The sequence below is a fragment of the Salinivibrio sp. KP-1 genome, from assembly GCF_000968645.1.
Classification (GTDB): domain Bacteria; phylum Pseudomonadota; class Gammaproteobacteria; order Enterobacterales; family Vibrionaceae; genus Salinivibrio; species Salinivibrio siamensis.
Genome location: NZ_LAQR01000003.1, coordinates 57,672 through 115,342 on the forward strand (window position 1 = coordinate 57,672; position 57,671 = coordinate 115,342).

Here is a 57,671-nt window from a genome sequence, read left to right on the forward strand (position 1 = left end):
CACAAGCCTTTGATGGTCTGCGGGAAAAAGGGCGTCCGGTGCGCCAAGTGAGTAAAACCTTCGCCACCATGGATCACAATGTCTCCACCGAAACCAAAGACATTAACGCGTCAGGGGAAATGGCGCGTATCCAAATGGAAACACTGGCCAAAAACTGCGAAGAGTTCGGTGTCACTCTGTATGACTTGAATCACCCTTACCAAGGCATTGTGCACGTGATGGGCCCCGAACTTGGTATTACCCTGCCCGGCACCACCATCGTCTGTGGTGACTCCCACACCGCAACCCACGGCGCTTTTGGTGCACTGGCCTTTGGCATTGGTACCTCTGAAGTCGAGCACGTGCTGGCCACCCAAACGCTCAAGCAATCCCGCGCCCGCACGATGAAAATTGAAGTCACGGGCAAAACCGCCCCCGGGATCACTGCCAAAGATATTGTCCTAGCCATTATTGGCAAGGTCGGTCATGCCGGCGGCACCGGGCATGTGGTGGAGTTTTGCGGGGACGCTATCACCGACTTGTCGATGGAAGGGCGAATGACGGTGTGCAACATGGCAATCGAATTAGGCGCCAAAGCTGGCCTGATCGCGCCGGATGACACCACCTTTGCCTATTTAAAAGACAAGAAATTTGCCCCTAAAGGCGAGCAATGGCAGCAAGCCGTTGCGTATTGGCAAACCTTGCACTCGGATGCCGATGCGCAGTTTGATCGCGTGGTCACCCTCGATGGCAGTCAAATTCACCATCAAGTGACCTGGGGCACCAACCCCGGCCAAGTGGTCAGTGTGCATGATACCGTGCCTGCCCCAGAGACAATGAACGATCCGATTGAACGTCACTCGGCAGAACGCGCATTAAAATATATGGGGCTGACACCCGGTCAAGCCATCAACCAAATCCGTATCGATAAAGTCTTTATTGGCTCTTGCACCAACTCACGGATTGAAGACATGCGTGCGGCCGCTGCGGTTGCCAAAGGGCGACGTGTGGCAGAGGGCGTGCATGCCATGGTGGTGCCAGGCTCCGAGCAAGTGCGGGCACAGGCGGAGCAAGAAGGACTGGATGTCATTTTCCGTGACGCTGGCTTTGAATGGCGCTTGCCCGGCTGCTCAATGTGTTTGGCGATGAATAATGATCGCTTAGGCCCCAAAGAGCGCTGCGCCTCCACCAGCAACCGTAACTTTGAAGGCCGCCAAGGCCGTGAAGGCCGCACCCACTTGGTCAGCCCAGCCATGGCCGCAGCGGCGGCGATTGCGGGTCATTTTGTTGACGTTAACCAATTATAAGGAGGCCTTATGTCAGGCATACACACTCATACCGGCATTGTTGCCCCATTAGATGCGGCGAACGTCGATACCGATGCGATCATTCCTAAGCAGTTTTTGCAAAAGGTCACCCGCACCGGCTTTGGTCAGCATCTATTTCACGATTGGCGCTTTTTAGACGATGCGGGCAAGCAACCGAACCCCGAGTTTGTGCTCAATCAAGCGCGTTACCAAGGCGCTAGCGTCTTGCTCACGCGCGAGAATTTTGGCTGTGGCTCATCCCGCGAGCATGCGCCTTGGGCGCTGGATGATTACGGGTTTAAAGTGATTATCGCCCCCAGTTTTGCCGATATTTTCTATGGCAACTGCATCAATAACCAAATGGTGCCGGTGACCCTTGAAGAAGCCCAAATCGATGCTTTATTTGCGTATGTAGCCGAAAATGAAGGCGCGACGGTAACCCTGGATTTGCCCGCCCAAACCATTCGAGCCGGTGAACACTGCTTTGCCTTCCAGATGGATGATTTTCGCCGTCATTGCCTGTTGGAAGGGTTAGATAGCATCGGTCTGACGTTGCAGCACGAAGCCGATATCTCACGCTTTGAAAAACAAATACCAGACTTTTTGGTGTAATACGCCCTCCAAGAACGCCAATAAGCGCGGTATTACCCGTACTTATTGGCGCTTCAACCCATTTTTTCCATCCTCAATGAAACCAACCGCTGACTCGCTTGGTCTAGTCTCAAAGAAGGTTTGATCGCATTAAGGACTGGCAATGCAAAAACATTTGGTAATTCTGCTCTGGTTAGTGTTTCCGATCATCAGCCAAGCCGCGCCCAAAGCGGATTACTGGGCAATGTGGGATGCCCATAACCCTGACAGCCAAGCCACGTTTACCCATCACAGCTGGCAAGTGTTACTCGATAAGTATTTGCAATCTCAGGGGCAGCACACCTTATTTAACTATGCCGCGGTCACGGATAACGACAAAGCAACCCTCGACCATTACATTGACATGCTCACCGCGCGCGACCCACGTACCCTGACCAAAGACGAGCAATACGCGTATTGGGTTAACCTCTATAATGCGGTCACGGTAAAACTGATTATCGCCGACTACCCGGTCCGTTCCATCACCAAACTCGGTGGGCTATTTAGCTTTGGCCCTTGGGATGATGAAGTGGTTACCGTCGCTGGCGAGCCGCTCACTTTAAACGATATCGAACACCGGATTTTACGCCCGCTTTGGCAAGATCCGCGTACCCACTATGCGGTCAACTGTGCCAGCCTTGGCTGCCCTAATCTTCAGCCACAAGCCTTTCAAGCAAGTGCACTTGATGCACAGCTCGAGCACGCCGCCTATACCTTCATTAACAGTGATAAAGGCGTGAGTCAGCAAGGGGGAAAATGGCAACTTTCCTCAATTTATGAATGGTTTGAAGCTGACTTTGGTGGCGATAAGCAAGGCGTGATCGCTCACATAAACCAGTATCGCGATATTCCATTGCCACAAGAGGCAACATTGGAATACGACTACAACTGGGACCTTAACCAACTCGGCAACTAAAAGGCTTGGTTAACCCTAAGCCAATCAGTACAATACCACCGTACTCATTGGGGAGCCTCACGGCTGAGATTGCGCACTGCGCTAGACCCATCGAACCTGATCCAGCTAACACTGGCGTAGGGATTGAGACTTGATGTTGCCATCAACTTGCCTCAACACCCACGCCCAACTTAGGAGCGTGCTGTGAAAGTTTTTACCTCTGTTCTCACTCTGGTTTCTTTATCGCTATTATCACTCGGCGCCCGCGCCGCGGACCCGCTTACTGTCTATACCTATGACTCCTTTATTGCTGAATGGGGGCCGGGGCCTAAAATTAAAGCGAAATTTGAACAGCAATGCGATTGCCAACTTGAGTTTGTGTCTCTCGACGATGGGGCCGCCTTACTTAATCGCCTGCGCATTGAAGGAGAAACCACCCAAGCCGATATCGTACTCGGTATGGATACCAACTTAATGAAAGAAGCCGAGCGCAGTGGGATTGTTGCCGAGCACGCGGTCAATACCGAGCGCCTGCAAGTGCCTGGCGGGTGGGATAACAAATACTTTATCCCTTACGATTACGGCTATTTTGCCTTTGTGTATGACACTACTCGTTTGCTCGACCCACCCAAAAGCCTCAAAGCCTTGATTGAGGAGCGCGATGACATCAGTGTGATTTACCAAGATCCGCGCGTATCAACGGTCGGCCAGGGGCTAATGCTTTGGATCCAAAAAGTGTACGGCGATAATAATCAACAAGCATGGCGCGATCTTGCCGATAACACGATCACTGTGACCAAAGGCTGGACCGAGGCTTACAACATGTTCCTCAATAAAGAAGCGGACATGGTGCTCTCTTACACCACCTCGCCGGCTTACCACTTAGTGGCCGATGAAGACGATCGCTTTGCCGCCGCCATGTTTGAAGAGGGGCACTATATGCAAATCGAAGTCGCCGCTAAATCAGCCTATACCGATCAGCCGGAACGTGCGGATGCGTTTTTACAATTTATGCTCAGTGATGCGGCACAGTCGGTGATCCCAACCACTCAGTGGATGTATCCGGTCACCGATGTCAACTTGCCTGATGCCTTCTACACCTTGGACAAACCGCAAGAGAGCTTGCTGTATCAGCCTGATGAAGTGATGGGCAATCGCCAGCAATGGGTGCGTGACTGGCAAACCGCGCTGGTTGAATAGCCAAGATGCTCAACCCTTCTCGAACCTGGCCGGGCAGTATTGCGGCCAGCTTGGTCGTGGCTTTGATTGGCAGCGCACTCTGGGCGTTATTCTCTCACAGCCACGATTTGTCACTTGCCTCCTTATGGCAAGATACCTACTTGCGTCATGTCACCTACTTTAGTTTTAAACAGGCCGCGTTATCCGTTGTACTTAGCGTTGGGCTAGCAGTGCCAGTCGCTCATGCGCTGTCTCGCCGACAATTTCCAGCAAAGGCATGGCTGCTGAAGTTATTCGCCATGACCTTGGTGCTGCCGGTCTTGGTGGGAGTATTTGGACTGGTTGCTATCTATGGCCGTAGTGGCTGGATTGCACAAGCTTTCGCGCACTTCGATGCGGCTATGCCGTTTTCTATTTATGGCTTAAGTGGCATTTTACTCGCCCATGTGTTTTTTAATCTCCCTTTTTCCGCCCAATTAATGGTGCAAGCCTTAGAGGGGATCCCAGCCGATCAACGCCGTCTTGCTACCCAGCTAGGGCTCAAAGGCTGGCAACGTTTTAAGCACCTAGAATGGCCGTATCTACGCCAAAGCTTGCCTCATATCGTGGGGCTAGTATTTATGTTGTGCTTTACCAGCTTCGCGACTGTCATGGCACTGGGCGGCGGGCCGAAAGCGACGACCATCGAGCTGGCCATTTACCAAGCCATTCATTTTGATTTCGATTTACAAACGGGTGCTGTCCTCGCGCTGTGGCAAATGCTGCTATGCGGGGCCATCGCATTTACCGTGCAAACCTTGACGCGCCCGCTGCCGAGCACACCCAGTGAAGTGCTGCCGCTTCCTGCATCTTTGGATAGCCGTGCGGCCAAGTGTTGGGACGGCCTTTGGATTGGCCTCGTTTTGCTATTGGTGTTACCACCACTGGGCGTGGTGATTGCACGCGGGTTGAACCCCAGCGCATTAGCGGTGCTCGGCGATAGCGCATTGTGGCAAGCAACTCTGCACTCGCTGTTCATTGCCACGGGCGCTACCACCTTTGCTTTTGTGTTAGCCGTGGCGGTGATCTTAGCCAGTCGGCACTGGCGCTTACATGGACGAAAAAAACAGGCGGATGGGATAGAAACGCTCGGTGCCATCATCCTGGTAGTGCCAAGTATCGTGCTCAGTACCGGGCTTTTTTTGCTGTTTCGCCAGTTTAGTAACGTATTCAGCTTAGCGCTGTGGCTGGTAATGACAGTGAACGCCCTAATGGCGCTGCCTTATCTTATCAAGGTCTTGAGTGCCCCCGCCTTCCAGCTCGCTCAGTCATACCATAACTTGTGCGCCACCTTAGGCGTCAGAGGCATCACGCGTTTACGTCTGATTGAGTGGGACTGTTTACGTGCACCTATTGCGCGCGGTGTCGCGGTGAGTTTTGTGTTATCCATGGGCGATCTCAGTGCCATCTCCTTATTTGGTAGTCAAAACTTTCAAACCCTGCCCCTGTATTTGTTTCGCTTAATGGGCAGTTACCAAATGGAAGCGGGCGCCGCCGCGGCGATGCTATTACTGCTCACCAGCTTGGGGTGTTATGCCCTACTGACGCGCCTTATCCAATGGAGACACGCATGTTAACGCTTTCCGATGTTCAGTATAGTTACCAACAAGATTGGATGACCTTTGATGCCCATATCGCCCCTGGAGAGATTGTGGCCGTGCTCGGGCCTAGCGGGGCAGGCAAAAGCACCTTACTATCACTGATTGCCGGGTTGATTGCCCCTGATAGTGGCGAGATTGCTATTGATGGTAAGCCAGTGACAACAACCCCCGCCCACCAGCGGCCACTGTCTATCTTGTTCCAAGAGCATAATGTCTTTACCCATTTGTCGGTGTTCGACAATATGGCGATTGGCTTATCACCATCACTGAAACTCACCGCTACCCAACGGGAAAACATTGAACAGGCAGCGCAATCGGTCGGCTTAAGCGACTATCTCTCTCGCCTGCCCGGCCAATTGTCAGGCGGGCAACGACAACGTATCGCACTGGGTAGAAGCATCGCACGCAACCAACCTTTATTGCTGCTCGATGAGCCCTTCTCCGCACTCGATCCCGCGCTAAAAAAAGACATGCTGATGCTAGTTAAGCGTACCGCCCAAGCGCAAGGCACTACCGTGGTGATGGTCACCCACCACCCTGAAGATGCTCAAGCCATTGCCTCTCAGTTTCTTTATCTCGATGATGGAAAAGTCTGTCTTCACCGTCCGGTTGAGGTGCTCAATCATCCACCCGCGATGATGCAAGGTTACATGGGCACCGCTGACGATTCGTTCCGGGTGGCATCCCCCTGATAGGCTTCTATACTAAGGAAAACACGGAAGAATCCAAGGAGGCGCCTTGTGGCCGCCAGCAGCATCCAGATCCTCGACTCGATTGTCGACTTTACCGCTAAAACGGAAGTCGATGCGATTACTAAAAGCTTGCTGACCTCAATTACCGAGCTTACCCCAGTGAGTGAAGTGGTGCTGCTTGATTACTGCGCCGATATGCAGCCTGCCTTCACGGTATTAGGCACCAATGACAACAGCGCTTTTCAGCAAGAGAACATCCATCAAATTGACGCGCTGCTTGCAGAATGCCTAGCGACACAAGCGGTGACTCAACACCATACCAATGATCATGTATTGATTGCTGTCCCCATTTATTACGAAAAAGAAGAAGGTGTGAACGGTGTTTTATGCGGCCGCGCCACAGATCTCAGCCAGGAACAACGTGCTCTAGTGGCAGGATTGACGCGTATTTACGAGAACTATCAGCAGATTATCATGGCCAGCGAGCGTGACAGTTTCACCAGCTTATTTAATCGCAAAGTCCTCTCTAAAAAGCTGGATCTTATTTGTGATCGCCTAGCACAAAGCGAGGCGACATCAGATAGTGACTCCGACAGCTCGCTCTCACCTTGGGTGTGTATTTTCGATGTTGATCACTTTAAGCAAATCAATGATAACTTTGGTCATGTATTTGGTGACGAGGTCATCTTGTTACTGGCTTCATTGATGCGCCAGACCTTCTCGTCACAAGACACCTTGTTCCGGTATGGCGGCGATGAATTTGTGGTGCTGTTTCAGCCCTGCTCGCGGGCGATGGCAGAGCAAAAAGCCAACACCTTTATTGCTAATGTCAACGCTCGAGATTTTGGTGCCGCTCAGACCGTGACTATTTCCATGGGCGCGACACGGATTGAACGTGGACAACTCAGTACCAGCACCATCTTAGGCAATGCGGATCAAGCGCTCTATCACGCCAAACAAAACGGCCGTAACCAAGTCGCTTTTTATGATGACTTACTGCAATCTGGGGTGATAAAAACCTTTGTCGCCGAGGACGATGTTGAATTGTTTTAGCTCATGGAGAAAGGTGGCGGCTTGATGACCACCACCTGATATCCACTACAAATTCTCTTCGGCAAATTCAGCCAACCGACTACGCACCACGCCATTGAGGTATACGCACGCACTGCCCTCAAAGTTTTTAAACCGCTCGACAATGTAAGTTAGCCCTGATGTTACTGGGGTTAAATACGAAGAATCAATTTGCGCTAAGTTCCCCGAGCACACCAGCTTGGTTCCCTCCCCACATCGGGTGATAATGGTTTTAAGCTGAGAGGCAGTCAGGTTTTGGCACTCATCCAAAATGACAAACGCGTTTTGAATCGAACGACCACGCATAAAGTTAATCGATTTAAACTGTAGATTGGCTTTCTCCATGATGTACCGCATCGAGCCATCAGTGCACTCGTCATGCATGTGCAACGCTTCTAGCGTGTCGGTGACGGCCCCAAGCCAAGGCAACATTTTCTCTTCTTCAGTGCCCGGTAAAAAGCCGATCGACTCGCCAATATCTGGGGTATTGCGGGTCACGATAATCTTGTCATACATCCCTTTTTCGACCACTTGTTCAAGGGCCGCTGCCATCGCCAGAATGGTTTTACCACAGCCCGCCGGACCGGTGAGGATCGCCAAGTCAATGCTCGGATCCAGCAACGCATCCATTGCCATGCCTTGGTAGATATTTTTCGGTTTCACATCCCACGCGGCGCGATGCATCAATCGCTCTCGGCTCAGATCTTTAATCACCGCTTTATCGCCATCAATGGCTTGCACTCGCGCAGCAAAATCGTCACTGTCATCCAACAGGTATTGATTAACAAACGGGGTATCGAGGAGCTCTGACGGCAACGTATGTAGGGTCTCTGTGCCATAGGCTTGACTATTGCACTCCCCCACTTTATCCCAAAAGCTACCTTCAAATTGGTGGAAACCCTTGGTCAACAATCGTACATCATCAATCAACTGGTCGGTGCGATAATCCTCCACATGCATCACCCCCGCCCCTTTAGCGCGCAGACGCATATTGATGTCTTTGGTCACCAACACCACTTTACGTGGCGAGCGTTTGGTTTGTAGATATAACACCGCATTGAGTATTCGGTTATCACCCGCTTTATCCGCGAAGGCATGGACCGTTTCTTTGATCTCAAAATCAGCGAGAATCGATACCGTGCCAGTGGCATCCCCTTTGCCAACGGCAATACCCTCGCCAATTTCGTCAGGAGTAGCCTCTTTAAAAATATCTTCCAAGGCGCGGATCGCCACACGCGCATCCCGTGAGACATCACGCTTGCTGTCTTTGATGCGGTCAAGTTCTTCGAGGACAGTCATGGGGATCACGACATCGTGTTCTTGGAAAGAGTAAATCGAGAAAGGCTCGTGGAGGAGAATATTAGTATCAAGTACAAACAGCTTCCGGTCGGCGTCGCCCATAGGCACCTCCTGTGTCGGCAGTTCACTGTCGGTGACAGCGCTTAAAATAAGCGTAGACCTGGCCGTTGGGATGCGCCCAACTTGTTTTACTGCGCCAGCTCACGCTTTTATCTTTGCCGCCCATTAATGACGTTTGTATGTCAGCGTGACCTTTGATGCGATTCGTTGAGTTTCATCGTGACCCTCCTCACAAGTTCGAGTACTATTGGCGGCCAATTTTTTCAGTGCCACACTGAATAGCAGAGTATTTAAACGACGCTGTATTGAATGGCGTCGCGTCTTTCGACAATCGAGTTAATTCAGAGGTTTTCCCCTATGTCATTTGCGCTTGGACAACGTTGGATCAGTGATACGGAACATGATCTTGGACTCGGCACTGTGGTGTCCGTTGATGGCCGTACCGTGACCCTAATGTTTCCTGCTAGTGATGAAACACGGCTGTATGCCAGCCATGATGCGCCCGTGACTCGGGTGATGTTCAATCCCGGCGATGAGGTGGAAAGTCACGAAGGCTGGACCATGACCGTCTCACGCGTTGAGGAAAACGATGGGGTATTAACCTATTACGGCCAGCGTTCCGACACAGGGGAAGATGAGGTCGCACTGCGTGAGATCTTACTCAGCCACCAAATTCGCTTTAACAAGCCGCAAGACAAACTGTTTGCAGGCCAACTCGATCGTATGGACCGTTTTGCCCTGCGTTATCGCGCTCTGACCAACCAATATCAGCAATTGCGCAGCCCGCTACGCGGCTTAACTGGTATGCGTGCTGGCCTGATCCCCCATCAGCTTTATATTGCCCATGAAGTCGGTCGTCGTCATGCTCCACGCGTGCTGCTCGCCGACGAAGTGGGGTTGGGGAAAACCATTGAGGCAGGAATGATTATCCACCAGCAGGTGCTGGCTGGCCGTGCGGAACGTGTGCTGATTGTGGTACCCGAAACCCTGCAGCACCAGTGGCTGGTGGAGATGATGCGCCGCTTTAATCTGCATTTCTCCATTTTCGATGAAGAGCGCTGTGTCGAGGCTTTTGCCGACGCCCCCAACCCCTTTGATACCCAACAGTTGGTATTGTGCTCACTCGAGTTTCTGCGCAAAAACCGCCGCCGGGTGGAACAAGTCTGTGATACCCACTGGGATCTACTGGTGGTTGACGAAGCCCATCACTTAACTTGGACGCCGGAGGCACCGAGTCGAGAATATCAAATCGTTGAGAGCATTGCCGAACATACGCCGGGCGTGTTGCTACTTACCGCCACGCCAGAGCAACTGGGCCAACAAAGCCATTTTGCTCGCTTGCGCCTGCTCGACCCCGACCGTTTCTATGATTACGACGTCTTTGTCGAAGAAGCACAACAATACGCGCCCGTGGCTGAGGCCGTTGAGGCGCTGCTGAGTGATACCCCACTGACCGACGCGGCACAAGCTGGGATACGTCAGCTATTGCAACACGAAGATCTGTCAGCACGTTTAGCCCAAGTGCACAGTGATAACGCAGAAGAGAACGCTCAGGCGCGCCAACAATTGATTGATGATCTTATGGACCGTCACGGCACCGGGCGTGTGTTATTTCGCAATACCCGAGCGGCAATCAGTGGCTTCCCCAGCCGCCAACTGCGTATGCACCCACTCGCGCTACCCAGTCAATATCAAACTGCCATGCGAGTCGCTGGCATGATGGGTAGCACCGACTCAAGCGAACAAAAGGCCGTGCAAAACCTATACCCAGAAGATATCTATCAACAGTTTGAAGGGGATAGCGCGAGCTGGTGGGGCTTTGATCCACGTATTGACTGGCTGCTGGATTACTTAAAGGCCCATCGCAGCGAGAAGGTGCTGATTATTTGCTCGCGGGCGCAAACCGCACTGACTCTGGAGCAAGCACTGCGTGAGCGCGAAGGCATTCGCGGTACCGTATTCCATGAAGGCATGTCGATTGTCGAGCGTGACAAAGCCGCGGCTTACTTTGCCCAAGAGGACGGGGGCGCTCAGGTCTTGATCTGCTCGGAAATTGGCTCTGAGGGGCGCAACTTCCAGTTTGCTCATCAGCTGGTAATGTTCGACTTACCGATGAATCCCGACTTACTCGAGCAGCGTATTGGCCGCCTTGACCGTATTGGCCAGACGCAAGATATTGCCATTCATGTCCCGTACCTTGAAGGCACCGCGCAAACCATTTTGGCGCGCTGGTATCACGAAGGCTTGGACGCGTTTGAAGATACTTGCCCCACGGGCCGAGCGGTGTTTGAACAATACGGCGAGACCCTCCTGGCCTTGTTGGCCGCCAACCAACAAGATGATGCGCTGACGACCCTTATTCACGACAGTGCCACCATGAACCAACGGCTAAAAGCGGAAATGGAGCAAGGCCGCGATAAACTGCTAGAAATGCACTCTCACGGTGGGGAAGCCGCCAACCAACTGGCAAACACCATTGCTGAGCAGGATGGCGATACCAACTTAGTCACCTTTACCTTGGGGCTGTTTGATACTATCGGTGTCAATCAAGATGACAAAGGGGAAAATGCCTTGGTGGTCAAACCGTCTGAACACATGATGGTGCCCAGCTACCCAGGGCTGCCTGCCGACGGCTGTACCATCACCTTTGACCGCGATACCGCATTGAGTCGCGAAGATGTCCAGTTTGTGTCTTGGGAGCACCCCATTGTTCGCGGCGGCATTGATTTGCTGCTGAGCGAAAACATCGGCACCACCGCGGTATCACTGCTTAAAAACAAGTCACTGCCGGTCGGCACGCTGTTTGTCGAGCTTATCTACACCATTGACGCCCAAGCTCCGAAATCGAGCGGTATCCACCGCTTTTTACCGCAAACACCCGTGCGACTGTTGCTTGATGCCAATGGCAATGATCTGTCCGCCAACGTCGAGTTTGAAAGCTTCCATCGTCAACTGAGCCCTGTTAACCGTCATCTCGGCAGTAAAATGGTCAACTCAGTACAAAGCCAGATCCACAAACTGATTGAGAGCAGTGAGCCACTGGCAGAAAAAGCCCTCGGTGAGATCCAAACCCGGGCGCTCCAAGAAATGGAAACCGAGCTCCAACAAGCCTTAGCGCGTTTAGAGGCGCTGAAAACGGTCAATCCGAATATTCGTGATGATGAGCTAGACGCATTACGCGAGCAGATAAGCACCTTGTCGCACCATATTCAGCACGCACAAATTGAACTCGATGCGCTGCGCCTTGTTGTGGTTAGCCACCAATAAACCAAAGTGAGACGGGGCCCGGCGGCCCCGATAAACCCTATGGCAATGACTGAATACCATCCACCGACAGACCCTTGGTTAGACATCCTCTATCAAGATGCGGATCTGGTGGTGATCAACAAACCCAGTGGTCTACTGGCCAACCCTGGTCGCAATCCCGAGCATTACGACAGCGCATGGTCACGCGTGAAAGCCGCGTTTCCCTCCGCCGAGCTGGTTCACCGCTTAGACATGTCCACCTCAGGGGTGATGGCCTTTGCCGCCCATAAAGAAGCAGAGCGCAACCTTAAAGCGCAGTTTCGCGACCGCGTCCCTACCAAACTCTATTATGCGGAAGTGTGGGGACAACCCGACAGCCATGACGGCATCATTGACTTGCCGCTGATTTGTGACTGGCCCAACCGCCCGCGTCAGAAAGTGTGCTTTGAACATGGCAAGCCATCACAAACCCACTACCGTTGCTTGCAAGCCTCACCATCTACCTGTTTGATGGCTCTGTACCCGTTGACGGGACGCTCGCACCAACTGCGTGTGCATATGCAGTCTTTAGGGCACAGCATTGTCGGCGATGAATTTTATGCCTGCCCGGACGCGCTCGCCTATACCCATCGACTGCACCTCCATGCAGCCGAACTCAGCCTGCTGCATCCAGCCACCGGTGAAACGCTCCATTTTCAGGCTCCCTGTGATTTTTACCCCACGATGCCCGACAACCGCTTGGCCAATGAGTATCAATTGGCCGTACCACTTGCGAGCACAACAACGGATTCACAGGCCAGCTAGCTGAAACCATTGCACAACATCGCGATATCTCGCACCCTAGAGCCATGGATTGAGACTCGGAGATCAACATGGCTCAGCACGACCCCGTCAATATCGTCTTTCTCGACCGCAACACTATCCCAGCGCATATTGTCCTGCCCACGCCCCAGCATCCACATCACTGGCAAGCCTACGGTGAAACGCAACCCAGCGATGTGATCGCGCGCTTACAAGACGCTGATGTCGCTATTACCAACAAGGTGGTGATCGATGAGACGGTGCTTACCGCCTGCCCGAAACTCAAACTGATTGCGGTGGCCGCAACAGGGGTAAACAATGTCGACTTGGCGGCCTGCCAAGCGCATGGTGTACAAGTATGCAATGTGCAAGGCTATGCCACTCAGTCGGTGCCTGAGCATGTCATTGCCATGATTTTTGCCCTCAAGCGCCAGCTCCTCGGCTATCACCAAGATGTCCAAAATGGCGAATGGCAAAAGCAAGGACAGTTCTGCTTTTTCACCCACCCTATTGGCAGTGTGGCCGGCAGTACATTGGGGATCATTGGAAAAGGTGCATTGGGCGAGGCCGTCGCACAACTTGCGCGCGCAGTAGGAATGAAGGTGGTTTTCGCCGAGCACCGTGGTGCACAGGCATGCCGACCTGGTTATCTGCCTTTTGAACACGTGCTATGCCAAGCAGATGTGCTCTCCTTACATTGCCCACTCACCGATAACACCCATCATCTTATCGACCAAGACACGCTGGCGTTGATGCCAGAGAATGCCATATTGATCAACACCGGACGTGGCGGCTTAGTCAACGAGACCGCGCTGCTACACGCGCTAGAAACGGGTCAAATTGGCGGTGCTGGATTGGATGTACTGAGTGAAGAGCCGGCACCTAACACTCACCCGCTGATCGCCGCATCATTGCCTAACCTGCTGGTCACCCCTCATATCGCATGGGGCGCAGATGAAGCGGTTAACCGTCTCGCCAACCAACTGGTGGATAACATTGATGGCTTTTTAAGCGGATCGCCGCAACATACACTGGTTGACTAACGCACAAGCCCGCTACATATCGCGGGCTTTTTTCACCACATCGTAGGCTTTTTGGATCTCTTGCGCCTTTTCTTTGGCAAGCTCCATCATTTCTGGCGGCAAGCCTTTTGCCATCAATTTATCGGGATGATGCTCATTCATCAGCTTACGGTAGGCTTTTTTCACCTCCTGAGAGGAAGCCGACGCATCAACACCCAGCACATCATAGGCATCATCAATCTCACTTTGCCGTGGTGGTGCGCCCGGCCCATCGGTTTGATGCTGCCAGCCGCCTTGATAACCTTGGCTAAAGCGAAACGCGGCTTCTTGCATCCGTAACCGTTGCTCCAGTTGCTGCGGCGAAAAACCCAGTTTCTCAGCAATCACATAAAGTAGTTCGCGCTCTTTAGGATGTAGCTCGCCGTCAGCAAACGCCGCTTGTATTTGCATTTCCAGAAAGACACGCGACAAATCACGCTGCCCTTGGCTCAAAGCACGAATGCCGTTGAGGGTTTCATCCAGCGGAAAATCACTGTCTTTCCCCTCACGGAATGCCTGCTGAGCCAACTGCCTGGCTTCACCTTGCAGCTGCATTCTGTCCATAAATAAGCTGGCGAGACGAATTTCATCCTGTGTCACCTGCCCTTTGGCTTTGGCGATATGTCCCATCACGGCAAAGGTACCGTGAAAAAAAACACGTTGTGCTTGTGGGCCTTGGGCACCAAAACCGCCGAAACGCGCGCGCTGTTTCGCTTTATCAAACTGATGACCCAAGAAAAGGCCAAGAAGAAAACCGATTGGGCCTCCCAACAATGTGCCGAGAATTGCACCAATTACCTTGCCATTTAGTCGCATGCCATGGTCTCATTGCTAGTTTCACACCCTGAACATTTACAGGTGATGCCGGGCGTAAATTGATTTATGATAATCGCATTTTGCAGCCAAAGCATACTGATGCGTTGCCTTCGTGTACACCACGCAATCAGATAAAACAGGAATGTCTTCTTCAATGTCACCGACTGCACGTAGCTTTTTAGCCACCATGATTAGCCTGGCGCTTTATGGCCCAGCCCTTGTTTTTGCTAATGCGGAATCATCCAACGAACCTTGTCCTGATAGCGAGGCGCGCTGTATTCCAGCAAGTGAGCAAACCCAAGATGTGAACAATGCGCCTATTCGCGTGGTGGCCGATCGCGCGGAAGCGCAAACCAATGAAAAAGCCATCTACAACGGTAATGTCGAGGTGACCCAAGGTCATCGTAAAATGACGGCAGATACCGCGACCTTGCGCGATCCAGAACGGATCGTCACCGCTCAAGGTGATGTGGTGTTCAATGACGGCCAGATGATGGTGACATCGGACTATTTACAAGCCAATTTAGAAAACGAAGACACCACACTCAATAATGCGCAGTACAAGATGCTGTGTACGCCAGGGCGAGGGGAAGCCAAGCGGGTATTTAAAAACGGTACCACCTTCTATGAGCTGGAAGATGGCACCTATACCACCTGTCCGGACGAAGACAAAAGCTGGCGCTTTTCTGCCTCGAAAATAGAAAAAGAAGACAGTAGCTTATTTGCTGACCTTTATCACCCTCGGTTTGAGGTGATGAATGTGCCGATTTTTTATCTGCCATACCTGCGGGTGCCCGTTGAAGATGGCCGGCTAACGGGCTTTTTATACCCATCAGTCTCTTGGAGTGATCGCGATGGTATCGAGATGGAAACGCCATTTTATTGGAACATCCATCCGCAACTTGACGCCACGATCACGCCCAAATACATGTCGGAGCGGGGTGTGCAGCTCAATACTAAGGTGCGTTATTTAACCCCACTCGGCTCAGGCGCCTTGTACTCAGAATATCTGCCTGATGATCAGCGTAACCCAGATCTTGACGCACGCTGGGGCTTTAACTGGACACACAGCGGCGTACAGGGTCACTGGCGCTACCAAGCCGATTACAGCAAGGTCAGTGACATCACCTACTTCCAAAACATTGACTCGGACGTGGGTAAACGGGAAGACAATACCTTGCTGCAAACCGGTGAAATCAGCTACCGCGGCTTAGATTGGAACAGCACCGTGCGCGTGAGAGATTTCCAACCGCTCACAGAAAATACCAGCGTGTATCGTTTGATGCCGCAAGTCGATTTTAACTACTACGCGCCGCAAGTGGTGCCATGGTTGGATATCAGCGTACCGGCACAATTTAGTGTGTTTGCTAACGACGACCCGAATAAACCAGAAGCAACGCGCACACATCTCGCCCCGACCTTGACCATGCCCTTCACACGCCCTTGGTTTAATGCCACGGCCGAAGCCAGCATGCTCTACACCCATTACGATCAGCGCTTTGACAATCCCATGCCAGATGCCGAGTCGACGGCGACCTTGAGTAAGTCGGTGGAGCGTAAAATCCCAACCGTGCGCTTGCATTCCGGCGTGGTTCTAGAGCGTAACTTTTGGGCGATGGGGGGGCACTTTAGCCAAACGATCGAACCTCAAGTGCAATACTTGTACATCAAAGACGTAGAACAAGGGGATATTTATAACCCCGTCAACTTCAGTGGTGGTGGCTACGATACCGCACGCTTACAAACCGACTACTATGGTTTGTTCCGCGGCAATCAATTTAGCAGCATTGATTATGTTAACCCGGCTAACCAGCTGACTTACGGGGCGACCACTCGTTTTTACGACGGTGGCTATAAAGAGCGACTCAACCTGTCGTTCGGGCAAATTTATTACTTTGATCAGCCGTCAAACCAAGACGCAGAAACCTTTGACTATTCATCGTGGGCGCTCGAAGGGGAAGCGAATATTGATGACTACCTGTTTTTACGGGCATCAATGCAGTACGACAGCAACCTCAGTGAAATGCAATTTGGTAACGTGATTGCCGAGTATCGCCACCAACAATTCTACGCACAAACCAGTTATCGCTATGTGGCCCAAGAATACATTGAGTCTACCTTGCCTAACCGCGATATCAGCGCACTCACCGATGACGGCCTATCCCAAGCCGGTGTGGTCACAGGCTTCCCATTGTGGGGAGGCCTCAGTTTTAAAGGCCAATACTGGCGCGATCTGACTCAAGACGTGATGCTAGAAAATCAGTTTAGCCTGACCTATCGCTCGGATTGTTGGGTGGTCGGCCTGAGCTACAACGAGTACTTACTCTCGCGCTCCGATATTAATGCAGACCCAGAATACGACAACAACGTGACCCTCTCGTTTAGCCTATTGGGACTGGGAGCTGACAGTGGCTTTAACTTCAACACAGACTCAGGTAATGCGTTGGGTTATCGTAATCCTTTTGCCCTGAAGAACTAACCCGCCATATTGTGGTCTGGACTGTTGAACCTATGAAAAGAAGTGGACAAAGCATGAACAAATGGAGTCACGCCCTCATCACTGGCGTTTTAGTGTTGCTGACCCCTTTAACACAAGCCGCGCCGAAAGCACTCGATCGCGTGATTGCGGTCGTCAATGACGGCGTGGTGTTAAAAAGTGATATGACGGCGATGCGTCGTACCGTTACCCTTAATGCCGCCAACAGCGATCGCGAATTGCCGCCGCAAGAGGTGCTTGAAGAGCAGATGCGTGAGCGGCTGATTATTGAGGAGCTACAGCTGCAAGAGGCTAAACGTTTAGGGATCCAGATAGACGACAGCCAATTGCAACAAGCAATTGAAAACATTGCTAAGGAGCAATCGGTTAGCGTACAAGCCCTGCGTGAAAAAATGGCTGAGCAAGGTGTCGCGTGGGCACAATACCGTGAACAAGTGCGTCGTGAGCTCACCATTTCCGAAGCACGTAATGCGCAAGTACGTCGCCGTATTAGTATTTTACCGCAAGAAGTCGAGACGCTCGCTAGCCAACTAAACGAGCAAAAAATGCAAAAAGTGAAATACAAACTTTCGCATATTCAGCTCAAATTAGACGACGATGCTAGCAAGGCTGAGCGTGAAAGCGTGAAACAGCAAGCTCACCGTTTAGTCGATACCCTACGCCATGACGGGAATGTCGCTGAACTGGCGATGGAATATTCCAAAGGGCCCAAAGCGCTCGACGGCGGTGATTGGGGCTGGTTGCGACGAGAAGAAATGCCAACCATTTTCGCCGACCAGATCACCAACCAAGGTAAAGGGGCGATCATCGGCCCCTTTAGAAGCGGGGTTGGCTTCCATATTCTCAAAATTGACGATGTACAAGGGCTAGAAACGGTCGCGGTCACCGAAGTGAAAGCGCGTCATATCCTGATCAAACCATCGATCGTGCTGAGTGATAAAGGCGCGGAGAAAGAGCTCAACCAACTGACGAACCAAATCCGACGTGGTGAGCAAAGTTTTGCCGATCTCGCCAAGCAGTACAGCGACGATCCTGGCTCGGCAGTCAATGGGGGGGATCTAGGTTGGTCAACCACCGATGCCTATGTGCCTGCCTTCAAAGCCAAAGTCGATGCCCTGCCAGAAGGACAAGTCAGCGAGCCGTTTAAAACCGTACATGGCTGGCATATTGTCGAAGTCACTGATCGTCGTGAAGTGGATAAAACCGATGCGGCAGTGAAAAATCGCGCTTACCGCATGCTGTTCAATAGAAAATTCAACGAAGAAGCGCAGGCTTGGCTGCAAGAGCTACGCGCAGGGGCTTACGTCGAGGTGCTCACCGATGACAGCTGAGCGTATCGCGATTACGCCCGGAGAGCCTGCAGGCATCGGGCCTGATCTTGTCTTGGCCATGGCGCTTCATGCCTGGCCTCATCAGCTTGTCGCCGTCGCCAATAAGCAGATGCTGGCTGAGCGCGCCAAGCAGTTAGGGCTAGCCATCAGCTTACGCGACTACGATCCCCGCACTGAGCCGCAAGCACACAAGGCGGGCGAGCTCATTGTCGCAGAGACGCCGATTGGCGCGCCGGTGACGCCCGGGCAACTGGATGAGGCCAACGGCCGCTATGTACTTGATACCCTCACCCGCGCCGCGGAAGGAAACATGAGCGGCGAGTTTGCCGCGATTGTCACCGGTCCGGTTCATAAAGGGATCATCAACCGTGCTGGGGTCTCTTTTAGTGGCCACACCGAGTTTTTCGCCCAGCACGCCAATGTCAATCAAGTCGTGATGATGCTCGCCACTGAGGGGCTACGCGTCGCCTTGGTCACCACCCATATTCCATTGGCCTATGTCTCCAAGGCCATCACCCGTGAGCGCTTGCACGACGTTATCGGCATTTTGCATCAAGACTTACGCGAAAAGTTTGCCATCACACATCCTCGTATTTATGTGTGCGGCCTGAATCCGCATGCTGGTGAAGGGGGCTGTTTAGGAACAGAAGAAATCGACACCATTGAGCCGGCGCTGGATGATCTGCGCCAACAAGGGATGGATTTAGTCGGTCCTTTACCTGCAGACACGCTTTTCCAGGAAAAATACCTGCAAGATGCAGACGCCGTGCTGGCGATGTATCACGACCAGGGCTTACCTGTGTTAAAATTCAAAGGATTTGGCCGCTCAGTGAATATTACCCTGGGTCTGCCTTTTGTCAGAACATCAGTAGATCATGGTACTGCACTGGATTTAGCGGGTACCGGTACGGCGGATACAGGAAGCCTGCGGACGGCCATCTCCCACGCCATTGAATTAGTAGATAGCAAGCATGAGCGATAAAGTCCATCAAGGCCACCGTGCCAGAAAACGTTTCGGACAAAACTTCCTAAACGACCCATATGTCATCGATGGGATAGTGTCAGCCATTAATCCCCAATCCGGCGAGAATCTAGTTGAGATTGGTCCAGGCCTTGGCGCGCTCACTGAGCCCGTCACTGAGCAAGTTGATCACTTAAACGTGGTTGAGCTTGACCGTGATCTTGCCGCACGCCTACGCAGTCATCCATTTATGGGGCGCAAACTCACGGTCCATGAGGCCGATGCCATGGCGTTTGATTTTGCCGAGCTTGCCAAGCAAGGTCCACTGCGGATTTTTGGTAACCTGCCATACAATGTCTCTACACCGTTAATGTTCCATCTGTTCTCGTTTGCCGATCAAGTGCAAGATATGCACTTTATGTTGCAAAAAGAGGTGGTTAACCGTCTGGCTGCAGGCCCGGGCACCAAAGCATATGGGCGTCTCACTGTGATGGCACAATACTACTGCCAAGTCATCCCTGTATTGGAAGTGCCACCGAGTGCCTTTAAACCCGCACCGAAAGTGGACTCTGCCGTTGTCCGTCTGGTGCCACACAAAACCCTGCCACACCCAGTCACCAATTTGTCATGGCTGGAGCGCGTGTGTCGTGAAAGTTTTAATCAGCGTCGCAAAACCATACGTAACTGTTTTAAATCATTAGTCAGCACGGACACCTTGACCGAGCTCGGTATCGACCCTAGCTTACGTCCTGAGCACATGACTTTGGCGCAGTTCTCCCGCTTAGCTAACTGGTTGGACGCCAATCACTCATCATAAACAGGAGCCTTGATTTGCAAGCCACTGAACAATCGCAATTCGAGATTCACGTCGCGACCCAATACGTGGAAGACCAATCAGAGCCTGACAATGAGCGTTTTGTCTTCTCTTATACCGTCACCATTGAAAACCGCGGCGATGCCCCTGCGCAACTTATGCGCAGAAAATGGCTCATTACCGATGCCAATGGTAAAGAGCTAGAAATAGAAGGAGAAGGCGTTGTCGGCGAGCAACCCAAGATTGCCGCGGGGGAAAAATACACCTACACCAGTGGCACCATCATCGAGACCCCTGTGGGTGTGATGCAAGGTTTTTATACCATGCAAGGTCAAGACGATCAGTCATTTAAAGTCGACATCGCACCGTTTCGTCTCGCGCTGCCAAACATTCTCCACTAACCCCAGCAGGGAGGCATATGGCGACCTATCTTGTCGGGGATATCCATGGCTGTGAGCGCACATTAGATGCGCTTCTCACCCAAGTCGGGTTTTCCCCAGATAAAGACACTTTGTACTCAGTTGGGGATTTGGTCGCACGTGGGCCAGATTCCCTTGGCGTATTACGTTACTTTTATCAGCTCGGTGACGCAGCTCAGGTTGTCTTGGGTAACCATGACTTACATTTACTGGCCGTTGCCCATGGCATAAAACCGGTCAAAGCCAAAGACAACACCCAGCCCATTCTCGATGCGCCAGATAGGGAGCAACTCCTCGGCTGGCTTTCTCAGCAACCGCTTCTGATGGATGTCTCCGCGCCAGACGGTGGCTTTTTACTCACCCATGCCGGGGTTAGCCCGCAATGGGATAAAAAGACAGCGGTCGCCTGTGCACGCGAGGTAGAAGCGATATTGCGCAGTGATGATCAGCGCTGGTTGCTAGAAAACATGTATGCCGACAGCCCCGATCAGTGGGATCCAACACTCACCGGGCTTGACCGCTATCGCTATATCATCAATAGCTTTACCCGCATGCGTTTTTGTTTCCCAGATGGCCGCCTTGATATGCAATGCAAATTGCCGCCCAACCAGGCCGAAGACAGTGGTTTGTTACCTTGGTTTGAGGTGCCGGCGCGCCAGCCGCTTGATCAGTCGGTGGTGTTTGGCCATTGGGCGGCGTTAAATGGCACCATCCAGCCCAAGCTTTATGGGCTAGATACTGGGTGCGTATGGGGCGGTAAGCTCACGCTCCTTCGTTGGGAAGATAAAGCCTGCTTTACGTTAGCGGCAGAAAATAGCGCCACTTAGGCACGATCCCAGACAGTAAAAGTGACGGGGTAGGCGTTTTTTTCATCCACAGGATGGGCGCCAACCTCTGTTTTCACCCATCCTTCTCCCCACTGCGGGAAGCGGGTGTCGCCGTCGACGTCGAGATCGATAAAGGTCAGGTACAAACGGTCAGCACGGGGCAAAAATGCCTGATAAATGGTACCGCCACCAATCACCATGACCTCCTCATACTCGACCACGGTTTCAAGCGCTTGCTCTGGCGAGCTCACCACTGTGACGCCCTCTGGCTGAAAATCAGGGTCGCGGCTGATCACAATGTTCGGTCGTTTGGGCAGCGGACGACCAATCGACTCAAAGGTTTTACGCCCCATCACCACAGGGTGACCAAGGGTGGTGCGTTTAAACCACGCTAAATCCGCCGGCAAATGCCACGGCATTTGGTTATTCTTGCCAATCACTCGATCGTTTGCCATCGCAGCAACTAAACTGATGCGCATTCTAGGTGCCTTTTTCCTTAAATCACTGGTCGGCGACGATAAAACAATAACCCGGGCATCGCAAGACCAATGGCCAATGCCGAGAGAATAAAGCCAGCTGTGGTGAGGTTTTCGATAAGGCTCGCCCATAAAGCAGGGCTATAGCCTTGATTGTTGATGGTTACCAACGCAATCATCGCTTTAAACGCGTAAACGCCGGGGATCATCGGGATAATCGCTGCCACGGTAAACACCTTGGGATGCGCCAAAAAGCGCTGCGACCAGTACACACCTAAAAAGCCAATCGTGGTCGCCCCAGCCAGCGTGGCCCATTCAATCGCGACACCAGACTCCATCAGTAAAAAGCGTAAACCATGCCCCACGGCACCGCCATAAGCACAGTATTTGAGCGCCTTAACCGGTACATTGAACACTAATGCAAACCCCACCGCAGGGATCATGGCAAAAAACATATCTTCCAGTAAGGCGAGCAATAAACTCATAACCATCCCCACGCCCCCACGAGACTCATAGCACCGACAATGCCTAATGCTGTTGCCAAGGTGAGCAAGGATGCCATCGTCCAGCGTGCGATACCCATATCGACAAAGCCTTTGACCATATCTGATACCGCATTTATCAACGGGTAGCCAGGTACCAACATTAAGACTGATGAGGCCATGATGAGGAAGGGTTCATTGCCCCAATGCATTATGGTCCCCACACTGGATATCAAGGTGGTGACCATGGCGGTGACCGCGAAGGTGAGAAGCGGATTAAATTGACGGTGAGCTATCAACTGGCGTACCCGCATACCGGTGGCAGAGGCGATAAACGTGAGTGCAAACACCACCGCATCACCGCCCGCTAAACGACTAAAGGCCGCACACGATAACCCTATCATCCCCACCACGAGCCAAGGTGGGTAACGAAAGGGCTCAATCCGGCTCAAGCGCTTACGTACCGCCAAGGCGTCGAGGATCCCTTTCTCGGCCAAAATGACCGTGCGCTGGATATCGGTCACCACTTTCATATTAATCCCGCGATCGGGACAACGTCTGGCGGTGGTAATGCAGTGACCTTGACTGAGTGTGGTGACCACTAAGGAGCTCGCCGATAACGCCAGTTCAACGCTATCGAGCCCTAGCGCCCGCCCTAAACGGATGCTCACATCACTGACGAGTTTACTTTCCGCACCATGCTGTAATAGCCGCTGGCCGACTTCAATCACCAGACGCGATATGGCCCGTTGCTCTGGTTCGGTTAACCGCTTTCCCACCTCAAAAATCCCTCTTCGTTGCACTTATCTACTCGCAGTATTCACCACAGCGTCATCTCGGTCTTTGATGCAAATAAAGTTGTGCTCAGATTATCGCCACGTCGGAGATAAAAAAAGCCGCTACAACAGTAACGGCTTTATAAGATTAAGGCTTGTAGATGATCTCGACATCGTAGTCGTCTTCGTTCCAGTCGTCCCAATCATCATCGTCATCACTCTGATTGAGCTGCTGTTCGTGGTGATCATCCCACTTAAACGCCACTGTCTCATCTTCCGGCTCAACTTCAGGTTTCGGCGCGGGTAGCGCTTCAATCGACGCCATCAGATCATAAATAAGCGGTTGGACGTTCGCTTTATTAATCGCAGATATCGCATAGTATTTGTCATCCCACGCCAATGCCTCAAGCACGCGGTCAATCTGCGCCTGCGCCTCGTCTTCCGGCATCAAATCCACTTTATTAAACACCAACCAACGCGGTTTATCCGCCAGCTTTTCGCTGTATTGGTTCAGCTCATCAATAATGGTGAACGCGTTATCGACCGGATCGGTACCATCCACGGGCAGCAAGTCAATCATGTGCAATAAGACGCGGCAACGCTCTAGGTGCTTCAAGAAGCGGATGCCCAACCCAGCGCCGTCCGCCGCACCTTCAATCAGGCCTGGAATATCGGCCACCACAAAGCTCTTGTCAGCCGCTACACGGACCACCCCAAGGCTAGGTACCAAGGTGGTAAAAGGATAATCAGCCACTTTCGGTTTCGCCGCGGATACCGCACGAATAAAGGTGGATTTACCCGCATTCGGCAAGCCCAACATCCCCACATCAGCCAACAGCAACAACTCCAAACGCAGCTGACGAACTTCGCCTTTGGTTCCCATGGTTTTTTGTCGTGGGGCGCGGTTGATGGACGACTTAAATCGGGTATTGCCTAAGCCGTGAAACCCGCCTTTGGCTACCATTACCTGCATGCCATGCTCGGTTAAATCGGCAATCACTTCACCGGTATCTTCATCGATGGCGCGCGTGCCCACCGGAACATTCAGCACCAAGTCGTCGCCCCGTTTACCGGTACAGTTGCCACCGCGACCGTTTTCGCCACGAGCCGCAGAATGAAAGCGCTCAAACTGGTAATCGATCAGGGTATTCAGGTTTTCGTCGGCCAGCAGATAGACGTCACCACCATCGCCGCCATCACCGCCATCTGGGCCCCCTTTAGGGACATATTTTTCCCGCCGGAAGCTAACGGTGCCATTGCCCCCGTCTCCGGCATCGACGCGAATAATCGCTTCATCTACAAACTTCATGCTAACTTCTCCGCACCAATCGCTAAAACGCACGTTTATTGCAATTAGTTTTATCCCAGATTAGTGAATGGCGATCTTATCGATCTTAGGATCATTTTTCTGTTTTGACCGCTTTTCTGTGCTGCTCTGATCAGACGCTCACTGACCGGTGATCACCAGACACAATAAAAAGCCCCGCCAAAAGGCAGGGCTTCAAAAATTCGCTTGGCGTTGAAGCTTATTCAGCTTCGATAGTAACGAATTTACGGTTATGACGACCTTTGGTCTCAAATTTCACTTTGCCATCAGACAGAGCGAATAGAGTGTGGTCTTTACCGCAACCTACGTTATTGCCTGCGTGGAATTTAGTACCACGTTGACGAACGATGATGTTACCTGCTAGTACAGACTCACCACCGAAGCGTTTAACACCTAGGCGTTTACTTTCTGAATCGCGGCCGTTTTTAGTAGAACCGCCAGCTTTTTTGTGTGCCATCTCTTCTCTCTCCTACTCTTAAGCGCTGATGCCAGTGATTTTGACTTCAGTGAACCACTGACGGTGGCCCATGTGCTTGCGAGAATGTTTACGACGACGGAACTTAACGATATTCACTTTATCGCCGCGACCGTGAGTAACAACTTCTGCTGTTACTTTTGCACCGCTAACAAAAGGCGCGCCAACTTTAACGTCTTCGCCGTTTGCCACTAGCAATACTTTGTCAAGTTCTACACTTGCGCCAGTTTCAACGTCTAGCTTTTCCAAGCGAATAGTCTGGCCTTCGCTTACTCGGTGTTGCTTACCACCACTTTGGAAAACTGCGTACATGTTTTACTCCGCATTTCCGCACGGCCTGCTGCATTATTGAGCAACAAGGGGTGCGCATATAATTCATCAATAGGGCGCGAATTCTACGGCAGAAATTGATTTGAGGCAAGAGGGGAAAGCAAGAAAATTGGTGAAAAGGTGCTCAGCATTAATTCCCGCACATTTTCCCTGTGTGAGCGCTATCTCGTCGCCTGTTATCTGGTGTACTATGCGAAGCTAAATACCCGCTCTGGTGCCGATACTGACGAAGGTTTCACGCCATTCTGAACGTATTAACATGCAATATTTCGCCTCTTGCTGCTAGTGAGTTGTGATTTATTTCGTTAGCTCGGCAGGCAAGTAACTAGGACAACGCCCGGATATATTCATGGATTTCAAATCAATCCAAGCCTTAATTAGTGACGACATGGCGCAGGTCGATCAAAAGATCCTCGCCCAGCTAAACTCTGATGTCGCGCTAATCAATCAGCTCGGCTTTTACATCGTCAATAGCGGTGGTAAACGACTGCGCCCGATGCTCGCTGTATTAGCGGCGCGTGCGCTTGGTTATCACGGTGACAAACATACCACCGCCGCCGCGTTTATTGAGTTTATTCACACCGCCACCTTGCTCCATGATGACGTGGTCGATGAATCCGATTTGCGTCGCGGTAACGCAACGGCCAATGCCTTGTTTGGTAATGCGGCCAGTGTGTTAGTCGGTGACTACATTTATACCCGCTCGTTTCAAATGATGACCAGCCTGCGCTCGTTACGCATTCTGGATTTAATGAGTGAGGCTACCAATGTGATCGCTGAGGGGGAAGTGCTGCAATTGATGAATTGTAACGACCCTGATACCACAGAAACCAGTTACATGCAGGTGATCTACTCTAAAACGGCGCGCTTGTTTGAATCAGCCACCCAGATTGGCGCGATTCTTAACGAGGCGGACGCGGAGACGGAGAAAGCCCTTCAAGACTATGGCCGTTACCTCGGGACGGCGTTCCAGTTAATTGATGATGTGATTGACTACACCAGCGCTGACGATGAAATGGGTAAGCAAACGGGCGATGATCTCGCCGAAGGCAAACCAACATTGCCTTTGTTGCACGCCATGCAACATGGGTCTGAGGCAGAGTCGGCGATGATCCGTACCGCCATCGAAAAAGGTAATGGCCGCGATAAACTCGAGGCGATTCTGGCCTGTATGGACGCCTGCGGCTCTCTCGCCTATACGCGAAAACGTGCCGAGCAGGAATCAGAAAAAGCGATCCGTGCGCTCGATACGCTGCCAGATACCCCGTATAAACACGCCTTAGTGGCGTTGGCGCATTTAGCAGTTGACCGCAACACCTAGCTCAATATAAGCCCCTAGTCAAAATAAAAAGCGGCGCTGTTGCGCCGCTTCTCTCACCAAAAATGTCGAATTGCCCGCTACTTTGCCGCGAACTCTTCGCCCATTTTAATATCTTTGCGCAACGTTTCTAGCATCTTGTCCATCGCTTGTTGCTCATAGGCACTGAGCTCACCGATGCTTAGGATCTCGTCGACCCCTTCTTTGCCTAGACGTACGGGTTGAGCAAAGAAACGGGCATGCTCGCCACTGCCTTCAACGTACGCGCATTCCACCACGTTTTGTTCGCCTTGCAGGGCACGGACCAGCGATAGACCAAAACGGCATGCAGCCTGACCCATCGACAAGGTCGCAGAACCACCACCGGCTTTGGCTTCCACCACTTCGGTGCCAGCGTTTTGAATGCGTGGGGTCAAGGCTTCAACCTCTTCTTGGCTAAACGTCACCCCTTTTACTTGCGACAATAGCGGCAGAATGGTCACGCCCGAGTGGCCACCGATAACAGGAATAGACACTTCACGTGGATCCATGCCTTTCAGCTCACCGATAAAGGCTTCAGAGCGGATCACATCCAGCGTGGTCACGCCAAACAGTTTGTTTTTGTCATACACGCCCTTGGCTTTCAGTACATCCGCGGCAATCGCCACCGTGGTGTTCACTGGGTTAGTGATAATGCCTACGCAGGCTTTTGGACAGACATCGGCGATTTTTTCCGCCAATGACTTAACAATCCCGGCATTTACATTGAACAAGTCAGAGCGATCCATACCCGGCTTACGGGCCACCCCCGCAGAGATTAATACCACATCAGCCCCATCAAGTGCTGGCGTTGGGTCTTCGCCGCTGTAGCCTTTGATGGTGACCGGCGTGGGGATATGACTGAGGTCAACCGCCACACCTGGCGTAACAGGAGCGATATCATACAAGGCCAGGTCGGAACCGGCTGGTAAATTGTTTTTTAGCAGTAGGGCTAGAGCCTGACCAATGCCTCCCGCGGCGCCAATCACAGCAACTTTCATGTCGTTCTCCTTTCGATATTTCTTATAGTCCGGATCCGGTCCGGCTTCTGTTCGGGCACAAATCGCCCATCAATGGTGCGAACTGTTGCTTCATCATATGCCCGCCCCTACCCCCACTCAAGCCTCAGGCGGTGATGATCAGCCTAAGCTCTCATTTTTTCGCTCTCCCTTTCCCCCACCCTTTCGTTGTCGTGGGGTGTCTGGTCAGCAACAGTGATATTGTCGCCATTTTACACCCTCAGTGATTGCCCCTCGTTGCATGTATATGCAAAATAGCCACTCGTTTGTCATTGCGAGTCTGCCGTCATGCGTAACTCAGAAAAACAAGACCAATTGGTTCGAGCGTTTAAAGCGATCCTCAAAGAAGAAAAGTTCAGTTCTCAGGGTGAGATTGTCGAAGCCCTACGTGCTCAAGGATTTGAGGGCATCAACCAGTCGAAAGTCTCACGCATGTTGACCAAGTTCGGCGCTGTGCGTACCCGCAACGCCAAAATGGAAATGGTCTATTGCTTACCGATTGAACTCGGTGTCCCAACCACTGGCAGCGCCTTGCGCGAGCTGGTGATGGAAATTGACTATAATGAGGCTGTGGTGGTGATCCATACGGGGCCAGGGGCGGCGCAACTCATCGCTCGCCTACTTGACTCTCTGGGCAAGGCTGAAGGTATCCTAGGAGCAGTGGCTGGAGACGACACCATCTTTATCACACCCACCCGCGGTACCAGCACAGAAGCCTTATTTGAGGCCGTGTGTGATCTCTTTGAATATCATTATTGATTCCTTTATCAGGCAGCGTGAAGCCGCTGCCTACCTGCCCTGTCTTACTTTTGAGTCGCCACAACGAAAGCAAAAGCGATAACATCGTTTTAATTTTTTGATACCCCTCTGTTACTATCTGCTTTTAGCTGCCACACACTGTTCACGCTTTCGTTAAACGTCAATTATACTGCGAACGTAGCAGTGGGCTGCAGACAGGCGAGTCGCTCATGAAGAGTGACGCAGCCGGGTATGCATTTCTCGGGACACTGTAGCCGCATCAGCGGTGCATATGATAATAAGGACAAACTGCATGACGAAGACACATCAATCGTCTCCTGATGTGCAAGACATGGTGGCGCAAGCAGACACAGGCGCACGATCACCGCATGGACTATCAGGACGTATTCTTTGGCTGGTACCACTTTGCTGGTCCCTTTTTCAGCTTTGGTATGCGTCACCGCTACCTTTTGCGCTCGACTTTGGCGTACTCAATAATACCGAAGCACGTTCGCTCCATTTAGCGTTCGCAATGTTTTTGGCTTATACCGCTTATCCCGCGCGTAAAACCTCACCCCGTGATCGCGTTCCCTTGCTCGATTGGGTTTTTGCACTCGTAGGCAGTTTAGCCGCAGGTTATCTCTTCCTTTTTTACAATCAGCTTGCTGATCGCGCTGGTGCTTACACCTCGTTTGATATCACGGTTGCCGCCATCGGCATGATTCTGATGTTGGAAGCAACACGCCGCGCCCTTGGCCCCCCATTGATGGTGGTGGCAGGTGTGTTCTTACTCTATACCTTTGCCGGCCCCTACATGCCGGATGTCATCGCTCACAAAGGGGCAAGCTTGAACAAAGCCATGTCACACTTGTGGCTGACGACTGAAGGCGTCTTTGGCGTAGCACTGGGGGTGTCCACCTCTTTCGTCTTTCTGTTTGTGCTCTTCGGCGCACTCCTCGACCGTGCCGGCGCCGGTGGCTATTTTATTAAAGTGGCCTTCTCACTATTAGGCCATATGCGCGGCGGTCCTGCGAAAGCCGCGGTCGTGGCCTCTGGCCTCTCAGGCTTGGTCTCGGGCTCATCGATTGCCAACGTCGTCACCACCGGGACTTTCACCATTCCACTGATGAAACGCGTGGGTTTCCCGAGCCATAAAGCCGGGGCGGTGGAAGTTGCCGCGTCGACCAATGGCCAGCTGACTCCGCCGATTATGGGCGCTGCCGCATTCTTGATGGTGGAATACGTGGGGATTTCCTACGTCGAGGTGATTAAAGCCGCCCTACTTCCTGCACTGATCTCTTATATTGCGCTGATTTACATCGTGCACCTAGAGGCCTGTAAAGCCGGTATGGAAGGCTTACCACGCCGCCATACCAGCACGGTATTGCAAAAACTGTTCTCGTTCATGACGGTGTTTGTCGGCTTGCTGGTGCTCAGCGCTGCGGTTTACTACGGTATTGGTTGGACCAAGGATGTGTTTGGCGCTATGGCAACCGTGGTCATCGGTATCCTCACCTTGGTGGCTTATGTACTTTTAGTACGCTACTCCGCCCAGTATAAATCGCAAGCAGCGGAAGACCCCGCGGCGGCCGATTTGTCCGAAGTGCCAGAGCCGGGCCCCACCGTGCGTTCAGGCTTATACTACCTGCTGCCAATCGGCGTATTGGTATGGTGCTTGACCGTCGAGCGCTTCTCACCAGGCCTGTCCGCGTTTTGGGCGACTGTGTTTATGATTTTTATCATTCTCACCCAGCGCCCGCTGATTGCCTACTTCAACCAGCGTACCAACTTTAAAGAAGAGATCCGTGACGGGGTGACAGACTTAGCCGAGGCCTTTGTTACTGGTGCGCGCAACATGATCGGTATCGGTGTCGCCACCGCAGCGGCCGGGATCGTGGTGGGTACGGTGACACTCACCGGTATCGGCTTGGTAATGACAGACTTCGTCGAGTTCATCTCCGGCGGTAACATCTTCCTGATGCTGCTGTTCACCGCGGTCATCAGCTTGCTATTAGGGATGGGGCTGCCGACTACCGCCAACTATATCGTGGTCTCCACCCTGATGGCGCCGGTCATTGTTACCTTAGGTGCACAACAAGGGCTGATCATTCCACTGATCGCGGTGCACTTATTTGTGTTCTACTTTGGTATCCTTGCCGATGACACGCCCCCGGTGGGGCTGGCTGCCTTTGCGGCGGCAGCGATCGCTAAATCCGACCCCATCCGCACCGGTGTGCAAGGTTTCACCTACGATATTCGCACCGCCATCCTGCCATTTATGTTTATCTTCAACACTCAGTTGTTGTTGCTCGATCTCGATGGCCCCTTCCACCTGGTTTTGACCATTGTGTCGGCGACAATAGCCATGCTGGCTTTCTCTGCCGCGACACAAGGTTGGTGGATGACCAAGAACAAATGGTGGGAAACCGCGCTGCTGTTGTTAATCACCTTCTCCCTCTTCCGCCCAGGGTTTTGGTGGGACGAAGTGTATCCACCGACCACCAGCTTCCCAGGCACAGAGATCACCCGTGTAGCGGAGCAGCTACCAGAAGGAAAGCCGCTGCAGCTTGAAGTGGAAGGGGAAAACTTCTTTGGTGAGCAAGTCTCCAAACACGTGGTTCTGCCCGTGGATCATAGCCTTGAAAGCGGTGAAGCCCGCATTAACGACACAGGCTTAATGCTTCGTGAGGAAGATGACAAGTTGTTGGTGGATATGATCCAGTTTGGCAGTGACGCTGACAAAGCGGGCATCGATTTTGACTGGCAAATCAAAACGGTGACGGTTGATAATGTCCGTCCATGGAAAGAGTGGGTGTTTGTCCCCACCCTCTTGCTATTGGCATTGTTGGGGTGGAATCAACGCCGTCGTATTCGCCAAGCCTAATAACAGGGGGACGTGTGTAACACGTGCCCCTTTCTTTTATAAGCGCAAAGGATATCGCTATGTATAAACATATCTTGGTTCCCGTTGATTTGAACGACGAAAGCTTTGCAGATACCGCAGTGGATCACGCCGTTTGGCTCGCCAGCCAGTCAGGGGCCAAAATACACCTGCTCACTGTACTGCCCGGCATTCACAATTCGATGGTCGCCTCTTACTTCCCTGAAGAAGCTGCCAATAAAATGAAACGCGACATGAAGCGCAACTTACAAGGGTTTGCGGATAAATATGTCCCCAAAAGCGTGGCCTGTCAGGTCTCTGTTGAAGAAGGCAAGCCCTACAAGGGGATCATTAAAACGGCAGAGCGCATCGGCTGCGATCTGATTGTGATGCCAAGCCATAAGCGCTCACGCGTCAATAAAATGATGCTGGGCTCAGTCGCCGCCAAAGTGCTCGAGGGTGCGAGTGTCCATGTGATGGTGTTAAAACCTTAACCATACGGTTCAGGCACGCATCGGCGTGCCTGAACATTTATTACCGCTGGCGTTGATCATAGCCCCAGCGCGGCACCAAGGTTTGTTCTGCCCCCAAGTGGTCCAAAATGCGCGCCACCATAAAGTCCACTAAGTCGTCAATTGACTGAGGCTGATGATAAAAGCCTGGCGCGGCGGGCATAATCGTTACCCCCATCTGCGACAGCTTGTGCATATTCTCTAGGTGCAAGGTCGAAAACGGTGTCTCGCGCACCACCAATAGCAACTGTCCGCGCTCTTTAAGCACCACGTCGGCAGCTCTCTCAATCAGGTTATCGGACAACCCATGCGCAATGGACGATAGCGAGCCTGCCGAGCAGGGACACACCACCATTTGCTTCGGCGCCGCAGACCCAGACGCAACAGGCGAAAACCAATCCTCTTTGCCACACACCACCAGCTTATCGGTGTGGCATTGTAAGTGTTCCACTAACACCTTTTTCGCCGCATCCGGCCCGGCGGGCAACTTCAGCCCATGCTCGGTCGCCAACACCACACGTGCGGCCGACGAAATCAATAAGAAAACCTGATAGTCTTGCGCAAGCAGGCACTCGAGCAAACGTAGGCCGTAGGGCGCACCGGATGCGCCTGTCCACGCCAAGGTTATTCGTTTATCCGCCATAAACCGCCTCCTTACTCGCCAGTGCTGTTAGCAGCTTGTCATGAATGCCGCCAAATCCACCGTTGCTCATCACCAGCACGGTATCGCCTGCTTGGGCTTGCTCGCAAAGCGCAGCGACAAGGGCTTCAATATCGGCATGGATGTGCGTCGGCTGGGTGCAACTGTCCGCCACCGCGTCGAGCGACCAATCCAGCCCTTGCGGTTGGTACAAGAACACCGCGTCCGCACGGGCTAATGACGCTGCCAAGGTGTCTTTATGCACCCCTTGCTTCATGGTATTGGAGCGTGGTTCTAACACCGCCAAAATACGGCCACTGCCTACTTTCGCGCGCACCCCTTCAAGGGTTAATCGAATCGCCGTTGGGTGATGGGCAAAATCGTCATATACAGTGACGCCGGCTTGCTCACCGCGCCACTCAAGCCGACGCTTGGTATTGATAAATCGTTCGAGCGATTGACAAGCAAGGTCCGGGGTTACCCCCACATGGCGGGCCGCTGCTATCGCCATCAAGGCGTTACGCACATTGTGGTCACCGACCAAATCCCAGCTCACCGTCCCCACGAGATCACCGGCAAAGTACACATCAAACTGGCTACCAGCCGGGGCTTTTTTCACACTCTGCCACTGACCATCCGGGCCCGCATAAACACACTCGCTCCAGCATCCCATGGCGAGGGTATCCGTGACATTGGCATCGTCTGACGGAGCGATAATCTGCCCAATCCCTGGCACGGTGCGAATCACATGGTGGAATTGCTTCTGGATCGCCGCCAGATCATCAAAAATATCAGCATGATCGAACTCAAGATTGTTGATCACCAAAGTTTTCGGTTGGTAATGAATAAACTTAGAGCGCTTATCGAAAAACGCACTGTCATATTCATCGGCTTCCACCACGAAAAACGGGCTCTCTCCTAATCGCGCCGACGCGTTAAAGTTACTCGCCACCCCACCAATCAAAAAGCCAGGTTGATAACCACAGTCTTCTAAAATCCACGCCAGCATACTCGCGGTGGTGGTTTTTCCGTGAGTGCCAGATACCGCCAGCACCCAGCGGTCTTGCAGTAAAAAGTCGTGCAGCCATTGCGGGCCAGAGGTATAAGGCAACCCTTGATTGAGGACCGCCTCAACACAAGGGTTGCCTCGACTCATGGCATTGCCAATAACCACTAAGTCAGGTGCAGGCGATAGTTGGGCAGGGTCATAGCCTTCGATAATATCGATTCCCTGAGACTCCAGTAGTGTGCTCATCGGTGGGTAAACATGGCTATCAGAGCCCGTCACCGTGTGCCCAAGTTGTTTTGCCAGCATGGCTGCGCCACCCATAAAAGTCCCGCAGATGCCTAAAATATGAATATGCATAGCCTTCACTGTATTGTTGATTACCTGCCGTTTGGCGCAGGCGTTTATTATGCCTCGGATTAACGCTTGGGTCTTATCGCTTGCGCGCATCTGACATGGTTTTTATGTCGCGATCACACTTCCCTCGCCTGATTCATTTCTTCAGTACGATTAAAAAGTCACGAAAGCTAGAATAGCGGCGATTCCAAGAGGCAGCCCACTGCCCATGTATCCGATTGCACAAGAAAGACAGTTCATCATCATTAAGGATTGAGAATGCCCGACATTAAGACCCTCGGCGAGTACATTGTTGAGAAGCAACACGCGTTTCCGCATGCTAGCGGCGATTTATCTTCTCTTCTCGCCTCGATTCGTCTGGCCGCCAAAATTGTTAACCGTGAAATCAACAAAGCCGGCTTAGTCGACATTGCCGGCGCGATTGGGACGGAAAACGCACAAGGCGAAGAGCAGCAAAAACTCGACGTCTATGCCAACGAAAAATTTAAAGCCGCGATGGAAGCGCGCGACCAAGTGTGTGGCGTGGCCAGCGAAGAAGAAGATGACGCGGTTATTTTTAGTAAACAGCTTAACCGTAATGCCAAATATGTGGTGTTGATTGACCCACTTGATGGCTCCTCTAACATTGATGTTAACGTCTCTGTTGGCACCATTTTCTCCATTTACCACCGCGTCTCGCCTGTGGGGACACCGCCCACCGAAGAAGATTTTCTCCAGCCCGGTCACCGCCAAGTCGCCGCCGGCTATATCATTTACGGCTCATCGACCATGTTGGTTTACACCACCGGTGATGGTGTGCATGGTTTCACTTATGACCCGTCCCTCGGCCTGTTTTGCCTGTCTCACGAAAACATGACCATTCCTAAAGACGGCAATATCTACTCGATTAACGAAGGGAACTACATCAAGTTCCCGCAAGGCGTCAAAAAATATATCAAATACTGTCAAGAAAACGTCCCACAAGAGAAACGTCCTTACACGTCGCGTTATATTGGCTCCTTGGTCGCTGACTTTCACCGTAACCTGCTAAAGGGCGGCATTTACCTCTACCCCAGCACGCTCGCCTACCCCAATGGCAAACTGCGCTTGCTGTATGAGTGCAACCCGATGGCGTTTATTATCGAGCAAGCCGGCGGCAAAGCAACCGATGGCACCCAGCGAATCATGGACATCGCTCCGAATGAGCTCCATCAGCGCGTCCCATTCTTTGTTGGCTCGAGCAATATGGTCGATAAAGTCGAGGAGTATCTCGACGCTTATCCGGATCATGACGACGAATAAGCGCAAAATAGACGCCTAACGACAGTCTTCCATGATAAAGAGGCGGCCGACACGGTCGCCTCTGTTATTTTCACGCTTGGCGGTTATAATTGGCACACACTTTTTCATTAAACAAAAGGACATCCCATGAGCCTGAACCAGGTCCCTGCGGGCAAAGAGCTGCCTGAAGATATTTATGTGGTGATTGAGATCCCAGCTAACGCCGATCCTATCAAGTATGAAGTCGATAAAGACAGCGGCGCCGTTTTCGTTGACCGTTTCATGGCAACGCCTATGTTCTACCCATGTAACTATGGCTATGTGAACCACACCTTGTCGTTGGACGGTGACCCTGTCGACGTGCTGGTACCCACTCCCTTCCCATTGGTACCAGGCTCAGTGATCCGCTGCCGCCCTGTTGGCGTGCTGAAAATGACCGACGAGTCGGGTGAAGATGCGAAAGTGATCGCCGTACCGCACAGCAAGCTAACCAAAGAGTACGATCACGTGAAAGACGTGAACGACCTACCTGAGCTGCTAAAAGCCCAAATCACGCACTTCTTCGAGCGCTATAAAGAGCTAGAAGCAGGCAAGTGGGTGAAAGTAGATGGCTGGGAAGATGCCCAGGCGGCAAAAGACGAAATCCTGTCATCATTTGAGCGCGCAAAGCAGTAATCCTCCGCGTCAATGACACATAAGCCCGCGAGCCTTCGCGGGCTTTTTTCTATTTGATCTCAAACTGATAGAGCAAATCCACCGCTTGATCCACCCCAGAGACCGCTTCGAGATAAAGGTCTTGCATCAATCGGTAGCGCACCGTAAACACCCCTATCGCATCGAAGATCCCCACACCGTATTTCACCTCTAGATCGGGCAGGATATAACCCGATACTTCTACTTTCTGCTCATCACCCGCGCCAGCGGTATCAAGAGTGAGATCTTCCACACCGAACGCTTGACCGATTTCGCCCACTAGCTTGCCACTTTGCGCTAAGCCTAAGCCAATCAGCATCGAGGTCATATTGGCATCACCGGCGCCGGCATCAAGCGCGCGGCCACGTAACAAATAAGACAGGGCGTTTGCCTGCGAGCCTGCCGGATCCATAAATACATCAGCAACCGGGTCATCGGCGGGCCCCGTTAAACGGATCCCTGCTGTGACATCCCCTTCGATGCGTTCAGGATTTCGAATCGCTTCCACCTGCAAATACGGCTGATCAGCGGGGCCATTGAATAAGATCTCGCCCTTTTTAATCAGCAAGTCTTGACCAAAGGAGCGGTAAGTACCATCAAGCAAGCTCACATTCCCCACAATCAAGGCGCCTTGCTGATTGTTTTTAATATTAAGCTCACCTGCCAAACGCGATTTCAGTCCGAACGCCGCTAATTGCACATCTTGCCCCAGCTCCAGTCGCACATCAGTCTGTAAATTAAAGGGCACAGATTCACTTTGCTCAATATCCTCTGGCACATAGTTCTCTTTCAGCAGGACCGTATCATCCGAGACCGTGATCGCAGACTCGGGCAGATTCTCGACTTCAATCCGCCCCCAAGGCACACGAATATCGCCCCGAATAGTCATATCATGCGGCGTTGCCGATACCGTGAGGTCAGGTGCCACATCCAGCCGCACCATGGGCGGCACGTTGACGCGTAAGGTATCCCCCGCCACGTTTAAGCCAAAGCGCCAGTCGTCCATGCTGGGCCATTGCCCATCGCCGTTAAGTGCCAGCACACCATCCGGTGTCACCAGCTCGCCTTCCACCTTGCCTTGTTTACCATCCACCGTGAGTGCTAACCGCCCATCGTTCACATCGACAGGTGAAGCCAAGCCTTTGACTCGCAACGCGTCAATCGTCAGCCCGCCATACACATTCGGCAAGGTCAGCGGCCCCTCCATCCGCAAGTTAGCGTTCACTTCACCATTAATATCTGCTTGCTGATCGCTACCCAGCAAAGGTTCGAGTGTCGCGAGTTGAACGTCATTGACCGTCACCTCCCCCAATAAGGCGCGACTTGGCGCCAACAGATCGGTCAAGGTAAAGGCCGAGGCTAGGGTGCCTCCTTCGGACAATGTCAGCGCCATCGCGCCTTGCAATTTATCCTGATGCCAACGCGCATTGAGATTGGCATGCTGCCAGCCAATCACCAGTGGTGTGTCGGCCTGCTGGCGCACATCACCATCCGCGATATCAATCGAGGCTTGCACATCCGGCGAGACGTCAGGCTGCCAGCGTGCATGAACCGCGGCATTGGCACGTGTATCAAGTTGCCATTCCGGCGGTAAGAAGGCAGCGATTTGCGCGGCTTCAAAGCCTTCAATCTTGGCAACCACCTCCCCTTGCGCGCCGATTGTCGCCGGTTGCGATAAGCACAAAGAGGTCGCTTGCCACTGCCAACAATGCTCGCCAACCTCAGTTTGCATATCGGCGAAACCGAGCGTAATCGGTGCTGCACTTTGCTGCACGATGTCGCCAAGATCTTCCACGCTAACCGATGTATCGAGTAACTTTCCTTGCCAGCCTGTGTCTCGCGACAATGCACCTTCAATGCGCAGCCCGCCAGAAGCTGGAGCACCTTGCCAGCGCAAATCCAGCTGATGGGCGGCTTCATCACCGCGCACGGTTAAATCGAGGTTATCTAAACGCACGGTTTGATAGCGCCCGCCCAATACCGATACCGTCAGATCACCACCCAAGCGGTCTTTCACGGCAAGATTGCCGTCTACCGTTAGCTGATTAATGCGCACATCTTGCCAACGCAGCTGCTTAGCATGGAGTGCCAACTTTGCGGTTGGCTGCGCAAACGGCCCGCTCAGTCGTGCATCTCCGCGGATCACACCAGTGAGCATGGGCAAGGATTGCGACAAATCGGCAATATCGACCGAGAGCCCCATTTGCCACTCATCACGCACTTGCCCTTGCGCCGTTACTTGGTTGGGGCCGTGTGACAGCGTCAACCCCGGTGTCGACACGCTCGGCTGACCATCGCCATCACGATCATGCGCATTGAGCGCGCCCGCGACCGCTAGCGGCAGTTTTTGCAACTCGCCATGCACCACCAACGTGGGCACTGACACATCCCAGCCGCCTTGGGCGGTTAAGCGGCCACGGTGGCTGATTGCACCGGTTAAATCTCCCGTCACCTCTGGCCATTGCTGCTGAGGTTGAATGTTGGCAAAGCCTAACTCAGCTTGCCAAAAAGGCACGCTGGACCAATCCACGCTGGCACGGCCAGCCACCTTGCCGCCGAGCGTGTTGGCCTCCAGCTGCGAGAGGGTCAGCGCCGTCAGGCTGCCTTGGCCGGCAAGATTCAGCTGAGTGGTTGGCACCTCAGGGCCACCGATACCGGTTTGTAAGCCGAGCTGATAGTCAGACAAATCCCCATCGGCGTGAAATTGTAGCTCGCGTAATGCCGCGATCGCTTCCCCCGTCAGCGGCCACGTCAATGCCTCGCTATCCAATTGCACCGCAAAAGGTAAGTTCGCCGCCAGCAGGTTTGCCTCTCCTTCCAGTGTCGCCGTCACCGGACCGCGCGCATTCGCGCTTAGCTCAAGCGCGGCCAGGCTTCCTGAAGCCGACAGTGATAAGGCTTGGCCTTGAAGGGGGGCGAGATGAGTGGTCAACTGGGTTTGCAAGGTCAGTGGGTACTCACCTTCGAGTGTAATATCACCCGCAAGGCTTGCCGTGCCTTGGGGAGCAGCCACCGAGAAGCTATCAATGGTTACCGCACTGCCTCGAACGCTGCCCGCCAAGGATAACGCTGAGAGGGTTTGTACTGTGCCCGCTTCAATCCGCGTATCTTGCAGACGAAGCTGCTCCACTTCGATAGCCAGCGGCAGCGCCACCGTGGGTAATTCCAGGCCTGGGTAATGCCATGGCGTGCTTGCCACCGCGCTATCCGGTTTGCCGACCGCTTGGTCGGTACTTTCTTGAGGCTCGGTGTTGCTCGGCAGACTCACCACCAACTGCTGCCAATCGGTCGGCGATACAGTTAACGTATCACCCACAAAATGCACGCCACCTTGCAGTTGGTGCCAACTCACCGACTGTCCAGCGACCTGAATCGCTACATCCTTAAAGGCAAAGGCATTGATGTGAACAGGCAACGGCGCGTGGATAGCCAACGTAGATACGTCTTCCGACGATGTATCCTCCTCATTCGCGGGCAAATCAATATCGAGCGTGACCCCTTCGACGGCCAATTGGTCAATACAAAGCTCAGGCGTCAGTAAGCACTTACCTTCAATAACAAGGTTCAGCTGTTTGGCGTTCAGTTGCAGCTGCGCATCCTTATAGCGCACCCCTTGCAGCATAAAGCCGGTCAGCAGGCTGCCTTCGGCCTCATCGACCGATAACGCTGGCAAGGCTTTTTGCGCGCCCCACAGGCCCACTTGCAGACCCACCGGAGTAAAAAGTGCGGCCGCCACCAGCCCCACCAATGAAAAAAGAGCAATTAACGCAATAAACGTTAGCCTGACGAACCAGCGACTCATAACTCAGGCCCCAAGGTAAGGTGTACACGAAAATCATCATCGTCATTATCAAAGCCATGTGCGACATCAAGACGAATCGGGCCGACCGGCGATGACCAGCGAATACCGGTACCGGCCGCACGCTTCCACGATAAATGACTGGTCCACGCATCACCGCCATCGGTAAATAACGCCCACCACCAGTTGCCGCCGAGGCGATATTGATACTCTAACGTACCGGTTAACATATAGCGCGCGCCACTTAGCTGACCGCTATCGTCACGCGGGGAAACAGTTTCGTAGGCATAGCCACGAATGCTGTTGTCGCCCCCGGCAAAAAAACGCAACGATGGTGGCGCTTCACTAAATTCTTCAGAAATCAAAGCGCCACCATCAACGCGTAATAAGCCTCGATGGTTTTTGTTCAGACTACGAATCCACGCACTCCGCCCTTGTAAGCGCACCAAGCTGATGTCGGACAGCCAAACCGGATCAGCCGCTTCCAATGTGATCGATTGTTTGTCTCCCCAATGCGGCATTAACCCACCGCGAGCGCGGGTGCGAGTGAAATTGATCCCAGGCAGCACCACGCTAACGATGTCTTCATCTTGCCCTTGGGTGTAGTTTTCATATAGCCAGCGCAATGAGACACTGCGTTGCCAGCCGGTATCATACAGCCAATGGCGAGAGACAGAGGTGGACACCTCTAGACTGGAGGTATCGCGTTGATCGGTATTTTGTAACCCTAACTGCACTTGATAATACTCGCGGGAAACATCCTCCAAGGGGACCTTGTAGGTCGAGGTTAGCGTCTGTTCGGGCTCAGAAATCGCCAGTGATGTGTTGATACTGTGGCCGCGTGAGTTATACCAGGGCTTTCGCCAGTTAAACTTGAACCGCGGACCAATGTCGGTGGAGTACCCAATCCCGGTTTCAAACTTGTTGCGTGCTTCAGGGGTGAGCGTCACCTTGATCGGCACTTCGTTGTCATCGGCTTCTTCCATGTCCGCTTGCACCAAGGCACTGGCGAACCAACCGGTATTCGCGAGAGCTTGGTTAAACTCGCCCAATACCGACACGCGATACGGCTCGCCCGGAGAAAAATCACGTAAAGTGTCGAGACGCTGCAACTGAATTTGCGCACCTTGGTAGCGAATCGCACCAAAGTGATAGCGCTTACCACTGGCAAAGTGAAGCCGAATAAAGGCCTGCTGACGATCAGGGGCAACCTCTAATCGCGTTTGCGTAAAGCGACCATCAAAATATCCCTTTTTCACTGCCAAACTTTGAATCTGGCTTTTTAGCGTCTCGTAATCACTGTGATTGAGCCTCGCGCCCGGCTGAGGCCCTTGGGCGATAAGAGCATGAAAGTCATCATCCATATTAGCTTCGCCATTGAACACCACATCCACTTGTGCCAAGCGAACGGGTTTACCTGGGTCAACCTTGACCTCCAGCCTGGCGTCTTCATCCATTCGTGTAGTGATCTTGGGTTGATAAAAACCCACCGCTTGCAGCGCTTTGCGCACATCTTTTTCGACCCGGGCTATAAATCGGTAGGAGCCATCTCGCTCTTCTGGAGCAATCGCCGCGAGATAGGTCTCGACGTTGTCTTGTGCAATGCCGTCTAGCCCTTCAATATCAATGTCGACATCCGCACGAGCAACGCTAGCCATCAAGCTGATAGCGATCGCGAATAGCGGGAGTAGCCGTATATTCATACAGTGAGATCCATTACCCGGGTGTCGCCCGGCTAAATTGATGATATCTTGCCATATTACGTGTTGAGCGGGGATGGATGCCAGTACCATGTTGATCACAAGGTGCGGGAGCCATGCCTGAACGCCAACCATTAACGCGCAAAGCAGCACGCGTTGCGCTTTTCCATCACAGCAGTCAAAGGATGCCTATGTCGATGCAATCTTCCTTTACCCAACCTGACAATGCGATAGCCGATCGCACCGATCCTATTATTCCAACCGAACCGCACGCGGTATTTAATCAGCCTATCACGGCCACGCCAGCGGCCGGTCAAAAACAGGTTATTTTTGGCATGGGCTGTTTTTGGGGGGCTGAGCGAAAGTGGTGGCAACAGCCAGGGGTAGTCATGACATCGGTCGGATACAGTGGCGGCGTCACCCAGCATCCGCGTTATCAAGACGTGTGCACAGGGCAAACCGGCCATGCCGAAGTCGTTAACGTGATTTTTGACCCGTCAGTGGTGAGTTTAGACACCCTACTTGCAGTGTTCTGGGAAAACCACGATCCGACCCAAGGCATGCGTCAAGGCAATGACGTCGGCCCGCAATATCGTTCCGCAATTTACTATTGCGATCCAGCGGACCAAGCCAGCGTCGAGGCGAGCCTAGCGACCTATCAGGCGGCATTGAGAGAGGCGGGTAAGCCAGATGCGGTGACCACTGAGATCGCACCCGCTGGCGCGTACTATTTCGCGGAAACTGACCACCAGCAGTACTTGCACAAAAATCCGCAAGGCTACTGCGGCTTAGGTGGCACAGGTGTTTGTTTCCCCCCGCAGTAAACCATTGGTGCTCAGCCATTCATCATCAACCATGGCTGAAGGATGAGGCATAAAAAAACACGTCCGGTTGGACGTGTTTTTTCAGTGTGGCGATGTTTATGCGGTAATGGCCATGGCTTTAATTTCTTTATTCACCTCGGTCATTACCGATAACGCTCGTTTGTCACTGTGTCCCGGCGGCAGCAAACGGCCACCATCAAACTCAAACGCGCCTACACCTTCGATATAGAGTCGGCCCTTAAAAAATCGTTTCACATACCGCGCAATCTGGGTTGGTCGATATTGACGAAAGATGCGAAGCATAAGGATCCCTTTCTTTTTTCTCAACAAAGTCTGATTAACAGACCGAAACGGTAACCCGATTCATTCACTGTTCACAGCAAATATGAGCTACCACCATGGAGAGCAGAAGATTATCTAACCATCTCCGCGTACAAAGCTAAGCAAGCAAAGTGCCACCTTGCCAAGGTGACCAACACAGTGTTAGAGGCAACACAACACCAAAAGTTCCCTCGTTTGATCGATGACGAGCCAACGCTTTTTAAGATCACCGGATAAAATTCCGATCTTGCGCACGGATTCACCTTAGATACTTGGCACAAATCACCGTCTGGCGTAACCATAGATAACTTGGCACCTGATGCCAAATAGTGACCACAAACATGGATGATTAATAATGAAAAAAACCACCCTACTTGCTCTCGTCTTTGCGTTATTCTCTGGCACCAGTATGGCGCACACGATCCAAAATGGTGCACCTTTACCTTCAGCCAAGGTCGCCGAGCATGGCGAATTGACCCTCAATGGCGACGATATCGTCTATCAAGACTGGCAAACCGAGCAATTGCCAGGCAAGGTGCGCGTGATCCAAGCTATCGCCGGACGCAGCAGTGCCAAGGAAATGAACGCGCCGTTAATGGAAGCCATCACAGCCGCAGACTTTGATGACGCTCGCTACCAAACCACCACCATCATTAACCAAGATGATGCCATGTGGGGCACCGGTGGCTTTGTGAAATCATCAGCCGAAGACAGTAAACGCGAGTTTAGTTGGTCTTCTATCGTGCTCGACGAAAACGGCAGTGTTGCCGAAGCGTGGCGCCTAAAAGAAGAAAGCTCGTTAATTGCTGTATTGGATGACAAAGGTTCAGTACGTTTTGTCAAAGAAGGCAAATTAAGTGCCGATGAAGTGAATCAAGTCGTCAGCTTAGTCACCCAACTGGTCAACCAATAACAACCGCGCGCGGGGACAGCCCGCGCTGCCATTCAATACTTGGCGTTGATGATGATAATTGTTATGTTATCACATTACTTATATGGCGCGGAAGTTGGTATGTTTCGGCGATTGATCGTCCATCTGCTGTTTGTTTTGCTGCTCAGCCAAGCTGGGCTGTGGGGGCATCATCACCTCGATACTTTCACTCCAACGCATCACAGTGAGCACTGCAGCGCCTGCCACTTGGTGCCACCCGCCCTCTTAGCTTATGCTGTCACAGCACCTGCGCCCACCTATGTGGTCAACGCAATTATTACCCTTTCTAAGCCACCACGTGCTTACCACATCGCCATCGCCTTTTCGGCGCGCGACCCACCTAGTTGGATAAATACCGCAATCAGTTAACCCATTTATTCACTAGGAGAACCCAATGAAAACCCGTTTTTTACCCAATGTTATCGCCATGGCCATCGCAACCGCGTCCACAGCCACGCTTGCTGACGAAGCCAACTATCAGTCGTTCGATGCCCATGTGCACGGTGAAGTCACCGCAAGCCTTGCCCAAGACGGTGAGCGTGTGCTGATTGAACTGACCGCACCCGGCCATGATGTGGTTGGGTTTGAGCACCACCCGAAAAATGCCGCCGACCAGCAAACACTTGAAGATGCTTATGCACTGCTGCGTGATGGTGGGAAACGCTTCCAGCTAGCCAAAGAGGCAAATTGCCAGCTCGCCGAGGCCAAAGTCACCAGCAGTTTTAGCGACTACGATGAGCATCACGGCCACGATGAGCACCATGATCACGATGAGCACCACGGCCACGATGAGCACCATGACCACGACGAGCACCACGGCCACGATGAGCACCATGACCACGATGAGCACCATGACCACGACGAGCACCACGGCCACGACGAGCACCACGGCCACGATGAGCACCATGACCACGACGAGCACCACGGCCACGATGAGCATCATGGGCATGATCACGGTAACCACAACACCTTATCAGCGAACTACCAATTCGTTTGCCAAAACCCGCAAGCCTTCACCGAATTGCAAACTGATTGGTTTAGCCTGTTCCCCAACACAGAAACCATCAAAATTCAGGCCTTTACTGATGATAAGGTCTGGGTAGACACCTTGAATCGTGCCAAGTCGCACATCCAGTGGTAGTGAAAAGGAGGCGGGGCGCGTTAAGCGCCCCTGTCAGGCATGATAACCATCGAACAACTGCGTTTTACGTGGCCAGATCAGCCGCAACCGATCTTAGATATCGACACCTTTGCGATCGATGATGGCGAGCATGTATTTTTAAAAGGCCCAAGCGGCAGTGGTAAATCCACCCTGCTTAGCCTGATTGCGGGTATTCATACCCCACAATCGGGAACACTGACGGTCAATCATCAAGCGCTAACCGCACTGAATGATCGCCAACGGGATCAATTCCGTGCTAACCACATTGGTTATATTTTTCAGCAATTTAATCTGCTGCCCTATTTATCGGTGATTGACAATGTCACCGTCCCGCTGCGCTTTTCTCACACGCGGCGTCAGGCACTCAGCCAGCCTGCACACCAAGAGGCCGCCTATTTACTCGATAAACTTGGTCTTCCCGCGCACTGTTACCATCAGCCAGTCACTGCACTGAGTATCGGCCAGCAACAGCGGGTCGCAGCGGCTCGCGCATTAATTGGGGCACCAGCATTGATTATCGCTGACGAGCCCACCTCTGCGCTCGACGCAGACACCCGAAATACCTTTATTCAATTACTTCAAGACCGATGCCGTGAAGCTAATAGCAGCTTATTGTTTGTCAGCCATGACAGCCAATTGGCGCCCTTGTTTGACCGCGATGTCTCGCTTCCCGCGCTTAATCGCGCCATACACCGCGAGGAGGCCAACCAATGATTTCACTACTAGGATTGGCAGGGCAAAGCCTCAAGAATCGCCGCGCCACCGCCCTGCTCTCTTTGCTGACTGTCACCATCGCCGTGGTGCTCTTACTCGGGGTGGAGAAGGTGCGCACCCAAGCTAAGGCCAGCTTTGCCAACACCATCTCCAATACCGATTTAATTGTCGGTGCCCGCTCCGGTCCCATTAATTTACTGCTCTACTCGGTGTTTCGTATTGGTAACGCCACCAACAATATCGGCTGGGACAGTTACCAGCGCCTTCGTGAGCACTCGGATGTGAATTGGACCATTCCCATTTCACTGGGCGATTCTCATCGCGGCTTTCGCGTGGTCGGCACCACCAATGATTACTTTGCTCATTATAAATATGGTCAAAAACAACCACTCGCCTTTCGCCAAGGCGGCCCGTTTTCCGGCTTATTTGATACCGTGATTGGCGCCCAAGTGGCGAAAGAGCTGGGATACAAGATGGGCGATAGTCTGATCATTGCCCATGGACTGGCCGACAAAGGCTTTAATCAGCATGACAATTTACCCTTTACGGTCACCGGGATCTTAGCGCCCACTGGCACCCCCGTCGACCGCAGTGTGCATGTGTCGCTTGAAGCCATCGAAGCGATTCATGTCGGCTGGGAAAGTGGCGCGCGACTCGGCCAAGGTCTCACCCAAGCGCAAGCGCAGCAACGCGAGCTACAACCGGAGCAGCTGACCGCAGTGATGGTGGGACTAAACAGCAAAATCAAAACCTTTGCCGTCCAGCGCTGGGTTAATACCTATCCACGCGAGCCACTCACCGCGATTATGCCCGGTATTGCCTTGCATGAACTCTGGGGTATGATGCGGGTTGGCGAGCAAGCACTGCTGGTGATCTCCGGATTTGTCGCCGTCGCCGGGCTTTTGGGCATGCTTTCAAGCCTACTTACCAGCCTGAATGAACGTCGGCGAGAAATGGCAATTTTACGTGCGATGGGCGCGCGTCCTTTGCATATTATTTTGCTTCTGGTCAGTGAGGCAGTCGCGATCACCGTCGCAGGGATCGTCTTTGGTGTGCTCCTGCTTTATGGCGGGCTGGCGCTGGCGCAGCCTTATATCCTCAGTGAGTTTGGCTTGTTCTTGCCACTCGACTGGCCATCTTCTTATGAGCTATCACTGATGGCAGGTGTGTTAATCGCCGGTTTTATCGTGGGCTTGATCCCGGCCTGGCGGGCCTATCGACAAGCGCTCGCCGATGGCATGACAATTAAGGTGTAACAGATGAAAAAACGGATAACGCTCGGTCTTATCGCTTTACTCAGTGGCCTGTTAAGCTCACTGGCGTGGGCAAGCAGTGAGCCACTCACGCTAGATTGGATTGATTTGGTCCCCGAGCACGAACGCGCCCAATTTGATAGCCGCGGGATGCCGGAAATCAGCCACGACAGTGAGAATCCACAAAGTCTTGTCGGCTCAGTTCGCCCGGAGCTCAACAACAGCCAGGTCAAAATCCCTGGCTTTGTGATCCCTCTAGAAGGCGACGATAAAGTGGTGACGGAATTCCTATTGGTGCCCTTTCTTGGTGCCTGTATCCATGTCCCACCACCGCCACCTAATCAGATTGTTTATGTAAAGTTTGCCGGCGGCGCGCCGATTCAACAACTATGGGATGTGGTGTATGTCGAGGGCACACTGAAAACCGAGCATATAAGTCATGACTTGGCAGAAGTGGGATATGTGCTACAAGGCACCGAATTAACTGACTACGACGACGGATAAGTCCCTATCAATCAGTGAGCCCGATCGGCGCACCCGATGTTGTCAGACAATATAATGAGACAAGATCGCCAGTGCGCCAATGTACACGGCAATCAACAGCAGATTGATGGGGTTGAGTTTTTGCTTGCGCACACGCATCCCTACACTTGATTGTTAACACTCATAATGTTAACAAATTTAATCTTTAATTAACATATTTGCCAGCATTAAATTTTGCTGACAATCAGTGTGAGACTCGCATGGCAGAGCAAGACAAACCCGTGGTCGTCGACGCCCATCCCGACAAACGGCAACATCAAGATCACAGTTACAAAGAAGACGCGGATCTGCGTGGCAGTAAAGGACGACTGAAAGCGATTGCCAGTGAGTACCACGTGGATGCGCGCCTGCAGGAAGTTGAGCAGGAAGATCTCGCGCACCGCAGTGCCAACCGCCAGCGTCATGTGATGCAAAAACAGCAGGCCAATCTCGAAGCCATCATCGCTCTGACCTACGACCAGTGTCATAGCGAAACCGCTCAGACCCCAGACCCAGATTGGCTGGTGCGTTTTTTCGATTTAGCACGCAATATTCACGGCCATGCGATGCAGCAGTTGTGGGCGAAGATTCTCAAACAAGAAATGCTCCGCCCCGGCAGCACCTCAATTAAAGCACTGACCATTCTCGAGACCATGACTCAACGAGAAGCGCAAGCACTGCAACGCGCCTGTGCATTGTCCAGCACCTTTGGGCAAGATAGCACCAAAAAACTAGTCACCGGTTTTCGCCGCCGCCAAGGCTTGGTGCAACTGCTGCGCCCAGAGCCGCCTCATAAACTCTCGCTGGGTCACTATCAATTGTCTTACACCGACTTAATGCTGTTGATGGACTTGGGGCTGATCCTGCGCACTGAGCTCGAATCCGGCGTGATTGAAATGCAGCCAGCGATGCCGTTTAAACTGCAAGACACCCAATACATGCTCACCCCATTGCACAAAGGGATGCGTCTTTATTATTACCGCTTTAGTCCTACCGGCCATGAGCTCGCAAAACTGGTCGGTAAACGCGTGCATCCCGATTACCACCACGCCATTTGTGAGTTGCTCGCCGAAGGCTTTGAGATGCACAGCGATGTGGGTGATACGGTCAACACTCACGCTTAATCCGACGAGCGCAACACTCCGCGCTCACGCAGTATGCGAAGGCAGGTCGCCACATGCTCAGCGACACGCTTGTCACCGCTCAAATGGATCGCCGGCGTTTGCGGTGGCTCATAGTCTGACGATATGCCAGTAAACGCAGGGATCTCGCCGGCTCGTGCCTTTTTGTAAAGCCCTTTTGGATCGCGCTGCTCACACACTGCCAGCGGCGTATCGACAAAGACTTCAATAAACTGCCCCTCTGGCAAACGCTCGCGCACCATCTCTCGCTCCGCACGAAACGGTGAGATAAAAGCACTCAAGACAATAAGACCCGCATCGGTCATTAACTTGGCCACTTCACCAATCCGGCGAATATTCTCACGCCTGTCTTGATCGGAAAACCCCAGGTCGCGACATAAGCCATGACGAATATTATCGCCATCCAGCAAATAGGTATGGTGCCCTTCGGCCACCAAGGCCGCCTCTAGCGCGCCCGCGATGGTCGATTTGCCCGAGCCAGACAAGCCGGTAAACCAAAGCACCACGGGTTGCTGCTGTTTTTGTTCGCTGCGCTGGGCTTGATCAACATGATGCTGATGCCAAATCACGTTGGGATCGGTTGGCGCAGATACAGTGTCAGTCATGAAAGTCTCCGCAATTTCGTTGGCCACGCCATGATTAAGAGGCCACCGGCGTTAAAGGAAAAATAATCGGTAACAGGGTGAGCACCACCGCGGAATACACCACAGATAACGGTAATCCCAGACGCAAATAATCACGCAGCTGGTAATTGCCCACGCTGTATACCAATAAATTGGTTTGATACCCGTAAGGGGAAATAAAACTGGCACTGGCGCCAAACAGCACCGCCATCACAAAGGGCATGGGATCCACCCCATACCCTAGCGCCAAGCTATAGCCCAGCGGAAAAGCCAGCGCCGCCGCGGCATTGTTAGTGATAAGCTCGGTCAGCAACAAAGTCAGCAAGTACACCGCCACCAGCGCCCCTATCGCGCCCCCTGCGCTAAAGGTCGCCATAAACCAATCACTAAAGCGTGCCGACAGCCCTGACGCCAACATCAGTTGTGCCAACGTCAGCGCCGCGCCGACAATCACCACCACTTCAACCGGAAATCGGCGTTGTAAATCGTGCAAGGAGATAATGCCGGTGACCAGCAACACCACCAAATAAGCGGCTAAGCCATTAAGCAGTGGCATCGGGGTCAGCAAGGCAGCGCCGATCACCGCCACAAACCCTGCCAATACCGCGGCACTTTTACGCTCGGAAAGACGGGTACTGGCTTCCAAGCCATTAAAGAGCACGAATTCACGCCGCAACGCTTGGCTGTCTTGGCGAAAGGTTTTGCCCGGCACCAACACCAGCGTATCGCCGGCATGCAAAGGAATATTGCCCAGTCCCCCGTCGAGTTTTTCATGGCCGCGTCGAATGGCGACCACCACGGCATCAAAGGTCTCGCGAAAATGGGCGGCTTTGAGGGTTTTGCCACAAATGCTAGCGCTGTGGCTCACCACCACCTCAATCAAATTTTGTCCATCAATGTGATGCTGGCCGAACAAGGTCAAGCCTGGGATCTCTTGTAACGTCGCGACACTTTCCACATCGCCAGCAAACTGCAACTTGTCACCGGCCAATAACGGCGTATCCGGACATACAGGCGCAATCACCCCATCTTGGCGATGAATTTCGGCCAAGTACAAGCGACGTAATGCCCGCAAGCCATTGTCTGCCACACTGCGACCGCATAAGGGTGAGTCGGCGGCCAACCGTGCTTCAAGCACATACGGCAAGCTCTCTTCTTGTTCACCATCCTGGCGTGGCAACCGATAGCTAAACGGAATTAATACCAATAGCCCTGCCACCAATGCAGCAGCACCAATGACCGTTGGGGTGAAAAAGCCCAAACTGGGTAAACCCGCCCGCTCAACAAAGCTGTTCACAATGAGATTGGTGGACGTGCCAATCAGCGTCAGGGTGCCGCCGAGAATGGCGCTGTATGACAATGGGATCAAAAGCTGCGAGGGCGAGTGACGTCGGTTACGCTTGATCGCGCCAATCATGGACACCACCACCGCTGTGTTATTGACCAGCGCCGATAGCAGCGCGCTCGATATGCCTAATTTGGCAATCACGGTGGGTAGCGCGCCGTGCGACGCCTGTCGGGCGACCCAGCTGGTCAGATGGGTTTTCTCCAACGCACAAGAAACCAAAATCAGCAATACCAAGGTCAGCAGTGATGGCGCGGTAAAGTTCGCCGTCAGCGCTTCAACCGAGGTGAGCCCGGTTTGGAACGCCACAAACGCGGCCCCCGCAAACAAGAGTACAGGCTTTATGCGGGTGAGCACCAAGCCGGCGACAATCGCCACCAGCAAGGTGAGTACCGTGGTTTCCTGCCAACTCATCGTTTATCCCAGTTGACGCAGATCCCGCGCTTGCCAATGCGGAAAGTGCTTGCGGATCAGCTGGTTTAACTCAAGCTCAAACGCTGAGAACGACGAGGTGGTTTGCGGCTGCGTCTCCGCCACATGACGGATCATGCCCGCGCCGACCGTCACATTGGTGAGGCGATCAATCAGGATAAAGCCACCGGTATTCGGGCTATCGTGATAGGTATCCAGCGGCACCGCTTCGCTCAGGGTCAAGGTGCAACGACCAATGCCATTGAGCGGCAAGGTGTCTGCGTCATGGGTGTTAAGCGTATTAACATCGACCCCATAGGACAGCGACTCAACCTGCGCCGAGGTTTTCTTGCTGGCCAACTTAATCTCGTATTCACGCCCCGGAGCCAGTGGGGTTTGCGTCATCCACACCACGTCGGCGTCAAATCGTTGCCCCACCGCGACGTCATCATCCGCTCGCACCAAGAGATCGCCACGCGAGATATCAATTTCTCTATCCAAAGTGAGGGTGACCGCTTGACCGCTAAAGGCAAATTCACGATCACCGTCAAAGGTGACGATGCGCGCGACCTTCGCGGCAAGCCCAGAGGGGAGTACCTTAACCTCATCGCCCACATGCAACTCGCCACTGGCAAGGGTGCCGGCGTAACCGCGAAAGTTCAGATCTGGTCGATTGACATACTGCACCGGAAAACGGAATGCGCCCGTCCCGCGCGATTTTTCAATGTCGATGGCTTCTAGCTGGCTGAGCAGCGGCTCGCCTTGATACCACGCCATCGCGTCACTGGCATTGACCACATTGTCGCCTTCCAGTGCCGACAAGGGCACCATAGACACCGACAAGCCGGGGTTGAGCTGATCGGCAAACGCCAAATATTGCTCTTGGATTTCATTAAATCGGGCTTGGCTATATTCCACCAAATCCATCTTGTTCACCGCTACCACAAAGTGCTGAATACCCAGTAAGTTAGCGATGTATGAATGGCGGCGGGTCTGATCTAAGATGCCGTGACGCGCGTCGATTAAGATCACCGCCACATCACAGGTCGACGCGCCGGTAGCCATATTACGGGTGTACTGTTCATGGCCGGGGGTATCGGCAATGATAAACTTACGTTTGGAGGTGGAGAAATACCGGTACGCCACATCAATGGTGATCCCCTGCTCACGCTCGGCTTGCAGGCCGTCTACCAGTAGCGCCAGATCGGGGTTCTCGCCCGTTGTGCCGACACGCTGGCTATCGGCATGGACCGCAGCCAGCTGATCTTCATAGATCTGCTGCGAGTCGTGCAGCAAACGGCCAATCAAGGTCGATTTACCGTCATCGACCGAGCCACAGGTCAGAAAGCGCAATAAACTTTTGTGTTGGTGCTGTTGCAAGTAACCTTCAATACCCAGATCGGCCACCTGTTGTTGAATTGCTGGATTCATGACTGCTCCTTAGAAATAACCCTGACGCTTCTTGCGCTCCATGGACCCGGACTGATCGTGGTCGATCGCCCGCCCTTGACGCTCACTCGAGGTGGCGACCAACATCTCTTCGATGATCTCTGGCAAGGTATTGGCGTGTGACTCGACTGCCCCGGTCAATGGGTAGCAGCCCAGGGTGCGAAAACGCACCGATTTATGGGTCACGGTTTCGTCGGGCCCAATCGGCATCCGCGCATCATCCACCATGTACAAGGTGCCATCGCGCTCTACCACTGGACGCTCGGCCGCTAAATAAAGCGGAACAATGTCGATATTTTCCAGATAGATGTATTGCCAGATATCGAGCTCAGTCCAGTTAGAGAGCGGAAAAACACGAATGCTCTCGCCCGGGTTCACTTGACCGTTATAGTTGCGCCACAGCTCTGGCCGTTGGTTCTTCGGATCCCAGCGATGGTTCTTATCACGGAACGAATAGACACGCTCTTTGGCGCGGGATTTTTCTTCGTCCCGACGCGCGCCGCCAAATGCCGCATCAAACTTATGCTGATCCAGCGCCTGCTTTAGCGCTTGGGTTTTCATGATATCGGTGTGCTTGTCGGAGCCGTGATCAAAAGGATTGATCCCCTGAGCCATCCCTTCTGGGTTTTTGTGCACAATCAGATCCAGCCCGAGCTCCTTGGCAGTACGATCGCGAAAGGCAATCATGTCGCGAAACTTCCAGTCGGTATCGACATGCAGCAGCGGAAACGGGATCTTCCCGGGGTAAAAAGCTTTGCGCGCCAAATGCAGCATCACTGACGAGTCTTTGCCAATCGAATACAGCATCACGGGGTTATCAAACTCCGCCGCGACTTCCCGCAGTATATGAATGCTCTCGGCTTCTAACTGCTGGAGGTGAGTGAGTGTTTTTGCATCCATCCTAACTATCCTTTAAGCGAAGTTAACCACAGCGGTGGGGGCTTGCGTGGGGTCGGCATCGCTTACCGCGCACCCCTCGCCAAACCATGTCAGCTGACCGGCGAGTGCCGCCACTTCGCCCACCACGATAAGCGCGGGCGACGCAGCTTGCTCCGCCAGCGACGGTAAGTTGTTGAGTTGACCGGTAAAGACTTTCTGCTCCGGACGCGTGCCGTTTTCAATCACCGCCACAGGGGTGTCCGGCGATCGGCCGTGAGCCATCAGTTGGCTTTGAATATGGGCCGACTTCATCAATCCCATATAAATCACCAAGGTCTGACGCGGGCGCGCTAACGTCGCCCACTCCAAGGTGTCTTGTTCTTTTTTCAAATGACCGGTAATAAACAGTGCGGTCTGGGCATGATCGCGATGGGTGAGCGGAATACCGGCATAGGCCGTCGCCCCCGCCGCTGCAGTGATCCCGGGCACCACTTGAAACGAGACACCGGCGTTGGCAAGGGTTTGTAATTCCTCACCACCACGGCCAAACATGAAAGGATCGCCCCCTTTTAAGCGCACTACCCGCTTTCCGGCTCGAGCATGCTCGACCAACAGGCGATTGATGTCGTCTTGGCTCACACTGTGGTAGCTCGCCCGTTTGCCCACACAGATCAGCTCTGCATCTCGGCGGCACAGCTCCATAATCGGTTCAGCCACCAAGTAGTCGTAAAGCACCACATCGGCTTGCTGCATCAATTGCAACGCGCGCAAGGTCAATAGCCCGGGATCCCCCGGCCCGGCACCAATCAACGCCACTTCGCCTTGGGTGGTGATTTGTCCACTAAGCTGTTCCAGCGCTTGCTCGGCTTGCTGGTGTTTGCCCGCCGCGACTAAATCGGCAAACCGCCCACTAAAAGCGGCCTCCCAGAATTTGCGCCGGCCCGTTAAGGTCGGAATACGCGCTTTCAGTTTGTCGCGAAACGCACCCGCCATTGCCGCCATCTTGCCGATATGTTGCGGCACCAGGGTTTCAATTTTTTCTCGTAACATCCGCGCCAATACTGGCGCTTTGCCGCCCGATGAGATGGCAATAATGATGGGGGAGCGATCAACCAAAGAAGGGACAATAAAGCTGCACTTAGGGGTATCATCAACGACATTGACCAAGATATTGCGGCTGTCAGCAGCGGTGGAGACCAGCTCATTGACGAGGGCGTTGTCAGTCGCCGCAATCGCCAGTATCTTTCCATCCAGATGCTCGGGACGAAATGCCTCGCGCAAGACGGTCAATTTCCCTTGCGCTTGCGCCTCCGCAATTTCACGGTCGACGTCAGGGGCAACCACAGTGACGGCCGCGCCCACCTTAAGCAACATGCGCGTTTTGCGCCATGCGACTTCACCGCCCCCTACCACGAGGCAAGGACGGTTTTTGAGCTGAGCAAAGAGGGGGAGATAATCCATGATCGCGCATTCCCTTGATGACAATACCGCCACTATATCGCCCCACATCTATTACCTGAAATTCTATAAATTCATTTTTTATTCTTTTTTGTGATTAAAAGATCTGAAGTGCCTTTGCCTGAAAGGATTAACGATGACTGAGATCGCAAAGCGTGCAAGATATCGGTGTTGAGCGACAGCCGAAGATAATAAGCCGATCAATCGCACAGCTTTCTAGGTATGAGAAACGGCATAATTCATCTGCCTGATAACTAACGCACATTTTTCACTGGAGACTTTGTTATGCGTTTGATGCCATCTGCTGTCGCCACTGCTGTAGTAGCCGGCTTATTTGCCGCCTCTGGCAGTGCCTTTGCCGACACCATTAACCTACGTGTGATTGAAACCACCGACATTCACACCAACGTGATGGATTATGACTACTACAAAAACAAACCGTCACAAAAAATCGGCTTGGTTCGCGCCGCCACCGTGGTGAAACAAGCGCGTGATGAAGCAAAAAACGCACTATTGGTGGATAACGGTGACCTGATTCAAGGCAGCCCGATGGGCGACTACATGGCCAGCAAAGGCATTAAACCCGGAGAAGTACATCCGGTATATAAAGCGATGAACTTGCTCAATTATGAAGTGGGTAACATCGGTAACCATGAATTCAACTACGGTCTAGCATTCTTAAAAGAGTCGATTAACGACGCCAACTTCCCGTATATCAACGCCAACGTGTTCGATGCAGAGACTGGCGAGCATTACTTTGACCCGTATTTAATTAAAGAATACCAACTCAAAGATGAAGACGGTGACAGCCATACCATCAAAGTCGGCTACATCGGCTTTGTGCCACCGCAGATCATGACTTGGGATAAAGCCAACCTTGAAGGCAAAGTGATCGCCAAAGACATTAAACAAACCGCTGAAAAGCTCGTCCCAGAGATGAAAGCCAAGGGTGCAGACGTGGTGGTGGCAATCCCACACTCTGGTATCTCCCAAGCGCCGTATAAAGCGATGGCTGAAGATTCCGTGTATTACCTCACCGATGTCGACGGCATTGATGCCATTGCCTTTGGTCACTCGCACGCGGTATTCCCTGGCGAGGACTTTGCCAATATTCCCGGCGCGGATATCGAAAAAGGCACCATCAATGGCGTGGCCAGTGTGATGGCTGGCCGCTGGGGCAGCCACGTGGGAGTGATTGATCTCGCCCTCGAGCAAGTGGACGGTCAATGGCAAGTCACTGATAGCAACGCGCATGCGCGACCCATTTTTGACCGCGCCAACAATAAGGCATTGGTTGAAGCCGATAAGGCGATGCTTGATGCGGTAGAAGCCGATCATAAAGCCACACAAGATTTTGTGAATCAACCAATCGGCAAAGCCAATGATGTAATGTACTCTTATTTGGCATTGCTACAAGATGACCCAACCGTACAAATCGTCAATCTCGCTCAACAAGATTATGTCGAGCGCATGATCCAAGGCGACCCAGATTTGGCCGACCTTCCGGTTGTCTCTGCCGCTGCGCCCTTTAAGGCCGGTGGACGCAAAAACGATCCGAGCAACTTTACGGAAGTGGAAGCCGGTCAACTGACCTTCCGCAACGCCGCCGATCTTTACCTATATCCGAATACCTTGGTGGCGCTGAAAGTCTCTGGCGCCGAACTCACCCAATGGCTGGAGTGCAGCGCCGGCCAGTTTAATCAAATCGATCCAAACGCAGCGCAGCCGCAATCGCTGATCAACTGGGACGGTTTCCGCACCTATAACTTTGACGTGATTGATGGGGTGGAATACCAAATTGATGTCACCCAGCCCGCGCGTTACGACGGCGATTGTAATGAAGTGAACCCAGAGGCATCACGGATCGTCAACCTCACCTATCAAGGCAAGCCGGTTGATCCCGAGCAAACCTTCTTGGTGGCGACCAATAACTACCGTGCGTATGGGGCGAAGTTCCCAGGTACCGGCAGCGATCATATTGCCTTTGCCGCGCCGGATGAAAACCGCACCGTGGTCGCCAACTACATCAGTCGCGTGAGTGAAGAGGAAGGTGAGGTGACCGTTAGCGCTGACAATAACTGGTCGATTGCCCCGATTAAGGGAGATGCCGTGGTGAGCTTTGAAACCTCCCCGAGTGAGCAAGCAGCGCAGTTTATTGAGCAAAAAGGCCGCTGGTCGATGACGCGAGAAGGAAAAGATGAGGTCGGCTTTGCCGTTTATCATGTTGATTTAGGCCAACCTCGCCAATAATTAACACAGAAAGATAAATAGCCTTTGAATACCGCAGCCTGTCTGCGGTATTTTTTATGTTCAATCAAGAGGAAATGACATGGAATGGCAACAGGCAACCTTTGACGCGCTGGATACGCGCACTTTATTCACACTGATGAAATTGCGTGTCGATGTGTTTGTGGTTGAGCAAGCCTGCGCCTATCCAGAGCTGGACACGCACGATACGGCGCCAGACACCGTGCATTTAATGGGCTGGCTGAACGGAGAGCTCGCCGCCTATGCCCGTATTCTCGCCCCCGGGGCAAGTTACCCAGGGAGCAGTATTGGTCGCGTGATCATTGCACCCACTCATCGCAATGGGCAATGGGGCCATCAGCTGATCCGCCAAGCCATTCAAGTATGCCAACAGCAATGGCCCGCGCAAAACATTGAAATAGGCGCTCAAGCACACCTACAGCGCTTTTACCAAAAGCACGATTTTGTCGCGTTTTCCGACGTTTACTTAGAAGACGGTATCCCACATATCGATATGCGCTTATCAGTCAGTGAGACGTCTGCCGTTTAAGCAAAAAAATCCCGCTCAAAGAGCGGGATTCATTGTCATGAAGCGTGCGCGATCGTTTCGCGATTATTTTGTCAGGCGGAAACGCTGCATAGTGCTTTGCAGTGATTGCGCCAATTGGCTCAATTCGCTACAGGCTTGCGCAGTTTGATCGGCGCCACCCGCCACTTCTTGTGCTGAATCATTGATGCGCTCGATATTGCGACTGAGCTCATCCGCCACTGAGTCTTGCTCACCACAGGCACTAGCGATCTGCATGCCCATATCAGCAATGTTCTCAACCGAGGTTTCAATCCCACGCACCAATTGCTGCGCCTGATCGCCCTGCTCCACACATTGCTCAATGCTTTCACAGCTTTGGGTGGTGGCGTTGCGCGCTTGGGTTGCAAACTGCTGCAGTTTCTCAATGATAGTGGTGATTTCACCGGTCGAATCTTGCGTCCGGCCCGCGAGGGTACGCACTTCATCGGCAACCACCGCAAAGCCACGGCCCGACTCTCCGGCACGTGCC

52 protein-coding genes and 1 riboswitch (2 of these 53 cut by a window edge) are annotated in these 57,671 nt (G+C 52.8%); of the genes, 32 read left to right on the forward strand and 20 right to left on the reverse strand.

Features of this window, described 5'->3' with window-relative positions:
* The 7 genes from leuC to WN56_RS06550 all read left to right on the forward strand — a co-directional run.
* Positions 1–1,286, forward strand: partial view of a 3-isopropylmalate dehydratase large subunit gene (gene leuC / locus WN56_RS06520; RefSeq protein ID WP_046074263.1) — the 3' portion only. It extends 136 nt beyond the left edge of the window; 1,286 of the gene's 1,422 nt are visible here — the last part of the coding sequence; its start codon lies off the left edge, out of view; it ends in the stop codon at positions 1,284–1,286.
* Positions 1,287–1,295: 9 nt separating this feature from the next.
* The gene (leuD, locus tag WN56_RS06525) at positions 1,296–1,898 is read left to right on the forward strand and encodes a 3-isopropylmalate dehydratase small subunit (protein WP_046074264.1); all 603 of its coding nucleotides are present in this window, start codon (positions 1,296–1,298) and stop codon (positions 1,896–1,898) included.
* A gap of 142 nt (positions 1,899–2,040) precedes the next feature.
* Positions 2,041–2,832, forward strand: coding sequence for a DUF547 domain-containing protein (locus WN56_RS06530; RefSeq protein WP_046074265.1), 792 nt, complete (start codon positions 2,041–2,043; stop codon positions 2,830–2,832).
* A 38-nt stretch (positions 2,833–2,870) separates the two neighbouring features.
* Positions 2,871–2,972: riboswitch (TPP riboswitch) on the forward strand.
* A gap of 43 nt (positions 2,973–3,015) precedes the next feature.
* Positions 3,016–4,011, forward strand: a complete 996-nt coding sequence (gene thiB / locus WN56_RS06535) for a thiamine ABC transporter substrate binding subunit (RefSeq protein WP_046074266.1) — start codon at positions 3,016–3,018, stop codon at positions 4,009–4,011.
* Positions 4,012–4,016: 5 nt separating this feature from the next.
* Positions 4,017–5,606: a thiamine/thiamine pyrophosphate ABC transporter permease gene (thiP, locus tag WN56_RS06540; RefSeq protein WP_046074267.1), complete on the forward strand. Its 1,590-nt coding sequence runs from the start codon at positions 4,017–4,019 to the stop codon at positions 5,604–5,606.
* A complete protein-coding gene (gene thiQ / locus WN56_RS06545; protein WP_046074268.1) occupies positions 5,600–6,322 on the forward strand; it encodes a thiamine ABC transporter ATP-binding protein in 723 nt (240 codons plus the stop codon). The genes thiP and thiQ overlap by 7 nt, the downstream gene beginning before the upstream one ends.
* A 48-nt stretch (positions 6,323–6,370) precedes the next feature.
* Positions 6,371–7,375, forward strand: a complete 1,005-nt coding sequence (locus tag WN56_RS06550) for a GGDEF domain-containing protein (protein ID WP_046074269.1) — start codon at positions 6,371–6,373, stop codon at positions 7,373–7,375.
* A 45-nt stretch (positions 7,376–7,420) separates the two neighbouring features.
* On the opposite strand, the gene WN56_RS06555 is transcribed toward WN56_RS06550, so the two are convergent.
* Positions 7,421–8,794, reverse strand: coding sequence for a PhoH family protein (locus WN56_RS06555; RefSeq protein ID WP_046074270.1), 1,374 nt, complete (start codon positions 8,792–8,794; stop codon positions 7,421–7,423).
* Positions 8,795–9,109: 315 nt separating this feature from the next.
* On the opposite strand from WN56_RS06555, the gene rapA reads away from it, so the two are divergent.
* From rapA to WN56_RS06570, 3 genes are all read left to right on the forward strand, one after another.
* On the forward strand, positions 9,110–12,019 hold the full coding sequence (gene rapA / locus WN56_RS06560) for an RNA polymerase-associated protein RapA (RefSeq protein ID WP_046074271.1): 2,910 nt from the start codon (positions 9,110–9,112) through the stop codon (positions 12,017–12,019).
* Positions 12,020–12,058: 39 nt separating this feature from the next.
* Positions 12,059–12,802 (forward strand): bifunctional tRNA pseudouridine(32) synthase/23S rRNA pseudouridine(746) synthase RluA, encoded by a 744-nt coding sequence (rluA, locus tag WN56_RS06565; RefSeq protein ID WP_046074272.1) that lies wholly within the window; start codon positions 12,059–12,061, stop codon positions 12,800–12,802.
* A gap of 68 nt (positions 12,803–12,870) precedes the next feature.
* Entirely contained in the window at positions 12,871–13,842 is a 972-nt protein-coding gene (locus WN56_RS06570) for a D-2-hydroxyacid dehydrogenase (RefSeq protein ID WP_046074273.1), read from the forward strand.
* Between the two features lie 12 nt (positions 13,843–13,854).
* Here WN56_RS06570 and djlA read toward each other — a convergent pair whose 3' ends face one another.
* Positions 13,855–14,676 (reverse strand): co-chaperone DjlA, encoded by an 822-nt coding sequence (djlA, locus tag WN56_RS06575; protein ID WP_046074274.1) that lies wholly within the window; start codon positions 14,674–14,676, stop codon positions 13,855–13,857.
* A gap of 154 nt (positions 14,677–14,830) precedes the next feature.
* Here djlA and lptD point away from each other — a divergent pair, with 154 nt between their 5' ends.
* The 6 genes from lptD to apaH are packed head-to-tail and all read left to right on the forward strand — an operon-like array spanning position 14,831 to position 21,525.
* On the forward strand, positions 14,831–17,155 hold the full coding sequence (gene lptD, locus WN56_RS06580; protein ID WP_046074275.1) for an LPS assembly protein LptD: 2,325 nt from the start codon (positions 14,831–14,833) through the stop codon (positions 17,153–17,155).
* A gap of 53 nt (positions 17,156–17,208) precedes the next feature.
* Positions 17,209–18,504, forward strand: coding sequence for a peptidylprolyl isomerase SurA (gene surA / locus WN56_RS06585; RefSeq protein ID WP_046074276.1), 1,296 nt, complete (start codon positions 17,209–17,211; stop codon positions 18,502–18,504).
* The gene (gene pdxA, locus WN56_RS06590; protein ID WP_046074277.1) at positions 18,494–19,486 is read left to right on the forward strand and encodes a 4-hydroxythreonine-4-phosphate dehydrogenase PdxA; all 993 of its coding nucleotides are present in this window, start codon (positions 18,494–18,496) and stop codon (positions 19,484–19,486) included. Before surA ends, pdxA begins: the two co-directional genes overlap by 11 nt.
* Positions 19,476–20,282, forward strand: coding sequence for a 16S rRNA (adenine(1518)-N(6)/adenine(1519)-N(6))-dimethyltransferase RsmA (gene rsmA / locus WN56_RS06595; RefSeq protein ID WP_046074278.1), 807 nt, complete (start codon positions 19,476–19,478; stop codon positions 20,280–20,282). Before pdxA ends, rsmA begins: the two co-directional genes overlap by 11 nt.
* Positions 20,283–20,296: 14 nt before the next feature.
* Positions 20,297–20,680, forward strand: coding sequence for a Co2+/Mg2+ efflux protein ApaG (gene apaG / locus WN56_RS06600; protein WP_046074279.1), 384 nt, complete (start codon positions 20,297–20,299; stop codon positions 20,678–20,680).
* A 17-nt stretch (positions 20,681–20,697) separates the two neighbouring features.
* Positions 20,698–21,525 carry a bis(5'-nucleosyl)-tetraphosphatase (symmetrical) ApaH gene (gene apaH, locus WN56_RS06605; RefSeq protein WP_046074280.1) on the forward strand — a complete coding sequence of 276 codons (828 nt, stop codon included), beginning with the start codon at positions 20,698–20,700 and terminating at the stop codon, positions 21,523–21,525.
* On the opposite strand, the gene folA is transcribed toward apaH, so the two are convergent.
* From folA to rplU, 6 genes are all read right to left on the reverse strand, one after another.
* On the reverse strand, positions 21,522–22,004 hold the full coding sequence (gene folA / locus WN56_RS06610) for a type 3 dihydrofolate reductase (protein ID WP_046074281.1): 483 nt from the start codon (positions 22,002–22,004) through the stop codon (positions 21,522–21,524). The genes apaH and folA overlap by 4 nt on opposite strands.
* A gap of 17 nt (positions 22,005–22,021) precedes the next feature.
* Positions 22,022–22,486 (reverse strand): threonine/serine exporter family protein, encoded by a 465-nt coding sequence (locus tag WN56_RS06615; RefSeq protein WP_046074282.1) that lies wholly within the window; start codon positions 22,484–22,486, stop codon positions 22,022–22,024.
* The gene (locus WN56_RS06620) at positions 22,483–23,262 is read right to left on the reverse strand and encodes a threonine/serine exporter ThrE family protein (protein WP_046074283.1); all 780 of its coding nucleotides are present in this window, start codon (positions 23,260–23,262) and stop codon (positions 22,483–22,485) included. Before WN56_RS06620 ends, WN56_RS06615 begins: the two co-directional genes overlap by 4 nt.
* 145 nt (positions 23,263–23,407) lie before the next feature.
* Entirely contained in the window at positions 23,408–24,568 is a 1,161-nt protein-coding gene (cgtA, locus tag WN56_RS06625) for an Obg family GTPase CgtA (protein WP_046074284.1), read from the reverse strand.
* 217 nt (positions 24,569–24,785) lie between these two features.
* Positions 24,786–25,043, reverse strand: coding sequence for a 50S ribosomal protein L27 (gene rpmA / locus WN56_RS06630; RefSeq protein WP_046074285.1), 258 nt, complete (start codon positions 25,041–25,043; stop codon positions 24,786–24,788).
* Positions 25,044–25,061: 18 nt separating this feature from the next.
* Positions 25,062–25,373: a 50S ribosomal protein L21 gene (rplU, locus tag WN56_RS06635; RefSeq protein ID WP_046074286.1), complete on the reverse strand. Its 312-nt coding sequence runs from the start codon at positions 25,371–25,373 to the stop codon at positions 25,062–25,064.
* A gap of 367 nt (positions 25,374–25,740) precedes the next feature.
* Between rplU and ispB the strand changes: the two genes are divergently transcribed.
* Positions 25,741–26,712, forward strand: a complete 972-nt coding sequence (ispB, locus tag WN56_RS06640) for an octaprenyl diphosphate synthase (protein WP_046074287.1) — start codon at positions 25,741–25,743, stop codon at positions 26,710–26,712.
* 77 nt (positions 26,713–26,789) lie between these two features.
* On the opposite strand, the gene mdh is transcribed toward ispB, so the two are convergent.
* Entirely contained in the window at positions 26,790–27,728 is a 939-nt protein-coding gene (mdh, locus tag WN56_RS06645; protein ID WP_046074288.1) for a malate dehydrogenase, read from the reverse strand.
* 306 nt (positions 27,729–28,034) lie between these two features.
* Here mdh and argR point away from each other — a divergent pair, with 306 nt between their 5' ends.
* The 3 genes from argR to WN56_RS06660 all read left to right on the forward strand — a co-directional run bounded on the left by argR (position 28,035) and on the right by WN56_RS06660 (position 31,859).
* The gene (gene argR / locus WN56_RS06650) at positions 28,035–28,505 is read left to right on the forward strand and encodes a transcriptional regulator ArgR (protein ID WP_046074289.1); all 471 of its coding nucleotides are present in this window, start codon (positions 28,035–28,037) and stop codon (positions 28,503–28,505) included.
* Between the two features lie 292 nt (positions 28,506–28,797).
* Entirely contained in the window at positions 28,798–31,368 is a 2,571-nt protein-coding gene (locus WN56_RS06655; protein WP_046074290.1) for a TRAP transporter permease, read from the forward strand.
* A 59-nt stretch (positions 31,369–31,427) separates the two neighbouring features.
* Complete coding sequence (locus WN56_RS06660) at positions 31,428–31,859, forward strand: universal stress protein (RefSeq protein WP_046074291.1); 432 nt, start codon at positions 31,428–31,430, stop codon at positions 31,857–31,859.
* Between the two features lie 40 nt (positions 31,860–31,899).
* Here WN56_RS06660 and WN56_RS06665 read toward each other — a convergent pair whose 3' ends face one another.
* Together WN56_RS06665 and mpl are read right to left on the reverse strand one after the other, a co-directional pair.
* Positions 31,900–32,520 carry a flavin prenyltransferase UbiX gene (locus tag WN56_RS06665; protein ID WP_046074292.1) on the reverse strand — a complete coding sequence of 207 codons (621 nt, stop codon included), beginning with the start codon at positions 32,518–32,520 and terminating at the stop codon, positions 31,900–31,902.
* Positions 32,510–33,883 carry a UDP-N-acetylmuramate:L-alanyl-gamma-D-glutamyl-meso-diaminopimelate ligase gene (gene mpl, locus WN56_RS06670; RefSeq protein WP_046074293.1) on the reverse strand — a complete coding sequence of 458 codons (1,374 nt, stop codon included), beginning with the start codon at positions 33,881–33,883 and terminating at the stop codon, positions 32,510–32,512. The genes WN56_RS06665 and mpl overlap by 11 nt, the downstream gene beginning before the upstream one ends.
* Before the next feature lie 255 nt (positions 33,884–34,138).
* Between mpl and fbp the strand changes: the two genes are divergently transcribed.
* Both fbp and ppa read left to right on the forward strand, forming a co-directional pair.
* Positions 34,139–35,161: a class 1 fructose-bisphosphatase gene (fbp, locus tag WN56_RS06675; RefSeq protein WP_046074294.1), complete on the forward strand. Its 1,023-nt coding sequence runs from the start codon at positions 34,139–34,141 to the stop codon at positions 35,159–35,161.
* Positions 35,162–35,287: 126 nt separating this feature from the next.
* Entirely contained in the window at positions 35,288–35,815 is a 528-nt protein-coding gene (gene ppa, locus WN56_RS06680; protein WP_046074295.1) for an inorganic diphosphatase, read from the forward strand.
* Positions 35,816–35,864: 49 nt separating this feature from the next.
* On the opposite strand, the gene WN56_RS06685 is transcribed toward ppa, so the two are convergent.
* Together WN56_RS06685 and WN56_RS06690 are read right to left on the reverse strand one after the other, a co-directional pair.
* Positions 35,865–39,635: a translocation/assembly module TamB domain-containing protein gene (locus tag WN56_RS06685; protein ID WP_046074296.1), complete on the reverse strand. Its 3,771-nt coding sequence runs from the start codon at positions 39,633–39,635 to the stop codon at positions 35,865–35,867.
* The gene (locus WN56_RS06690; protein ID WP_046074297.1) at positions 39,632–41,335 is read right to left on the reverse strand and encodes an autotransporter assembly complex family protein; all 1,704 of its coding nucleotides are present in this window, start codon (positions 41,333–41,335) and stop codon (positions 39,632–39,634) included. Before WN56_RS06690 ends, WN56_RS06685 begins: the two co-directional genes overlap by 4 nt.
* Positions 41,336–41,523: 188 nt before the next feature.
* On the opposite strand from WN56_RS06690, the gene msrA reads away from it, so the two are divergent.
* Positions 41,524–42,156 (forward strand): peptide-methionine (S)-S-oxide reductase MsrA, encoded by a 633-nt coding sequence (gene msrA, locus WN56_RS06695; protein WP_369795695.1) that lies wholly within the window; start codon positions 41,524–41,526, stop codon positions 42,154–42,156.
* Between the two features lie 96 nt (positions 42,157–42,252).
* On the opposite strand, the gene WN56_RS06700 is transcribed toward msrA, so the two are convergent.
* Positions 42,253–42,459: a DUF1107 domain-containing protein gene (locus tag WN56_RS06700; RefSeq protein ID WP_025673598.1), complete on the reverse strand. Its 207-nt coding sequence runs from the start codon at positions 42,457–42,459 to the stop codon at positions 42,253–42,255.
* 373 nt (positions 42,460–42,832) lie between these two features.
* Between WN56_RS06700 and WN56_RS06705 the strand changes: the two genes are divergently transcribed.
* The 7 genes from WN56_RS06705 (at position 42,833) to WN56_RS06735 (ending at position 48,183) form a co-directional block, all read left to right on the forward strand.
* The gene (locus tag WN56_RS06705) at positions 42,833–43,390 is read left to right on the forward strand and encodes a YtfJ family protein (RefSeq protein ID WP_046074298.1); all 558 of its coding nucleotides are present in this window, start codon (positions 42,833–42,835) and stop codon (positions 43,388–43,390) included.
* Between the two features lie 63 nt (positions 43,391–43,453).
* On the forward strand, positions 43,454–43,777 hold the full coding sequence (locus WN56_RS06710) for a hypothetical protein (protein WP_046074299.1): 324 nt from the start codon (positions 43,454–43,456) through the stop codon (positions 43,775–43,777).
* 25 nt (positions 43,778–43,802) lie between these two features.
* Positions 43,803–44,549, forward strand: a complete 747-nt coding sequence (locus WN56_RS06715) for a DUF2796 domain-containing protein (RefSeq protein ID WP_046074300.1) — start codon at positions 43,803–43,805, stop codon at positions 44,547–44,549.
* A 39-nt stretch (positions 44,550–44,588) separates the two neighbouring features.
* Positions 44,589–45,284 carry an ABC transporter ATP-binding protein gene (locus WN56_RS06720; protein WP_046074301.1) on the forward strand — a complete coding sequence of 232 codons (696 nt, stop codon included), beginning with the start codon at positions 44,589–44,591 and terminating at the stop codon, positions 45,282–45,284.
* Positions 45,281–46,540 (forward strand): ABC transporter permease, encoded by a 1,260-nt coding sequence (locus WN56_RS06725; protein WP_046074302.1) that lies wholly within the window; start codon positions 45,281–45,283, stop codon positions 46,538–46,540. Before WN56_RS06720 ends, WN56_RS06725 begins: the two co-directional genes overlap by 4 nt.
* A 3-nt stretch (positions 46,541–46,543) precedes the next feature.
* Positions 46,544–47,041 (forward strand): DUF3299 domain-containing protein, encoded by a 498-nt coding sequence (locus WN56_RS06730; protein ID WP_046074303.1) that lies wholly within the window; start codon positions 46,544–46,546, stop codon positions 47,039–47,041.
* 239 nt (positions 47,042–47,280) lie between these two features.
* Positions 47,281–48,183 carry a TIGR03899 family protein gene (locus WN56_RS06735; RefSeq protein ID WP_046074304.1) on the forward strand — a complete coding sequence of 301 codons (903 nt, stop codon included), beginning with the start codon at positions 47,281–47,283 and terminating at the stop codon, positions 48,181–48,183.
* Here the strand turns inward: WN56_RS06735 and cysC are convergent.
* From cysC to cysG, 5 genes are read right to left on the reverse strand one after another with little or no spacing between them, the layout of a single operon-like run.
* Positions 48,180–48,806 carry an adenylyl-sulfate kinase gene (cysC, locus tag WN56_RS06740; RefSeq protein WP_046074305.1) on the reverse strand — a complete coding sequence of 209 codons (627 nt, stop codon included), beginning with the start codon at positions 48,804–48,806 and terminating at the stop codon, positions 48,180–48,182. The two genes, WN56_RS06735 and cysC, sit on opposite strands and share 4 nt — an antisense overlap.
* A 34-nt stretch (positions 48,807–48,840) precedes the next feature.
* Positions 48,841–50,583, reverse strand: a complete 1,743-nt coding sequence (locus WN56_RS06745) for an SLC13 family permease (protein ID WP_046074306.1) — start codon at positions 50,581–50,583, stop codon at positions 48,841–48,843.
* 3 nt (positions 50,584–50,586) lie between these two features.
* A complete protein-coding gene (gene cysN, locus WN56_RS06750) occupies positions 50,587–52,011 on the reverse strand; it encodes a sulfate adenylyltransferase subunit CysN (RefSeq protein WP_046074307.1) in 1,425 nt (474 codons plus the stop codon).
* A 9-nt stretch (positions 52,012–52,020) separates the two neighbouring features.
* A complete protein-coding gene (gene cysD / locus WN56_RS06755) occupies positions 52,021–52,929 on the reverse strand; it encodes a sulfate adenylyltransferase subunit CysD (RefSeq protein ID WP_046074308.1) in 909 nt (302 codons plus the stop codon).
* 12 nt (positions 52,930–52,941) lie between these two features.
* On the reverse strand, positions 52,942–54,369 hold the full coding sequence (gene cysG / locus WN56_RS06760) for a siroheme synthase CysG (RefSeq protein WP_046074309.1): 1,428 nt from the start codon (positions 54,367–54,369) through the stop codon (positions 52,942–52,944).
* A gap of 291 nt (positions 54,370–54,660) precedes the next feature.
* On the opposite strand from cysG, the gene cpdB reads away from it, so the two are divergent.
* Positions 54,661–56,616: a 2',3'-cyclic-nucleotide 2'-phosphodiesterase gene (gene cpdB / locus WN56_RS06765; protein WP_369795696.1), complete on the forward strand. Its 1,956-nt coding sequence runs from the start codon at positions 54,661–54,663 to the stop codon at positions 56,614–56,616.
* A gap of 79 nt (positions 56,617–56,695) precedes the next feature.
* On the forward strand, positions 56,696–57,163 hold the full coding sequence (locus tag WN56_RS06770) for a GNAT family N-acetyltransferase (RefSeq protein WP_046074311.1): 468 nt from the start codon (positions 56,696–56,698) through the stop codon (positions 57,161–57,163).
* Between the two features lie 63 nt (positions 57,164–57,226).
* On the opposite strand, the gene WN56_RS06775 is transcribed toward WN56_RS06770, so the two are convergent.
* Positions 57,227–57,671: the 3' end of a methyl-accepting chemotaxis protein gene (locus WN56_RS06775; RefSeq protein WP_046074312.1), read on the reverse strand. 1,187 nt of this gene lie beyond the right edge of the window; only the last 445 of its 1,632 coding nucleotides appear in the window; the start codon falls outside the window, past its right edge — the gene reads right to left on this strand; the stop codon is at positions 57,227–57,229.

Excerpts from the sequence above, each read along its gene's own strand:
- mdh (WP_046074288.1), bottom strand. The coding sequence starts at position 27,728 with ATGAAAGTTGCTGTGATTGGCGCCGCGGGAGGCATTGGTCAGGCTCTA.
- ppa (WP_046074295.1), top strand. The coding sequence starts at position 35,288 with ATGAGCCTGAACCAGGTCCCTGCGGGCAAAGAGCTGCCTGAAGATATT.
- WN56_RS06745 (WP_046074306.1), bottom strand. The coding sequence starts at position 50,583 with ATGAGTTGGCAGGAAACCACGGTACTCACCTTGCTGGTGGCGATTGTC.
- lptD (WP_046074275.1), top strand. The coding sequence starts at position 14,831 with ATGTCACCGACTGCACGTAGCTTTTTAGCCACCATGATTAGCCTGGCG.
- WN56_RS06725 (WP_046074302.1), top strand. The coding sequence starts at position 45,281 with ATGATTTCACTACTAGGATTGGCAGGGCAAAGCCTCAAGAATCGCCGC.
- surA (WP_046074276.1), top strand. The coding sequence starts at position 17,209 with ATGAACAAATGGAGTCACGCCCTCATCACTGGCGTTTTAGTGTTGCTG.
- rapA (WP_046074271.1), top strand. The coding sequence starts at position 9,110 with ATGTCATTTGCGCTTGGACAACGTTGGATCAGTGATACGGAACATGAT.
- msrA (WP_369795695.1), top strand. The coding sequence starts at position 41,524 with ATGTCGATGCAATCTTCCTTTACCCAACCTGACAATGCGATAGCCGAT.
- argR (WP_046074289.1), top strand. The coding sequence starts at position 28,035 with ATGCGTAACTCAGAAAAACAAGACCAATTGGTTCGAGCGTTTAAAGCG.
- ispB (WP_046074287.1), top strand. The coding sequence starts at position 25,741 with ATGGATTTCAAATCAATCCAAGCCTTAATTAGTGACGACATGGCGCAG.
- WN56_RS06730 (WP_046074303.1), top strand. The coding sequence starts at position 46,544 with ATGAAAAAACGGATAACGCTCGGTCTTATCGCTTTACTCAGTGGCCTG.
- thiQ (WP_046074268.1), top strand. The coding sequence starts at position 5,600 with ATGTTAACGCTTTCCGATGTTCAGTATAGTTACCAACAAGATTGGATG.
- rpmA (WP_046074285.1), bottom strand. The coding sequence starts at position 25,043 with ATGGCACACAAAAAAGCTGGCGGTTCTACTAAAAACGGCCGCGATTCA.
- apaH (WP_046074280.1), top strand. The coding sequence starts at position 20,698 with ATGGCGACCTATCTTGTCGGGGATATCCATGGCTGTGAGCGCACATTA.
- cysN (WP_046074307.1), bottom strand. The coding sequence starts at position 52,011 with ATGAATCCAGCAATTCAACAACAGGTGGCCGATCTGGGTATTGAAGGT.
- WN56_RS06530 (WP_046074265.1), top strand. The coding sequence starts at position 2,041 with ATGCAAAAACATTTGGTAATTCTGCTCTGGTTAGTGTTTCCGATCATC.
- pdxA (WP_046074277.1), top strand. The coding sequence starts at position 18,494 with ATGACAGCTGAGCGTATCGCGATTACGCCCGGAGAGCCTGCAGGCATC.
- WN56_RS06710 (WP_046074299.1), top strand. The coding sequence starts at position 43,454 with ATGTTATCACATTACTTATATGGCGCGGAAGTTGGTATGTTTCGGCGA.
- cgtA (WP_046074284.1), bottom strand. The coding sequence starts at position 24,568 with ATGAAGTTTGTAGATGAAGCGATTATTCGCGTCGATGCCGGAGACGGG.
- WN56_RS06690 (WP_046074297.1), bottom strand. The coding sequence starts at position 41,335 with ATGAATATACGGCTACTCCCGCTATTCGCGATCGCTATCAGCTTGATG.
- rsmA (WP_046074278.1), top strand. The coding sequence starts at position 19,476 with ATGAGCGATAAAGTCCATCAAGGCCACCGTGCCAGAAAACGTTTCGGA.
- WN56_RS06555 (WP_046074270.1), bottom strand. The coding sequence starts at position 8,794 with ATGGGCGACGCCGACCGGAAGCTGTTTGTACTTGATACTAATATTCTC.
- rplU (WP_046074286.1), bottom strand. The coding sequence starts at position 25,373 with ATGTACGCAGTTTTCCAAAGTGGTGGTAAGCAACACCGAGTAAGCGAA.
- thiP (WP_046074267.1), top strand. The coding sequence starts at position 4,017 with ATGCTCAACCCTTCTCGAACCTGGCCGGGCAGTATTGCGGCCAGCTTG.
- WN56_RS06700 (WP_025673598.1), bottom strand. The coding sequence starts at position 42,459 with ATGCTTCGCATCTTTCGTCAATATCGACCAACCCAGATTGCGCGGTAT.
- djlA (WP_046074274.1), bottom strand. The coding sequence starts at position 14,676 with ATGCGACTAAATGGCAAGGTAATTGGTGCAATTCTCGGCACATTGTTG.
- leuD (WP_046074264.1), top strand. The coding sequence starts at position 1,296 with ATGTCAGGCATACACACTCATACCGGCATTGTTGCCCCATTAGATGCG.
- cysD (WP_046074308.1), bottom strand. The coding sequence starts at position 52,929 with ATGGATGCAAAAACACTCACTCACCTCCAGCAGTTAGAAGCCGAGAGC.
- WN56_RS06660 (WP_046074291.1), top strand. The coding sequence starts at position 31,428 with ATGTATAAACATATCTTGGTTCCCGTTGATTTGAACGACGAAAGCTTT.
- WN56_RS06570 (WP_046074273.1), top strand. The coding sequence starts at position 12,871 with ATGGCTCAGCACGACCCCGTCAATATCGTCTTTCTCGACCGCAACACT.
- mpl (WP_046074293.1), bottom strand. The coding sequence starts at position 33,883 with ATGCATATTCATATTTTAGGCATCTGCGGGACTTTTATGGGTGGCGCA.
- folA (WP_046074281.1), bottom strand. The coding sequence starts at position 22,004 with ATGCGCATCAGTTTAGTTGCTGCGATGGCAAACGATCGAGTGATTGGC.
- cpdB (WP_369795696.1), top strand. The coding sequence starts at position 54,661 with ATGCCATCTGCTGTCGCCACTGCTGTAGTAGCCGGCTTATTTGCCGCC.
- rluA (WP_046074272.1), top strand. The coding sequence starts at position 12,059 with ATGGCAATGACTGAATACCATCCACCGACAGACCCTTGGTTAGACATC.
- WN56_RS06615 (WP_046074282.1), bottom strand. The coding sequence starts at position 22,486 with ATGAGTTTATTGCTCGCCTTACTGGAAGATATGTTTTTTGCCATGATC.
- WN56_RS06665 (WP_046074292.1), bottom strand. The coding sequence starts at position 32,520 with ATGGCGGATAAACGAATAACCTTGGCGTGGACAGGCGCATCCGGTGCG.
- cysC (WP_046074305.1), bottom strand. The coding sequence starts at position 48,806 with ATGACTGACACTGTATCTGCGCCAACCGATCCCAACGTGATTTGGCAT.
- WN56_RS06720 (WP_046074301.1), top strand. The coding sequence starts at position 44,589 with ATGATAACCATCGAACAACTGCGTTTTACGTGGCCAGATCAGCCGCAA.
- WN56_RS06770 (WP_046074311.1), top strand. The coding sequence starts at position 56,696 with ATGGAATGGCAACAGGCAACCTTTGACGCGCTGGATACGCGCACTTTA.
- WN56_RS06655 (WP_046074290.1), top strand. The coding sequence starts at position 28,798 with ATGACGAAGACACATCAATCGTCTCCTGATGTGCAAGACATGGTGGCG.
- cysG (WP_046074309.1), bottom strand. The coding sequence starts at position 54,369 with ATGGATTATCTCCCCCTCTTTGCTCAGCTCAAAAACCGTCCTTGCCTC.
- WN56_RS06705 (WP_046074298.1), top strand. The coding sequence starts at position 42,833 with ATGAAAAAAACCACCCTACTTGCTCTCGTCTTTGCGTTATTCTCTGGC.
- WN56_RS06735 (WP_046074304.1), top strand. The coding sequence starts at position 47,281 with ATGGCAGAGCAAGACAAACCCGTGGTCGTCGACGCCCATCCCGACAAA.
- WN56_RS06715 (WP_046074300.1), top strand. The coding sequence starts at position 43,803 with ATGAAAACCCGTTTTTTACCCAATGTTATCGCCATGGCCATCGCAACC.
- WN56_RS06685 (WP_046074296.1), bottom strand. The coding sequence starts at position 39,635 with ATGAGTCGCTGGTTCGTCAGGCTAACGTTTATTGCGTTAATTGCTCTT.
- fbp (WP_046074294.1), top strand. The coding sequence starts at position 34,139 with ATGCCCGACATTAAGACCCTCGGCGAGTACATTGTTGAGAAGCAACAC.